The following is a 57,671-nucleotide window of genomic DNA, read 5'->3' as shown; positions in this document are numbered from 1 at the left end:
GATTACCGCGACTCGCAGGTTCTCGCGATTACGCAACACGTAATTGAGCAGCGTGCTTTTACCGGCGCCGAGAAAGCCGGACAGGACGGTCACGGGGAGACGATTGGGCATCAGGATTTCCTCACAGAGATGCCCGATCGCAGTGTCGGGCTGATTTCAATGTTATAGTATAACAATGCAATCAAGCCAGTCTGCTCTTGCCCTTCACGATAAAGGGTACGATGTTGAAACCCGCCCACGCCGTGAGAATTCCCATGCGCATTGCCCTGAAATCAGCGCTGGTTACCTTTTCGCTGTTGCTCGCCATAGACGCCCGGGCTCAGATCCCGAACCTGGCCACATGCACCCGAAGCGCCAATTTGCTCGCCTGCGTGGATGCCGATGGCAATACCTATAGCGTCAACACCGTTGGCAGCACGATCTACTTGCGCGGTTTCGAAAGGGTAGGCAAACGCTATTGGGCGCAGACCAACAGCCGTTACGGCCAGCTCACGTTTTTCACCGGCATCGCCTCCGACGGCGAAGCCTGGGTCGGTTACAACCGGCGAGTCGGCTGGACTACGATCAACCGCTTCTCCAGCTCAGGCGGCAGTAGCGCCAGGTTCACCTGTAGCAGGATCAGCGGCTGCTAGGCCTGCGCTTTTTTCTGTTGCTGTTGCCAGGCGATGTAGCTGTCGAGCGGCGGGTTCTTCTGAAAATAGCGCTGCAATCCTTCGAATAATCCATCAGCCACAGCCTGCTGATGGCGGGCGGTTACCAGTCGCTGACTGTCGCGGGCGTTGGAAATGAAGCCGGTTTCCACCAGGATCGATGGCACGTCCGGCGACTTCAGCACCGCGAATCCCGCTTGTTCCACACGCTTCTGATGCAGCGAGGTGATGGCCGCCAGACTGCCGAGCACGGTGCTCCCTAGCTGCAAGCTCGCGGCGATAGTGGCATTCATCGACATGTCGAGAATCACCCCGGCGAGCATTGGGTCCTTGTCCTTGAGATTGAGCAGACTGGTGGCGCCCAACAAGTCCGCGCCGTTCTCCCGCTGCGCCATGAAACGCGCCGTGGCCGAGGTGGCGCCGCCCTCCGACAAGCAATACACCGACGCGCCTGAAGCGGTGAGACGCGGCGCCGCGTCCGCATGCACCGAGATGAAGATATCGGCGTTGTGCTTGCGGGCAATCTCGACACGTTTACGCAGCGGAACGAAGAAGTCGTCGTTGCGCACCAACTTCACGTCGAAGCCCTTCTCGCGTTTCAACCGCTTGGCCAATAGCTGGGCGATGGACAGGACGACGTCTTTCTCTCGCTCCCCTTTGGCGCCCACTGCACCGGGGTCTTTGCCGCCGTGACCGGGGTCGACCACCACGATGATGTCGCGCCTGGGGTGAGCCTTGTCGCCCCTCGCCTGGGTCGCCTCGGCGATGTTGAGCGGCGCTGATGGCTTCAGATCGAGGACCAGCCGGTCGCCTTGGCCATCCTGCGGCGGCAGCAGAAAGCTGTTGAGCTGAACCGGGCCGCTGAGGTCGAGGACGATCCGCGTATCGCCCTGACCAAAACGCCCGGACCGGATCGAACGAATGACCGTATTGCCAAGCGCCAGTTGGCTGAAGTCACCGCTGAGGCTGGCACCACGCAGGTCAACAATCAGCCGCTCGGGAGTGCTTAGCGAGAAGGTTTTGTACTGCACCGGCCCGCTCAAATCGAACACCAGACGCAGCTTGTCATCCGATCGCCAGAGCCGCGCGTTGCGAATCTGCGTAGCCGAAACACCAAAGGGCAACGCGAACGCCGCGCAGGCCAGCATCCAGTTGAGCAAGTGACGTCGGTGCATGTTGGAAGCCGCTCGTGAAAAAGGCATGGTCGATTTCAATGTAATAACATAACATATGGAACCCCACTCCTACGACGGACCTGCTCATGAATGCGCTGACTCTGCCGGATATCGCCGCGCAGGCTTCCCGCCAAGCCCTGCCACTCGACTGGGTGGGCATGTGCGGCATCGCTCTTCCTGTGTTGTTCGATGGCCAACGGCTTAGTGCAAAGGTGGACGCCGGCGTGAGCCTCGATGATGGAGAAGCGCGCGGTATTCACATGTCCCGGCTGTATTTAGCGCTGGAAGCACTTGAACAGGAAAACCTGACGCCCGCCCTATTGCGGCGAGCTCTTCAACGTTTTCTCGACAGTCATGAAGGGCTGTCCCACGGCGCTTACTTAAAAATTGATGCGGATTTATTGCTCAAAAGGCCGGCGTTGATCAGTCCGCTGGCCGGCTGGAAAACCTATCCAGTGAGCATTGAAGCGCGTTTGAAAAACGCGATGTTCCACGTGGAACTAAAAATCGATGTTCCATACTCCTCGACCTGTCCGTGTTCAGCCGCACTTGCCCGGCAGTTGATTCAGCAACAATTCGTCGACGACTTCGCCAACAAGTCGCTGCAACACGCTGATGTATTGGCGTGGCTTGGTTCTACCAAAGGCATTGTTGCGACACCGCACAGCCAACGCAGCAACGCACGTTTACAGCTGCGGCTGGACGACTATCTGGATGACCTGCCGCTGATCGCACTCATCAATGACGCCGAAGCGGCACTCGGCACTGCCGTACAAACCGCCGTGAAGCGTGCCGATGAACAAGCCTTCGCCCTGGCCAATGGGCAAAACCTGATGTTCTGCGAGGACGCCGCTCGCCGATTGAATCTGGCCTTGAAACGCTCTCCCGGTATCAACGCTTTCCACATACGCGTCGTCCACGCCGAAAGCCTTCATGCCCACGATGCCGTTGCCGAAAGCCGATGGAACTGGGTAACCGCATGATCCGTTGTCAGGCATTGCGCTGGGGGGCGCCCGGTCAACCGCTTACGCCCCCTGTGAATTTTGAATTGCCCGAAGGCAGTCTGACTGCCGTGATCGGCGCCAATGGCTCGGGTAAAAGCAGTCTGCTGAAAGTCATCGCGGGGCTGCAAAAACCCTTGGCCGGAAAAGTCAGCCTCGCTATTTCACGCAAGGGCTCGCTTTCCTTCCTTCCTCAACAGCAACACCTGGACAGGCAATTCCCCATCAGCCTTCAGGAGTTGGTAGCCGCTGGTTTCTGGGGCAGCAAGCAATCGCCAGAGATACGCCACCAACGTATCAAAGCCGTGCTGGAAGACTGGTGCCTGACGGGATTGGAACAGCGCCCGTTGATGGCCCTTTCCGGCGGCGAATTGCAGCGCGCCCTGCTCGCTCGCTTGAGTCTTGCCGAAGCGCCTTTGCTGTTACTCGATGAACCCCACGCCGCGCTCGATGAGCTGGGCCAATCGCTGCTCTGGAAACACCTTCATAACTGGCACGCCGAAGGTCGAACCCTGGTGGTCGTGTGTCATGACCTGGCCGCCGTTCGCCAACACATTCCTCAAAGCCTGCTGATCAAAAGCAGCGGCTGCATCCTCGGCCCCAGTACCGAACTGATCCGCCAACCACAGCAAGTGCAGGTGGCCTGATGCTCGCTGCCGCTCAGCTTTGGCAACCGTTCCACGAGTTTGTATTCATGCGCCGGGCACTCTTGGGCGGATTGGTCTTGGCTTGCAGCACCGCGCCGTTGGGCGTGTTTCTGATCCTTCGCCGGATGAGTCTGATCGGCGACGCGGTGGCTCACGGCATCCTGCCGGGTGCAGCGCTCGGTTTCTGGTTCGCCGGCTTGAGCCTCCCGGCACTGACCATTGGCGGACTTGGTGCAGGCCTGAGCATGGCCGGACTCGCCGCATGGATCACCCGACGAACGGGGTTGCGCGAAGACGCGAGCCTCGCCGCGATCTATCCGATTTCCCTCGCCAGCGGCGTGCTGATCCTCGGCATTGCCGGCAAACGCCTGGACCTGCTTCACCTGCTGTTCGGCTCCGCACTGGCGGTCGATGGGCCGACGCTGACCGGCATGCTGTGGGTCTCCGGGTTCAGCCTGATCGCCATGGCGCTGATCTACCGACCCTTGCTGCTGGACACCCTCGACCCGCTTTTCCTGCAAACCGTCAGCCGTCTTGGCCCGCTGGCTCACGGCGTATTCCTGACCCTGGTGGTACTGAACCTGGTGATCGGCTTCCAGGCCATCGGTGCCTTGATGGTGGTCGGTTTAATGATGTTGCCGGCCGCCGCGTCGCGGTTCTGGAGTCGCCGTTTACCCGTATTGATTGCGATTGCGGCCCTGCTCGGCTGCCTCTCGGTATGGCTCGGCTTATTGCTGTCGTTCTATTACTCGCTGCCCAGCGGCCCGGCGATCGTGCTGGTAGCGGGCGGTTTGTATGCGCTGTCCGTGGTGTTCGGTCCGGTGCACGGTTTGTTGCGCCGCCCACCTTTGCTCACATCCCAATGAGGTTCTTTCCGATGCGCGCTTTACTCGTGCTGTTCAGTCTGATGCTGTCGATGTCGTTGTCTGCGGCGGAAAAACTTCAGGTGGTCACCAGTTTCAGCATCCTTGCCGACATGACCCATCAGGTCGGCGGCGACCATATCCAGATCACCAACATGGTCGGTCCTGACGCCGATGCCCACACCTACGAGCCGACTCCGGACGATGCCAAAGCCTTGCTCAAGGCCAGACTCATCATCAAAAACGGTTTGGGTTTCGAGCCATGGCTGGACCGCCTGGTGACCAGCACCGAGACCAAGGCCCCCGTCATCAGTGCGAGCCACGGCGTCATCCCGCGCTCCCTGGATGAAGACGGCGAGACCGTGCCCGACCCTCACGCCTGGCACAACCTGGCCAACACCGAGCTGTACATCAGCAACATCACCAAGGCGCTGATCGCCGCCGACCCGGCGAACACAGCCGACTACCAACGCAACAGCCAGGCCTACCTGAAACAGATCTACGCACTGCTCGCCCAAGCCAAGGCCAAGCTCGGTTCGCTACCACCGGGCAATCGCAAGATCGTCACCTCTCACGATGCGTTCGGTTATCTGGGCCAGGCCTACGGCATCGACTTCATGGCGCCGCAAGGCCTGTCGACGGAACGCGAACCTTCAGCCGCGGAAGTCGCTGCACTGATCACCCAGATTCGTCAGGCCAAGGTCAAAGCGGTGTTCATGGAAAACATCAAGGATGCCCGTCTGCTCAAGCAGATTGCCGATGAAAGCGGCGCGCACATCGGTGGCACGTTGTACTCCGATGCGCTCGCCGCAAGCGGTCCGGCGAGTACCTTTGCCGGCCTGTTCGAATACAACCTCAACACCCTCTACGACGCATTGAGCAAGCCATGATCCGCAAGAACCCCTCAGGCGATTTGCCACTGATTGCGGAATCCGCCTATGTGGATAAAACTGCGATCATCTGCGGCAAGGTGGTGATTGGCGAGAACGTCTTCGTCGGCCCCTACGCCGTCATTCGGGCTGACGAAGTGGACGCGTCAGGCGAGATGGAGCCCATCACTATCGGCGCCAACTCGAACATTCAGGATGGTGTGGTGATCCACTCCAAGTCCGGCGCGGCGGTGACCATTGGCGAGTTCAGTTCAATCGCTCACCGCTCCATCGTTCATGGCCCTTGCACGGTTGGCGATCGAGTGTTCATCGGTTTCAACAGCGTACTGTTCAACTGCGCGGTCGGCGATGGCTGCGTGGTGCGGCACAACTCGGTGGTCGACGGTCGTGACTTGCCCGAAGACTTCTACGTGCCCTCCACCACCCGTATCGGCCCCAACACCGACCTGTCGCAGTTCCCACCGGTGAGCGTCAGTGCCTCGGAATTTTCCGAGGACGTGGCGCGCACCAACGTCGACCTGGTGCGCGGCTACAAAGCCCTGCAGAACGAGTTTTGACCATGAGCAGCGTGCTGATTCGCAATGCCAGATTGGTGAACGAAGGTCGGGAATTCGATGGCGACCTGCTGGTGAGCAACGGCAGGATCGTGAAGATCGCGGGCAGTATCAACGGAGAAAATGCCCACGTCGAAATCGATGCACAAGGACAGTGGCTAGTGCCTGGAATGATCGATGACCAGGTGCATTTCCGAGATCCCGGGGCACCGGACAAGGGTAGCTTTTACACCGAATCGCGGGCGGCCGTGGCGGGCGGCATCACCAGTTTCATGGACATGCCCAATACAAATCCGGCAACCCTGACCCTCGCGGCACTCGATGACAAGAAGCGTCGAGCAGCGATCAACTCCGTCGCCAACTACGGCTTTCACTTCGGCGTGAGCAACGACAACCTCGACACCGTGGCGGCGCTCAATCCCTGTGAAGTAGCCGGTGTGAAAGTGTTCATGGGCGCCTCTACCGGCAACATGCTGGTGGACGATCCGCAGACGCTCGAGCGATTGTTCGCCGAGGTGCCGACCCTTCTGCTGGCCCATTGCGAACACACACCCAGCATCGAAGCCAATGCTGCAAAAGTGCTCGAGCGTTTTGGCGAGCACATTCCCGCCTCGGTGCACCCGCAGATTCGCGATGCCGAAGCGTGCTTTCGTTCGTCCTCAATGGCCGTGGACCTGGCCAGGCGACACGGCACCCGCCTGCACGTTTTGCATTTGACCACCGCGCGTGAACTGGCATTGTTCGAAGACAAACCGCTGACACATAAGCGCATTAGCGCCGAAGTCTGCCTGCATCATTTGCTGTTCGATGATCGCGACTACCCGAGCCTCGGCAACCTGATCAAATGCAATCCGGCGATCAAGACTCAGGCCGATCGTGATGCCCTGCGCCAAGCCCTGATGAGCAATCGGCTGGACGTCATCGGCAGCGATCACGCGCCGCACACCTGGGCGGAAAAACAACGGCCCTACCACCAGGCCCCGTCCGGATTGCCATTGGTGCAACACGCCCTGCCCGCGTTAATGGAACTGGTGATCGACGAAGTACTGCCGATAACTGCCCTCGTGGCCAAGACCAGTCATCGCGTGGCTGATCTGTTTGCCATTCCCGACCGCGGCTATCTGCGCGAAGGCTACTGGGCCGACCTCGTTCTGATCAAAGCCGAGCCAGAGGGCGTGGCCGTTTCCAGGCAGCCGATCTTGTCGCAATGCGGCTGGACACCCTTCGCTCGCCAGCGTTTTCGCCACAGCGTCAGCACCACGATCGTATCGGGGCAAATCGCCTGGCACGACAAACGTCTTAATGACAACTGCCAGGGTTTACCCCTACGGTTTATGCGCTAACGCGCGTTAATTGCACTCGAGAGCACCGACATGATTCACATCACCCTGAGCGATGGTTCATTGCGTGAATACGACCAGCCGTTGTCGGTGTATGAATTCGCCGCGAGCATCGGTGCCGGGCTGGCCAGAGCGGCCGTGGCTGGTCGGGTGGACGGTGTTCTGGTGGACTGTGAGTTCATGATCGAGGCCGATGCCCGGGTCGGCATCGTCACGCCTCAGGAACCCGATGGGTTGGAGATCTTGCGACGCTCCTGCGCATTGATGCTGGCGGTGGCCATCAAGCAACTCTATCCAAAAGCGCAATTACAGATCGGATCGGCGATGGGTGATGGCTTCTTCTACGAGTTTGCGTTTGAGCGTCTGTTACACCTGGTCGACCTTGCCGGTATCGAAGCGCGCATGAGGACCCTGGCTGCAACCAACCATTCGATCCGGCGCAGAAAGCCGCCAACCGGATCGACGCCGCCGGAAAAGTCATTGCCCTATCTCCTTGGGGACTTCGAGTGTCTGTCAGTGGGGCCGCATGTTCCCGCAACCCGGGTATTGCAGGCATTCGCGCTCGATCACATCAGCGGCACCGCGCCACAACGGATTTATGGAACGTGCTGGCCCAGCCAACAGGAACTGGATGACTGGCGGGCGCCGCTGCACGTGATCATTGTCAGCATGGACGAGCGTCAGGCGGATTACGCACAGTCGGTGACCGAGGCGTTGCGCCGGGGTGGCGTGCGCGCTCGTGCCGATCTGCGCAACGAGAAAGTCCGCCACAAGATCCGCGAGCACAGTCAGCAAGTGCCGTATCTGGTGGTGATCGGTGAGAAAGAAAAAGCCGGCGGGTTTGTCAGTGTGCGCAGCCGCACCGGAGAGGATTTCGGCAGGATGGCGGTTGATGCGGTGTGTGAGTGGTTGAGGTCAATTGGCATTGCGAGAGTCTGAGCCGGCTCCTTCGCGGGCAAGCCTCGCTCCCACAGGATCTGCATCGACCCTGTAGGAGCGAGGCTTGCCCGCGAAGCTTTTAAGCCCTCGGCTTGACCGTCCCGCAATCCTGACCCAGCCAAACCGCACGGGTATCGAGGCTACCCTTCTGCTGAAGGCCGGTCGCATTAAACGTGCCGTTGACCTTGGTGGTGAACTCACGATCACTGAGGAAAGTGGCGACCCCCGCGCCCTGCGCTTTCGGACAGCTGAAACGGAATTTCCACTGATTACCGCTGCGGTCAGTGATTTCCTGTTTGCAGCCCGATTGCGGGTCCGTCAGCGGGATATTGTCTGACTTCACTTGCTCCGGCGTCAGGCACGCCCGAATCCCCTTTCCGCCCATGGTGATGCCCTGCTTCTCCAGCTGCGCACGCTGTTGCGGAGTCATCTGGCCCTGCAACTGGCCGAGGATCAGCTGCAAGTCCGGCAGGTTCTGGTCATCGACCTTCATGTTGCTCGTGGTCAACTCCCACAAACCTGGCTGCAGCATCTGCGCCTGAGCGGCCAGGGGAACTGCTAAACCTAAAGCCACGGCCAAACCCAGCAGACGAACGTTCATCGAGTAACTCCTGATCAGTAGTGGCCGTTAGACGTCAGCCGCAGGCTTCAGTTCATGGGCCAATTAAATAGCGACATTCTGCACGGAACATGGTCTGTTAAGCATTGAATCTTCAGGAGCAAGGCTGCCCCATGGATTACTTTGGACCGCACATTTTCGGCTACATGATTGCACTGCTTCATACGCTGGGCCTGATCGCAGCCATCCACGCCGTACTCACCGTCCGGACCGCCCAGGGCGCTATCGCCTGGGCCCTGTCGTTGATCTTCATGCCTTACCTCACGCTTATTCCGTATCTGGTCTTTGGCCGCAGCACCTTCGATGGCTACATCAAGGCGCGGCGCCAGGCCAACGAGGAAATGCGCAAGGCGATCTCAGAGCTCAACTGGCGCCCCTGGGTAGAAGAGGCGCTGACCGCACGCGCCTCCAACGCCTACGCGTCCCTGCGGGCGATGCCGAAACTGGGGCGCATGCCGTGCCTGGCGAACAACGAAGTGCGCTTGCTGATCAACGGCCAAGCCACCTTCGACGCAATTTTCGAAGCCATCGAAAACGCGAAGGAAGCGGTGCTGATTCAATTCTTCATCATCCACGACGACCGCCTCGGCCAGCGCCTGCAAACCCTGCTGCTCAAGAAAGCCGCAGAAGGCGTGGCCATACACTTGCTGTACGACCGCATCGGCAGCCATTCCCTGCCCCACAGTTACGTGCAGCCGTTGCGCGATGCCGGCGTCGAGGTCAAAGCCTTCGCCACCCGCAGCGGCTGGCTTAACCGTTTCCAGGTCAACTTCCGCAATCACCGCAAGATCGTCGTGGTCGACGGGGTTTTGGGCTTCGTCGGCGGGCATAACGTTGGCGACGAATACATGGGCGAGAAACCGCCGCTGGCGCCCTGGCGCGATACCCACGTGCGGGTATGCGGGCCGGTGGTGGCCTGTATGCAGGAATCGTTTGCCGAAGACTGGTTCTGGGCGGCGCGATCATTGCCACCACTGATCCTGCCGGACGTGTATCCGGACGACGGTGTGCTCTGCCAATTACTCGCCAGCGGCCCGGCCGATTCCTACGAAACCTGTTCATTGTTCTTCGTCGAAGCCATCCATGCGGCAACAGAAAGGGTGTGGATCACCAGCCCCTACTTCATCCCCGACGAAGCCGTGTTCGCTGCGTTGAGACTGGCCGCTCTTCGAGGCGTGGATGTGCGGCTGCTTCTGCCCTCACGACCGGACCACCGAATCGTTTACGCGGCCTCAAGCCTTTATGCTTTCGAAGCCGTGCGCGCAGGCGTGCGCGTGTTTCGGTACGCGCCGGGTTTCCTGCATCAGAAGGTGGTGTTGATCGACAGTGAAATCAGCGCCATTGGCAGCGCCAACCTGGATAACCGCTCATTCCGGCTCAATTTCGAAGTGATGTTACTGACCGTCGACAGCGCGTTTGCCGCCGAGGTGGAACAGATGCTCAATGATGACTTCGCCCAGGCCCACGAGATCGCCAAAGAAGAAAGCCGGGAGACCCGCCGCCTGCAACAGGTCGGCATGCGGATCGCCCGGCTTATTTCACCGATTCTCTAAAGGTAGATGTCGTCTCGCGTCCAAGGCAGTTCATGGCTGCCATCGGCGTGGGCTTTCACCGCGAGGATCTGGTGCAGGTTGATCCAGCCTCTGGCGAACGCGTAAGCGCATCCCGCCAGGTACAACCGCCAGATCCGCAGCGCCTGTTCCGGAACCAGTTTTGAAGCCGCTTCCAGATTGTCCTCCAGGCGTTCGCTCCAATGGTCCAGGGTGCGCGCGTAATGCAGGCGCAGGCTCTCGACATCGACGATTTCCAGCCCCGCTTCGCTGATCTCGGCGGAGATCATCGACAGGTGCGGCAACTCGCCGTTGGGGAACACATATTTCTCGATGAAATCCCCGGCACCGCGCCCCACAGGTCGGCCATCCGTGTGCTTGGCGGTGATCCCGTGGTTCATTACCAGGCCGCCCTCTTTCACTGCACCGAACAAGGTCTTGCAGTACTCGGCCAGGTTGGCGTGGCCGACGTGTTCGAACATGCCGACGCTGACCACCTTATCGAAGCGCCCGTCCTGAGGCAGATCGCGGTAGTCGAGCAGTTGCAGTTCAACCAGATCGTCCAGGCCTTCGGCGGTCACTCTTTCACGGGCCAGGGCCAGTTGCTCTTTACTCAGGGTAATCCCGAACACTTTCGCGCCAAACTCGCGGGCCGCGAAACGGGCCAGCCCTCCCCAACCGCAACCGACATCCAGCAGGTATTCACCTGGTTGCAGACGTAGCTTGCGGCACAGGTGGCGGAACTTGGCTTGCTGGGCTTGCTCCAGCGTTTCGCTGCCGGTCTCGAAATAGGCGCAGGAATACGCCATGTCGCTGTCGAGCCACAGCTGATAAAACGCATTGGAAAGGTCGTAGTGGTAGGAAATCGCCTTCGCGTCGGTTTCCTTGTCGTGGACCGTGCGCACAGGCTGACTGTCGTCGTCCTCGCTCAACAACGCCTGACTCCATTCATCACAAACGCGGATCACGTCGCTGATGGAGCCTTCGAGTTCCAGCTTGCCTTCGACAAACGCCGCTCCGAGCGCGTCCAGGCTGGGGTGAGTGAACTGGGTAACCATTTGTGGGTCCTTGACCACAATAGTGACGCTGGGCGTCGGCCCCAGGTTGAATTCATGGCCGTCCCAGAGTCGCAGGCGTAGCGGTAACTGCAGATTCTGTAAGGCCGGTGGAAGTTGCGCGAGCATGGAAAGTCCCCCTTGTTTCAGACGTCTGATGTGAGGGTAGACCATCCTAGAAAAATAGCTGGCTATCGATTTAATAGCGTTTTTCTATAACTCGCGGCGCTTAAACCAGCCGTCGTGCGTCCACAAAAGCAGATGGTCCTTACCCTAGATGACTACAAATTTGATGCACAGTTCTAAAAACTCGGTTTTGCCCTCATAGCCCTGGTTTAGAAGCGTTCAAGCCTCGTCTTTAATTTTCAGCAAAGGCTCCTGAAAGCGCAGCAGACGCCCCGCATTACCGAGCACCAACAACGTACTGAAGTTATGCAGCAACGCTGCAATCATCGCCCCCGCAGCACCGAGCCAGCCGAATGCCGCAAACGCGACAATCGCCAGGGTCCAGCCCAGACCGATGATCACGTTGACCTGCAAGGTCTGCCGACATTGTCGACTCAACCGGACACAGGTGCCGAGGCGACGCAGGTCGCTGCCGATCAACACAATGTCCGCCGACGCCAGCGCGATGTCCGCGCCCCCCGCGCCCATGGCCACCCCCACGACGCCGGCCTTGAGTGCCAGCGAATCGTTGATGCCATCCCCCACCACCATCGGCCGGAAGCCGTTGCCGATTTCCGTCAGCACCCGGTTGAGTTTGTCCTCAGGCAGTGCCTGCGCTTCAACGTCACTGATGCCGACATCCCGTGCCAGCGTGTGCGCGACGCTGTGCCGATCGCCCGTAAGTAACAACTGGCGACCCAAACCCAGTTCACGTAATTCACTCAAGGCAAAACGCGCCTCAGGTTTGACGCTGTCTGCCAGCAACAGCCAGGCCAGGAATTCACCGTTGAGTGCCAGCCCGGCAATCGGGCCATCGTGTTCGGGAACCGCCGAAGTGGCGATGCCCAGTTGCGCGAATAGCTCTGGACGGCCGAGCGCTGCTTCGCCCTGCTCCGTCATCGCGACCACGCCCAGGCCCTGGCGCTCGTGGATGTCCGACAGCAGCAGAAAATGTTCCTGAGTGACCAACCCGGCGAGCGCACGGCTCACCGGATGACTGCTAGCCGAGCCGAGGCTCGCAGCGAGTTTAAGCACGTGACTGCGGTCCTCCAGCGGGCTGTCGATGGACTGCAAGCGCAAGGTGCCAAACGTCAGGGTTCCGGTCTTGTCGACCACCAGCGACGTGAGGTCCGCCAACTCTTCCAGGAACGCCGAGCTGCGAATCAGAATCCCATGCCGCGCCGCCACCGCCACGCCGGCAATCGCCGTGGCCGGCGCCGATAACACCAACGCGCAAGGACACGCCGCCACCAGCACCGCGAGCATCGCCTGGGCATCATTGGTGACAAACCAGGTCACTGCGGCCAACAGCAATACCAACACCATGTAACTGCCGGCGTAACGTTCAAGCAAACGGGTGATCGGCGGCTTCGAACGCTCGGCGCTTTGCATCAGGGCGATGACTTTACCGAGGGTCGATTCGTTGCCGGTGCGCGTCACTTCGAGGCGCAGCAAACCGTCGAGATTGATCGCGCCGCCAAAGACCTGCATGCCGACACCCGTCTCGATCGGCACCGACTCACCGGTGATTGATGCCGTGTCCAGACTGGCCTGACCGGACAACACCCGACCATCGGCCGGCACTCGGTCGCCCGCACGTACCTCGACAATGTCGCCGGTTTTAAGTGTGCCGTTGTCGACTTCGACGATGGCTCCGTCAGCCTGAACCTTGCGAGCGTGACTGCGGGTCAGTTTGCCGAGCGCACGAATCGCTTCCTGGGAACCGATCACGCTGCGCTCTTCCAGCACGTGGCCGAAGATCATGATGATCGGCAGCAAGGCAGCAGTCAGCAGATCACCCGTCGCCCAGGCACCGAGCATGGCGAGGGCAATCAGCTGATCGGTGATCCCGTGCAAGCTCGGATATCGCAGGCTGTACCACGCCGAACGCATCACTGGCACGGCCACCAGCAACGATGCAAAACCCAACAGCAATTGACTGACGCCCGTCTGCTCCGGTGACAGCCAGCGCCAGATCAACCCGAGGCTGAGCAAGCCAAGGGCAAGCATGGCCAAGGTCAATTGGCGTGCAGCGCTGCGTTGTTCAGCCGAGGACAACAGGCTGGGTGCGGCGGCGGTTGAGGTGGTCATTGCGCTGCTCCCTGAATGATCAGGCGGGAATCATCTTTCGGATTGACCGTCGTTACTGAGCCGGCCTGGCCGAGAATCTTCGGCATCCGCTCGCGGTAGATACGCAGCAACATTTGCGGGTCAGTGCCCTGTTGTTGCGCGTGGGCCAGGCTCAACACCGTGGCCGTATCAGCCGAAGCTTTGGCCAGCCGTTCGCTCGCCTGGGCGTGGGCGACTTGCAGTGTCCGGTCGCCTTGTTCATTGGCGGTCTGGGTCAGTTTCTCGGCCTCGGTGCGCGCATTGGCGACGGTTTTGTCCGCTTGCTGGCTGGCGGTCAGCACCGCATTGAAAGCGTTCACCGCTGGGCCGGGCAGACTCGATTGCACGTCGACTCGCGCCACTTCGATACCCAGCCCCTGTCCTGTCGCGGTCAGCTCGGCCAGACGCTGATTGATGCCCTGCACCAAATCACCGCGCAGACGTTCGCGACGTTCTGCCGCCTGATTGTCGCTACCGATCAGTTCCGGCCGCGCCACCAAAATGGTGTCCAGGTCTCGCGCGGCCGTCAGGGCAACGGCGCTGCGGGTGACTAGCCGATCGAGTGCCGGCAAAACATGTTCACCTTGAAGCACGAAGGCATAAGGTTCGGTGACCTTGTAGAAAACCCGCACATCCAGCTGCACCACGCCCGCGTCACCGGTCAGCAAATAGCCCGATCCAGCGAGCGTATCGCTCAGCGGTGTCGCGAAAGACGCCACCCGATCGGCCTGCAACGCAGCATCGCTACGAAGCAGATTCTCCACCCGACGTTCGATCACCCGATCAGCTGCCGGCAACAAAATCACTTGCTCAAACGGGCGCGGCCAGGCCAATAGCAAACCGGCATTCTGGATGCGATCCAGCGCGCCGAAGTGCAGGACCACCGCCCGATTCTGAGGATCAATCTGCCGCACATTGGAGAATGCCCACGCTAACGCAGCCAGAACGGTCACGCCGTAAAGCGCCAAAAAAGCCAATCGCCCAGCCTGAATCCAGGGGCTGCTTAACTCATGTGTTCCACGTGGAACTAAATTCATGGCTGTGACCCGGACTTGTTATCGAGGGTCGGTGGACCGTCAACCAGCACCCGGAAAGGTGCAGCATCAGTGCGCAATATCAGCTTGGTGTCCGGGGTGACGATCGTGCCCAATGTATCGAGGGAGCGCAGCAAGTTGTAAAGCTGTGGCGAACCGGCGTAGGCACGGCCGTAAATCTGCGCGGCTTCGACGCGGGATTGGGCTTCGATATCGGCAGCTTTCACCGTCGCATCAGCTTGCACGATGCGCGCATCTCGTTCAGCCGCGGACCGGATTTGCGCGGCTTCACGCTTGCCGATGGCGGTGCGCTCGGTGGCAATTGTTTCACGCTCGGCGCGCATGCGATCGACGGTGGCGGTGAGCGTCACCGACGGCAGGGTCAAACGCTCGATGCCCACTTGCAGCACGCGAACGCCATACGTGGTCAGCAACTGCTGATCGATCTGTTTACGCAACTGCGCTTCGAAGTCGGCAATGTGCACCTGATTGGCGTCGGTGTTGACCAGATTGGCCAGGTCGAAACTGCTCGCGGTGGTTTCCAGTGCCGACCCCACAAACGTGCGAATCTGCCGCGCCGCTTCGTCCGGCTGATTCTGCACGGCGCGCATAAAGCGCTGCACATTGTCCGGGTCGCCCTGAACCTGCCACGCCACGTAGGCCTGAACAATGATGCGCAATCCGTCGCGCGTTCCCACATCCTGCAAACCGCTGGAGGTGGTGCGCAGCCGTAAGTCGACCGGAATGGCCGCTTCAAACGGTGCCGGCCAGCGCCAGCCGAGACCCGGCTCCAGCAACACCCGCGACGGATTACCGAAGCGAGTAATCACCGTGGCCTCCCCCGAGCGAACCTGCACCAGACTCGCTGCCGCGATGGCGAATGCCACGAGCAACGCCGCCCACCCCATGCGCCGCCACGGGAATGGACCGGCTTCCTGTGAATCACCGTGATGATGGTGGTGACCGTGGTGATGTCCGCCATGTCCGTGATCGTGGCCGGCGTGGTCGTCATGATCGTGAGAGTGCGACTGGCTCAATGGGTAGCTCCTGGCTGAGCGCTGTTGCGCGGCGACGCAGGATCGGCCGGCAGCGTGAAGGTACGTAGGTCGATGGTCGGTGCATTGCTGGTGCCGCCCAGACGATGATCGAGCACCAGCAATTTGGCGTTAGCCAGACCCTGGGTCAGTTGGCTGAAATACTGCTCCAGCAAGAACGCTTGGCCGGCACTGGCATAGGCTTTTTGTTCGGCGGTGAATTTCAGATCAGCCGCCTGCGCGGCGGAGTTGATTTCATGCGCGCTGGCGCTCGCCTGATCGCGAGCGATGCTGGCCTGCAACTGCGCTTGATTGGTTGCTTGCGCTGCTGCCCCGCGCTCACGCGAGATCAATGCCTGGGCACCAATCTGCGCCGCCTGAACGCCGTGATAAGCGTTGGCTGCACCGGCCGGCGGATGGATCGCCTCCACCACGGTGGCGAGAATTTCCACACCGCTGTCGAGCTTCTGCAGATCAGATTGCACGGCGCGGCCGATCTCCTCGGCCAGCCCTACCCTGTCCTCGCCAAGCAAACCGTCGAGGGTCCGCGAGGCAAAGTCGTGCACCAGAATCCGGCTGGCAGTGCTGCGAATCAGCGTCGGTACATCGGCGCTGTTGTACGTCGCAGCCAACGCCGCTTGATCGGTCAGACCGATGCGGTACACAAAACGCACGTCCATGTTAACGATCTGAAAGCTCTGCTTGTCGGCACGGCTGCTGGCGATCACCTGGGATTTATCGTTCACATGGCTGGCGTCCCACAAGCGATTGGCAATCGCCGGCGCCGGGCCTTCTGCAGGCTCCAGGACGACCGGCACCGATGTTTCGCCAACGCTTGTTGCCAACTCGTGAACCACGCCGTTTTCAACGCTCAACACCCGGCCCAGCGGCCACGGTAAACCGGCGTGCAAACCCGGACCGAACACTTCCACCGGTTTGCCGAAACGTTCGTAGATGCCCCGCCCTTGCAGGGGTATTTCGTGGACGCCGGTGAGCGACCAGCCGACGATCGCCACCACCGCCATCACCGGCAAAAATGCCCGACGCATATAGGTGAAGGCCCAGATCTGCCGCAAGTCGATGCCGAAGCGGTTATGCAGTTCGTGCTGCAACGCCAGCAACGGTTGTGGCGGCCAGCGCAGCATGTCGGCGACAACACTTCGTGCCAGCAACGTCGGTTCAAAGTGTTCACGGCGAGGACTGAACAACGACAACATGGCGCGTAGCAGCAACTCGGCCGCGACCAGTCCCGGCAGCAACCCGATCAACACGGCAAGGCGTACTGGCCAGACCGAAGTTTCGCTGCCAAACAACAAACACAACGCGCTGAGCACCAGGCAAATGATCGCCACCCGGCTCAGTTGCGCCAACTGCCCCGCTTCTGGCCATTGGGCGACGTTTTCCTGGGCGAGCTGACGCTCAAGCACCAGCAAACCGAAGGCCAGCAACAACGACAGCACGGCACCGACGCTTGCCGATAATCCCAACGCTGCGGGCGCCAACGCGAGGTTCCAGAACTGGCTGATGCTGTAGATCGCCAACAGTGCCCAACCGGCGAGCCATAGGGTCGGTGCGCCGATCTGCCCGAGCAAGCGCACCCAGCGCTGACCGAGCCGCTCCAGCAGTCGCTCATACCAGCCATCGGGGGCAACGGTTTCATCCGAAACAACCTCTGGCAGCGGCGGATTCATCGCTTGCGCGCGCCACTGAGTCACCCACCATGCCGATTGCAGGCCGGCAATCAGCACCAGCAAACCGGCGCTCTGATTCACCAGCAACGGGGCCCACAGCGACAACGGCGCAAACAGCCCGACAAAAAACGCCAACACCAACCCGACCGCCGCCAAGGCACTCAGGCCGATGGCGAACTGACGCAATCGCCGCCCTTGAAAAACCGCCTGCTGAAAGCGCGGCAGCCCGGCTACCTGCGTTCCATCGACTTCGAGATCGACTTGCATACCACCCCAGTGCTTATCATTGGCCACATCGCAATTCGTTACGATATAACGAAAGTGGTGAAATTTTTGTACTAAATCGCTCTATCTAAAGATGCCCAACCTGTCGCTACGCTGAAGCCTTGACCGAAATAGCCGTAAACGCACATATTACGCTCATAATTTTAATCAAAGACTACGTTTACCCAGCCCATTTCCCTTTCAGTCCAGGAGTACATCCATGAGCACTTATGACGTCGTGATACTGGGCGGTGGCCCCGGCGGTTACAACGCAGCGATCCGCGCGGGCCAACTGGGCCTGAAAGTAGCGTGCGTGGAAGGTCGGGCGACCCTCGGCGGAACCTGCCTGAATGTCGGCTGCATGCCCTCCAAGGCACTCCTGCATGCCTCGGAACTCTACGACGCCGCCATGGGAACGGAATTCGCCAACCTGGGGATCGAGGTCAAACCCACTCTCAACCTCGCCCAGATGATGAAGCAGAAAGATGAAAGCGTGACCGGGTTGACCAAGGGCATCGAATTTCTGTTTCGCAAAAACAAAGTCGATTGGATCAAAGGTTGGGGCCACATCGACGGGCCGGGCAAAGTGACGGTGACCGACAACCAAGGTGGCAAGACCGAACTGAGTGCCAAGGACATCGTCATCGCCACCGGCTCCGAGCCCACTCCCCTGCCCGGCGTCCAGATCGATAACGAACGCATCCTCGATTCCACTGGCGCGCTGTCGCTGGCCGAAGTGCCGAAGCACTTGGTAGTGATCGGCGCCGGCGTGATCGGCCTGGAACTGGGTTCAGTGTGGCGCCGCCTGGGCGCCCAGGTGACCGTGATCGAATTTCTCGACCGGATCTGCCCCGGTGTGGATGCTGAGGCGGGCAAAACCCTGCAGCGCTCGCTGAGCAAACAGGGCATCAGCTTCAAGTTGAGCTCAAAAGTGACCAGCGCCACCCCGTCCGCAAACGGCGTTCAGCTCAGCGTGGAGCCGGCGGCGGGCGGCACTGCCGAGACGATTGAGGCCGATTACGTGCTGGTGTCCATCGGCCGTCGGCCTTACACCGAGGGTTTGGGTCTGGAAAACGTCGGCCTCACCACCGACAAACGCGGCATGCTCGCGAACAAGGGCCATCGCACCGACGCTGCGGGCGTGTGGGTGATCGGCGATGTCACGTCCGGGCCGATGCTCGCCCACAAGGCCGAAGATGAAGGCATGGTGTGCATCGAGCAAATCGTCGGCAAGGCGGGCGAGGTCAACTATGACTTGATCCCCAATGTCATTTACACCAAGCCTGAACTGGCCAGCGTCGGCAAGACTGAAGAGCAGCTCAAGGCAGAAGGTCGCGCGTACAAAGTCGGCAAATTCCCCTTCACCGCCAACAGCCGGGCGAAGATCAACCACGAAACCGAAGGCTTCGCCAAAGTGCTGGCCGATGAGCGCACCGACGAGATTCTCGGCGTGCACCTGGTCGGACCGAGCGTCAGCGAAATGATTGGTGAGTATTGTGTGGCGATGGAGTTCAGCGCTTCGGCGGAGGACATCGCGCTGACGTGCCATCCGCATCCGACGCGGTCCGAGGCGTTGCGTCAGGCGGCGATGAATGTGGAGGGGATGGCGACGCAGATGTGAGCCCGCCTGCCAGATGATCGTTCCCACGTCGAGGCGTCGAACCGTCCGCGTGGGATCGATCCTGCTCGGTCTAAAGCGGCAAATGCCCCAACGGCAACGCCCCCGGCGTCTTCACCGTGTGAATCGCAAAGTTGCTGCGGATATCACTTACACCCGGCAATTTCAGCAGGCGCTCGGTGAGAAAGCGGTCATACCCACGTAGATCCGGCACCACCACTTGCAGCAGAAAATCCGATTCCCCTGACACCAGGAATGCCGAAATCACCTCCGGCAGTGCGGTGACGGCCAGGCGAAAGGCTTCGGCCTGCTCATCGTTGTGGCGCTCAACCTTGACCCCGACAAACACCGTCAGCCCAAGTCCCACTTCGTCACGATCAAGGTTGGCCTGATAGCCGCGAATCACGCCGGCCTCCTCCAGCATCCGCACCCGACGCAAACAGGGGGAAGCGGACAAACCGATCTCGTCGGCCAATTGCACATTGCTCAGGCGCCCGTCCCGTTGCAGGGCGGCGAGAATCTTGCGGTCGTAGGCGTCCAGCTTCATGGCTTGGCAGATCCTGATGGTTTGATCGTCACAAAGTGGCAGGTTATGCCAATTACCCAGCGTTTAGAAGCTGACTTCGCAAGCACCTGCCCTACCCTTCAACCCTAGACTGGCGCTACCGAATCAACAACGAATGGGGTGCAACGTGGAAGGACTCTGGCTGTTTTTCATGGCGCTGGCAGTGGTGTATCTGTTGCCCGGCCCGGACATGATTCTGCTCCTGCAAACCGGCGCTCGTCAGGGCAAAGGCGCGGCGTTGGCAACGGCGGTGGGTCTGGGCATTGCTCGTGGATGTCATGTGGCGCTAGCCGCGCTGGGGCTGGCGGCGCTGTTCAAGGCTGCGCCGTGGACCTTCGACGTGGTGCGCCTGGCGGGAGCCGCCTACCTGTTGTGGATCGGCATTCAGTGCCTGCGAACCACGATGTTGCCGAACCTGAATGGCGCAGACGCAACCGGCGAAAAACCATGCTGGCGGGCCTCCATCCAGCGCGGCTTGCTGACCAACCTGCTCAACCCCAAGGCGTTGCTGTTTTGCTCAGTGTTATTGCCCCAGTTCATCAACCCTCACGCCGGACCGGTGCTCGCGCAATTTGCGGTATTGGGCATGCTGCTGGTCGGCGTCGGTTTGCTGTTCGACAGCGCCTATGCCTTGACCGGCGCCGCGCTGGGCCGCTGGCTGCAACGTAGCCCCTCGGCCCAGCGCCTGCAACAATGGGTGTTCGGCAGCCTGTTGATCGGCTTCGCGGTGCGGCTGACCTTTGTTCAACAGGCATGAGCCTTACTGGGCTTTACGGCGCCGACGGTTGATCAATACCAGCGCCGCGGCCATCACCGCGATAACACCACCGATCTGCAATGGCCACTTGTACGGCCGCAGCGCCGAACGGGCGGCGTCAGTCGCCTGGGTTACATATCGTTTGCTGGCATTCTCGAAGTCGGGATACGGGCACTGGTGGCCGAAATCCACCGCCCAATCCACGTAGGGCCCTTCTTTGACATAGCGCTGGTACAGCGCACTTTGGTCTTGAAGGCTGCTGTTCCACCCTGCCGCCGAACACAACACGGCAGCAAAAGCCTGGCTGGTGTGAGGCAGGTTATCGGCGGCGCGGTTGGCCAAAGCCGTGGCGATGAATCGATAGTGGTAGCGCTCGTCGGGCTTCGCGGCACTGGCTTGCTGGCGCTGGACTTCACCTTCGGCCACCAAGGGACCGACCTTCAGCTCAGTCGTCTCCAGGCTGTAATTGCCGCCAAACGTGGCGTAGTCCGGGGCCATTTCATAACCCAGAATGTCCATGCCCCACTCGCGTGCCGTCCAGGCTGCGTTGAACAGAGCAGACGCACGCTTGGTCGGCCACCACGCTGAATCAGCGAGCTGACGCTGTTGCGCATACAACCGGGCCTTTTTCTGTAGATCGGGGTTGTCGAAATACACCAGCGCCTCGTCGTAGCGCTCTTCACGCAGTAATCGACGCCCGAGCAGATTGCGCAGTTGCGCCGCCACCGGCAACGGCACGTAGTTGTCGCGATCCTGCTGGCTGAGCGCTGGCGGCGCCGGCACCTGGGTGTCAACGTAATGCTTGAGCTCATCGACGGTCAGCACGCGCTCGGCAACGGTCGCGGCATCGAACCAATAGATACTTTGGCTGCGATAAAGCTGATCGAACGCTTGCAGGTAATCCCCGCGTTGCAGCGCCAGGATCGCGCTTTCACCCTCGACCCGGCACTTGGGTTGCAGGCTTTCGAAATCATAGTCAGGCGTGCGTCGCTCGCCCCACGACTCGTTCTGCGGGAAGGCCTGGGCCGCCTTGGCATACGCCGCAGCCGCTGCGCTTTTGTCACCCTCACGCAACGCCAGTTTCGCCCGCAACCACCACGCCAGACCGCCGTCCCCGGCATGCTCAAGGAACGCTTTGGCGCTGGTGTAATCGCCCTGTTGATAATTCATCGCCGCCAGTCGGTCCGCGTTGTCCAGACTGCCCCGGGTGCTGCTTTGCAGGAGTTTGATCAGCTTCAGTTCATTCGGCGGTTGATCACCGAATGACCAGCCCAGGCGACTGATCAGCGACGCCGTCACCAGTTGTTGCACCGGTTTGCCCTTGAGCAACTCGGTCAACTGATCTTCAGGCATCGCCAGCAGATCCGCCATCAACAGCTTCAGCGAGGTGTAACCCACCGCCGAACCGTGGCGATTTTGCGTGGCGTACAGATTGATGGCGCTGTTCCAGTCGCCAGCGGTGCGTGCCACGCGGGCCTCCTCGCCGAGGCTGGCGACACCGAGTTCCAGCGGGTCGCTGAAGCCGTCGATGCTCAGCTGACGGGCCTGCCCGAAGGCTTTGCGCGACTGTGCCAACAGGTCAGGCGCTGCGTCTGCTTCGGCGCTCTGGGCAAACAGCGTCCGGCCCAATGAATAAGCGGCCCAGGTGCTGCGCAAGGCGCGTTGATCCGCCGGCAGCGCCAGCACTTTCTGGAAGTACTCGGCGGCCAGCGCATGATCACCAGCGTTGAACGCCACCGCACCCGCCAGATAGAAACGAAGCTCGGCCGGCAGGCTCGCGCCCTGGGTCTCGACTTGACGGGCCTCGGTCAGCGCGCGCAACTGTTTGACCAGGGCTTGCTGCTCCGCCGTCAACCCGGCCTGTTCGGCCTTGTCCCGCTGCTCGGCGTAGTCGGTTGCCTCCAGGCCGTAAGGGGACGACTCGACGTTCTTGAGCCCTGCGATCACATGCCCAAGGCGATTGATCTCGAACTGGAAGTTGCCTTCCGGCAGCTCCGCCAGCGACTGGGCGCGGTTGTCCAGCAAGCGCATCGGGAAGTCCGGCCCGCAGGCCAACGCCGAACCCAGCGGCAGGCTGAGGCTCAGGCAAAGCACATGGCGGGGCCAGTTACGGGTGAACATTCGAACCTCCTTGATCAATGTGTGCGCAGCGAGCCCAACCGATGGCGCGCTGCTCGCCGGCCGGTATCCGGCCGTCGCGCAGGCGGGTGAAGGTAAGCAGATCCGGGCTTTGTTGCAATGCGTAACCGGCCAGCGCATCGGCACCGTCGCAGCCGCGAACCGCCAGCGTGACGCGTTCGGGCCAGGCGTTGTCGAGGTTGCCTTGATTGCTGACGCTGATGTCATAGAGGTCGTCTTGTGCGATGAGTTTCAAACTTAACCGACTATTGAGCGAATCTCCGCGAGCAACGGCCCTCAGCGTGTTCAGGCTCCAGGCCCGACGATCACCCGCCAGCGGCAGACGAAACCAGATCAGACCGGCCAGATGCGCCGGTGGATCGGCGCGCAACTCGGCGGCGAGTGCGCTCAGTTGCAAGGGATCCGCCAGCAATTCCCGGCGTTGGCCGGCTCGCCCGACAGGCACTTCGCTTTCCACGACCGGCGCACCGCTGGCGCCCGGCAACAGGGCCACGCCATAGGCGGGCAGCGCCAGGTAAAAGGGTTTTGAGGTGATGAGGCTCCAGGCGTTTACCCATTTCCTGGCTTGTTCCGGATCAAACAGACCACGACGCGGATCACTCACCGCATGCACCTGCAACACGCTGCTGTCGACGGTCGCCAAGAGTGCCGGCAATTCAGGGCTGTCGAGCCAGGCAGGCAATGCGGTGATGCTTAACGGCAAAGCGGTGGGTAAAGCCGTGCGCAGGTGAGTAAGAAATTCGCGGTAAGCCGGTAGCCGGGCGCTACCGGCGTCGTGGTCGATTTCCACGCCAGAGAGCGTCAGCCCCTGCCCTTGCCACTCGCTGAGCACTTGCTGGATGTGCGTCGTGACGTCGTCCTGATCCAGCGACTTGAGCTGGCCGTCGAGGCGAATCACCGCAATCAGCGGTCGGCCATCGCGCTTGAGCAGCGCCGGATCGACTCGCGCCCGGCTCCAGCCCGCCTGAGGAAACGCCTGCAAGGCCAGCACCCGCAAGGTCGAAAAGTCCGCGCGACTGTCTTGCAGGGCGGCGTCATGGGCTGACGTCCATTGCCGTTGCCAGACGTAGAGTTGCTGATCGAGCGGCGGCGCGTCTGTTTGCTCGCAACCGTTGAGCAGTGCCAGAGCAACAAGCAGGACAGAAAGACGAACTAACAACATGAAATCCCTGATCCTGGAAACACAGGGCTACAGGGTACACAAAACCTGTGGGAGCGAGCCTTTGTGATGAGGGGATTTATCCTCTCACCACAAGGCAGCGGCTACAGAGAGTGGCTACACCAAGGGCTTGCGGGCAATGATCACCTGACTTTTCGCCACGACCGCGTCCAGCGCCTGTTTGATCTGCGCGCCACGGGGCGACGCCAGAATGGCCTGCCAGGTGTCGGCCCAGTGGTTGAGCAACGGGTGGTCAGGATTGCTGAAATCGACCTTGGCTTCCCAGAACAACAGCATCCACATCGACCAGTAAAACCCGTACTGGCTGTGGCTGAGCACTTCCAGGCCAGCGTCGCTGACCATCGCCTTGAACTGCTCTTCGCTGATGATGCGAATGTGGTTGGGCTTCTGAAAATACTCGGGCGCGGCGATGTCTTTTTGCAGGTCTTCGGAACTTGGGTGCGGGACGCTGAGCAAATACAACGCGCCCGGTTTGCCGACACGCACCAGTTCAGCAAGGAACTGCGCCGGATCGTCCACGTGTTCGATGACTTCGGTGGACACCACGCGAGTGGCCGTCGCATCGGCAATCGGCAGCGGGTTGCAGTCGGTGACGTGGCATTCGATGTCACGCGCCGGTGTGTCGCTCAGGCGCTGTCGGGTGGCTTCGACCTTGGCCGCGTCGATGTCGGCGATGATGATCTTCGCCCCGCGCATGCCGCAGAAATGCACGTTACCGCCGTCACCGCAGCCGACGTCCAGTAGCGTGTCTTCGGCGGTCACCGGGAACCCGGTGAACAGCTCGCCGGTTTGCTGATTGAACCAGCCGCTGAGCATCGCGTCGTGCAGGCCGAGCATGTACGGATCGACCTTCTCGACCGTGTCCGCCACAGGCGCCACGGGAACGGGCGTACCCGCCGTGAGTTTCTTCAAAAGGCTCAGCATGAGGTAGCTCCAGAGGTTTGGGCGGCTGTTCGGGACGTGCCCAGGCGTTTGACCAGCGAGGCACCGCGGTTACGCATGGGCATTTCGATGAAGCGGTAGTTGAGTTCGCTCAACAAAGCGATCAAACCGCCAGCAATCATCAGTGTCAGGATCGGATGGCCGCCGGGATTGGGCAGACCGGCGCCCTGCAAGCGGAACGTGAATTCGCGCACCAGCAAATAAGCCGGTATGTGGATCAGATAGATCCCGTAGGAACGACTGCCGACCCACGTCATCAGGTTCTTCAACACGCCCCGTGGTAGCAGGTAGTCGCGATTGTAGGAAGCGATCCAGACCAGCACCGCGCACAACAACGCGATCGTGCCGATGCGGTAATGAGTGAACGTTAAGCGATCCGTCGCCATGAAACTGAGCACCAGCGACAGCGCGACCAATGCTGTCACCCCGGCCCATGGGCGGCGCAGGAACGTCGGCTCCCAGCGCAGATACGAGGGTTGCGCGCTCCACATCGCCAACAGGATGCCGAGTGCCAGCGCATCGGTGCGAACCACCATCAAGATCGGTGTGCGCAACGTGAACAACTGCACCGCGACCAGCGCCAGCAAGGCCCAGACCAGGTGCTTGCGGCAGATCAGAATCAGCAGCGGAAACAACAGGTAGAACTGCTCCTCCAGCGACAGGCTCCAGTACACGAAACTGGTGCCGTACTCATAGTTATAAAAGCTGTCGGCGAAGCGGAAGTTCGCGTACTGCCCGACCCCGGCCAGGGTCGCCTGAAGGTTGGCGTGCAGCGTGCCGAACGCTCCGGAGCGATTGAGAAAAATGCAGCCCAGCAACATCAGCGCCAGCCACAACCACGCCGATGGCAGCAATCGAAAGGCCCGGCGCAGCCAGAAGTTACGCGTCTGCTGCCAGTACTCCTGACGGGTGCTGCAACCCTGCAACGCCGGGATCAGGCTGCGCGCGATGACAAACCCGGAGATGGCGAAAAACAGATCCACGCCCCACCACGGCTGACCCCACGCGGTGATGGCTTGCAACAGCGGCACCGGGGCCGCAAACAGGCTGTCTTGCAGGTGATGAAACAACACACCGAGCACCGCAATGCCGCGCAACAACTCGATGTCCATGATCCGTCTGTCGTTATTCATGCCGTCCTCCTGGACGTTGCCCTGTTTTCCACCCCATTCAACACTGCGCGGATCATGCTTCGCGGGTATCCGGAGCGACGCGGGTTTCAAGGAGCTGCGCGAAGAAGGCTTTCAGTCGTTGCTCGGCGGTGGCCTGGCTGCAGAATTTTTCGAGGCTGGCCACCGAATGCGCGGACATCTGCGCGTAACGCTCGGCGTCGTTTTTGGCGACGTCATAGCTGGCCCGATAAGCGCGGCACAACGATTCCCAATTCGTCACGTAACGCAGGGTTCGGAACGCCCTGCGCGGGTCGTGGGGCCAGGCCGTCAGCTCGTCGGTAGAGTCGATCAGAAACGCATTATCGGCATCCAGGTAATCGATCATCGCCGTGGTGCGTGGCGCGACCGCCGGTTTGCCGCAGGACATGAACTCCATCAGCGGCAGGCACTGGCCTTCGCCGTAAGAGGTGTTGACCACAAAGCGGGTTGCCTGCACCAGGTGCTCGTAGTCCGAATCCGCGAGGTAGCCGTAGATCAGCACGATGCGGCAGCGATAGGACTGGTTTTTGTACAAATGGTGAAGGATGTCGGTCAGCGCTTCTTCGGCATCGTGGTGGGTCAGTTTGAGCACCAGCGTCGCGTCATCCACCTCGCGGAACGTCACGCAGAAGGCACTGAGCATGTCTTCCCAATTCTTGCGCCCATCACCCGGGTTGAACACCGAGGTGTAGATCACGCCGTCGAGCACCAGTTCGTGTTCACGGGGCGGTGCTTCGAAATCGATACCTTCGCCTTCGCGTAACGACGCCGGCCCAAAGGCTCGCAAGTCCAGGGTGCGGCTGTCGGCCACCAGGCCTTTGATCTTCAGGCGCACCTGACTCGCCAGTGGCTGACGTTGCAACTGGGCGCCGCGTGCCGAGAATCGATCCCACACCGGCGCCGGCACCGCGACGATCGAATAGTCGGCGCCCATCGCCTCGCGCACGGCGTTTACCGTGTAGCTGGAATGGGTAATCGCCGCGCCTGAAGCACGCAATACCGTGCGCCAATCATTGCTCGGCTCACCCGCAAAGGGTTCGTTGGGAATGGTGCTGAATTCCCACGCAAACACCGGCAAGGTCGGACAGGCGAAGTGCACCGGCGTGCAATGCGGCGGCGAGAACGACAGGAACACGCAGTCTTCACCTCGGGACAGCGCGTCGCGGTACAAGGCATCGACTTCGGTCTGCGGGTCTCTGACTTCCACCACACGCCCCAGACGTTCCAGCACCGGGCGGTATTCCTTGAGCACGAAGTAATAGCTGTACTCCGAACGGCCAAGGTTCTGGGCGATGGTGTGCTGGTTGGTTTCCGAATGAATGATGATCAGCATGAGGCGTTATCCGTCACGGCCGCTGCCGGCAAAGCCTGCGGCGTCAGCCCGAAAAAATCCGCCAGGCGCTTCTGCACCGGGGCGAAGGCGCAGTAGTCGTGCATGCGCTCGACCGCATCGCCCGACATGCGCCGGTACTCCAGCGGTTGCTCCTTGGCCGTCCGGTAGCTATTTTCGTAGGCGGTTTTCAGCGAGCCCCAGTCCGGGCGATAACGCAGGGTCCGGTAAATGATCCGGGTGTCTTGTGGCCAGATGGTCAGCTCTTCGCTGGACTTGACCACAAACGCCACACGCTCATCGATGTAATCCTCCATGGCGGTGTGGTCCGGGGCGATCACCGGCTTACCGCTGGCCATGAACTCCATCAGCGGCAGGCACAACCCCTCGCAGCGCGACGCGTTGACGTAATAACTGGCGGCTTCGTACAACCGGGCGTATTGCGGATCATCCAGGTAACCGTGCATCACCACCACCCGACAGGCGAACGGCGAGAGTTGCGCGAGCAAGGTCATCAGCTCGTCGTAGTAGGACGACAGGTCGCTCTGGGTAGTCTTCAGCACCAGCGTGGCATCATCCGTTTCGCGAAAGGCCCAGCAGAATGCGGTGATCAATTGATGCCAGTTCTTGCGACCGTCACGGGGGTTGAACACCGTGACATACACCACGCCGTCCACCTGGGTTTCAACCCGGGAAGTGGTGTCCGGCCAATCCCGCGGTGCAGGCTCGGGCACGGCCATCGTCTGCGGGCCAGCGATAGCCGGCAGATACTCGGCGAGCCGTGCATGAGCGGTATCGGAAAGAAGATCGCGGATGCCTTCCCAATACCACTGGCTCAGAAAATGCGTGCGATGCACCGGGACGGGCAGCGTTTTGCCCATGTCCCGACGCCACATGTGCAGGTAATGGCGAGCGATGACGAAGCGACGTTTTAGCGTCAACGGCGGCGGCTTCAATGCCTCCAGCGCCGCCAGTTCCTCGGCGCTCGGCGGTACGGGAATCAGCGCGTCGGCAGACAGCCCAAGCGTGCGCGTATCGAAGATGCAGCCTTTGATCTCCAGCGTCGAACCGGCATTCACCGGCGCGCTGGCGTGGTGGCTGCGAATGGCCGCGAAGTTCTCCCACAAGGGCGTGGGCAACACCAGCACGGGGAAATCTTCGCCCATGGCCCGCCGAATCGCCCGGGCCGTGTGGCTGGAAAGCGTGATGACCCGGCCCTGGCGTGCCAGCATCTGCGTCCAGTCCTGACGTGGGTCGTTATCCCATTGCTCATCGGGAATGGAGTCGAACTCCCAGGCCACCACGCAGATCGTCGGGCATTCAAGATCGTTCGGGGTTTTCTGCGGCGGGGTGAACGACAGGAACAGGCTGTCTTCGCCGGTGGCCAGCAATTGTCGATAGAGAGGATCGACCTCGGCGGTGGAGGACACCACATGCACCCGCCCGAGGCTTTCGAGCACCGGGCGATAAGCCTTGAGCACGAAGTAATAACTGTATTCGGGACGACCGAGGCTCTGACTGATGGAGCTGTCGTTGACGTCCGAGTAAAGAATGAAGTTCATGGCATCCCACGATGAAACCGCCATCCCGGCAGCCCCACTCTATGACGGCAAAGCCACGGATCGACCCGGCGTTTGCCAGTCGTCGTCCAGCGCCTTCTTGCCCGTCTACGTTCTTGTTTTAATGGTCAGCTTCGCGGGGTGTGAATACCACCCGGCCGAACCCTGGGTAATCGTGACGAGGGGCATTCTAAACACATCCGCTGAGGATTCGTGAACCGCCCGGCGAGAATAAATCGGGCTTCGCTGACGAGAACTGACCAGTCACGGTGGGACCTGTTGAAATTGCCGCGCAATTGGCACAGATTGGCTACCAAACAACTACAACAAACGTTTCGCCTGTCTTTCGACCAAGGAATCCACCCGGTCTGTCAGACATCTCCATAAAGCCTGTGGGGAATGGACGAAATGCACGACCAAGGGGCCGCTGTTTGAAAAAGCGTCTGTTCGTTACGGGTCTCAGTGGATTCGTAGGACAACACATCCAAACCCGCCTGAAGGCTGATGCCTCGGAATGGGAGCTTCTGCCTGTCGCCGCCCGCTACGATCTCGGCGAGCCAGGCTCCCTCGACGGCCTCTGGCCGGACATGCCCGACGCGGTCATTCACCTGGCCGGCCAGACCTTCGTTCCCGAAGCCTTCCGCGATCCGGCACGCACGCTGACGATCAACCTGCTCGGCACCTTGAACCTGCTTCAGGCACTCAAGGCCCGTGGCTTCAACGGGACCTTCCTGTACGTCAGCTCCGGCGACGTCTACGGGCAAGTGACCGAGTCAGACCTGCCCATTACCGAACACCAGCCACCCTGCCCGCGCAATCCCTATGCCGTCAGCAAACTGTCGGCCGAGTTCCTCAGCCTGCAATGGGGCCTGAGCGAAGGCTGGCCGGTCGTGGTCGCCCGCCCGTTCAACCATATCGGCACCGGCCAGAAAGACAGCTTCGTCATCGCCAGCGCCGCCCGCCAGATCAACCGTATCAAACAAGGCCTGCAAGCCCCGCAACTGGAAGTCGGGGACATTGACGTCACTCGTGACTTCCTGGACGTGGGCGATGTGGTGTCCGCCTATCTGGCGCTGCTGGAAAAGGGTACGCCGGGACAGGTCTACAACATTTGCTCGGGGCGCGAGCAGAGCATCCGCAGCCTGATCGAACAACTGGGGGACCTCGCCCAGGTCGACCTGCAATTGATTCAGGATCCTGCGCGTTTTCGCCGCGCGGATCAGCGTCGCGTTTGTGGCAGCTCTGCCAAGCTCGCCCAGACCACAGGATGGACGCCTGAAATCACAACACAACAATCCCTGCGGGCGATCCTGTCCGACTGGGAGATGCGAGTACGACAAGAATGACTAAAAGTGCACTGATCACAGGGATCACGGGCCAGGACGGCGCCTATCTTGCCAAACTGCTGCTCGACAAGGGTTATAAAGTCCACGGCCTGGTGGCGCGTCGCAGCAGCGATGCACGCTGGCGTTTGCGTGAAATGGGAGTCGAGGGGGACATCGTTTACCTGGACGGTGACATGGCCGATGCCTGCTCGGTGCAGCGCGCGGTGATCAAATCCGCTCCGGACGAAATCTACAACCTGGCGGCGCAAAGCTTTGTCGCGGCCTCCTGGGATCAACCGGTCACCACCGGCATCGTTGACGGGCTGGGCGTGACTCACCTGCTCGAAGCGATCCGCCAGTTCAGTCCGCACACGCGTTTTTACCAGGCGTCTACCAGCGAAATGTTTGGCCTGATCCAGGCCGAGCAGCAGGACGAGAACACGCCGTTCTACCCGCGCAGCCCTTACGGCGTGGCCAAGCTGTATGGTCACTGGATCACCGTGAACTATCGCGAAAGTTTCAACCTGCACGCCAGCAGCGGGATCCTGTTCAACCATGAATCGCCCCTGCGCGGCATCGAGTTCGTGACCCGCAAAGTGACCGACGCCGCCGCCCGCATCAAACAGGGCAAACAGCAGGAATTGCTGCTGGGCAACATCGACGCCAAACGCGACTGGGGGTTTGCCGGTGATTACGTCGAAGCCATGTGGCTGATGCTGCAACAGGACAAGCCTGACGATTTTGTGGTCGCTACCGGCGTGACCACCACCGTGCGCGAGATGTGCCGCATCGCCTTCGATCACGTGGGCCTGAACTACCGCGACTTCGTGAAGATCGACCCGGCGTTCTTCCGCCCGGCCGAGGTCGAAGTGCTGCTCGGCAACCCGGCCAAAGCTCAGCGCGTATTGGGCTGGAAGCCAAAAACAGACCTGGATACCTTGATCCGCATGATGATGGATGCGGACATGAAACGCGTCGCCAAGGAGTAGGCCATGCTGATTCCTGTGATTCTCTCCGGCGGTGCCGGTACTCGCTTGTGGCCGGTGTCCCGCGAGGGCCATCCCAAGCCGTTCATGACCCTGCCCGACGGTCAGTCGTTGCTGGGCAAAACCTATCGGCGAGCGGCCGGTCTGCTTGATGGCTGGGGCGATATCGTCACGGTGACCAACCGCGACTACTACTTCCAGAGCAAGGATCACTATCAGGAGGCGCAGCTCAGTCGCCATCGCGGGCACTTTCTGCTGGAGCCGACAGGCCGCAACACGGCCCCGGCCATCGCCGCCGCCGCCCTGTCACTGCAAGCCCTGCACGGCGATGACGCGATCATGGTGGTGATGCCCGCCGACCATTTGATCCTCAACGAAAACGCCTTGAAGTCTGCGGTCGAACACGCCGTGGCACTGGCCAAGGATGGTTTCCTGGTGACGTTCGGCGTGGTGCCGACGGCCCCGGAGACCGGTTTCGGCTACATCGAGACCGGCGCGGCACTGGACGAAAAAGGCGCCGCCAAAGTGCAGCGTTTCGTCGAAAAACCGGATCTGCAAACCGCCACCCATTACCTGGAAAGCGGCAAGTTCCTGTGGAACTCGGGGATGTTCTGTTTCTCCGTGACGACCGTGCTGGCCGAATTGCAGATCCATGCCCCCGAGCTGCTGGAGCAGACGCAAACCTGCATGGCGCAAAGCGCCCCCGTGGAAACGGCCGGGTGCCTGCAGCAGGAATTATCCCCGGCGTTGTTTGCCGAGATCACCGACATTTCCATCGACTACGCCTTGATGGAACGCTCTGACAAAGTGGTGGTGGTGCCCGCCGGTTTTGACTGGAGCGACATCGGCTCCTGGGGCGCGGTGGCCGCGCTGGTGCCGGCGGATGCGCAAAACAACCGCGCCAGCGGTGACGCGGTGTTCGTCGACAGCCACAACAACTTCGTCCAGAGCGAAGACCGGCTGGTAGCCGCGGTGGGTGTGGATAACTTGATCATCATCGACACCGCCGACGCGGTGCTAGTGGCCCACGCCGATCGCGCACAGGATGTGCGCCGGGTGGCCAAGCAGCTCAAGGACAAAAAACACGAGGCCTATCGCCTGCACCGCACGGTCAGCCGGCCCTGGGGCACCTACACCGTGCTCGAGGAAGGCCCGCGCTTCAAGATCAAGCGCATCGTGGTCAAGCCTGGCGCCAAGCTGTCGCTGCAAATGCACCACCACCGCAACGAACACTGGGTGGTCGTCGAAGGCATGGCCAAGGTCACCAACAACGGCGCCGGCACCCATCTGGTGGCCAAGAACGAATCAACCTTCATTGCCGCCGGTCACAAGCATCGCCTGGAAAACCCGGGCGTGATCGACCTGGTGATCATCGAAGTGCAAAGCGGCGAATACCTGGGAGAGGACGATATCGTTCGCTTCGAAGACCAATACGGCAGGACGGTTTGAATGCTGCTTTCCCTATACCGCACGCTGCGTAGTTATCGAGGGTTTATCTTCGGTAGCGTCCAGCGTGAGTTTCAGGCGCGTTATCGCAATTCGCTGTTTGGTGCTCTGTGGCCGGTGCTTAACCCCCTGTCGATGATCATCGTCTACACCGTGATTTTTTCCCACATCATGCGCGCGCGCCTGCCCGGCGTGGATGACAGCATGGCCTACAGCGTTTACCTCTGTGCCGGCCTGCTCGCCTGGGGACTCTTTGCGGAAATCACCCTGCGCAGCCAGAACATGTTTCTGGAAAACGCCAACCTGCTGAAGAAAATCAGCTTCCCACGGATCTGCCTGCCGGTGATTGTGCTGTTTAACGCGGGCATCAACTTCGCAATCATCATGGCCCTGTTCCTGGGCTTTCTGCTGATCACCGGACGTTGGCCGGGAATGGCGTTGTTCGCCTTGATACCGCTGATGGCGTTGCAAATGATGTTCTGTGCCGGGCTGGGAATGATACTCGGCGTGTTGAATGTCTTCTTCCGGGATGTCGGGCAACTCTTCGGCATCTGCCTGCAATTCTGGTTCTGGCTGACGCCCATTGTTTACCCGATGAGCATCCTGCCGGACTGGGTGCAGCGCCTGCTGCAACTCAACCCCCTGACCAACCTGATCGTCAGCTATCAAAACATGTTTCTTTATGGGCAATGGCCGGTCTGGAGTTCGCTGCTGCCGATTTTTGTCACGGGCTTTGTGTTCTGTCTGATCGGGCTGCGTCTGTTTCGCCAGCGCGTCGGTGAAATGGTGGATGAACTCTGATGGGGCATATTCGCGTCACCGGCCTGGGCAAGGCCTACAAGCAATACCCGACCCGCTGGAGCCGACTGGCCGAGTGGCTGATTCCGTTTTCGCCCCTGCGCCACCACCAGCACTGGGTGCTGCAAGACGTCGAATTCGAGATTGCCCCCGGTGAGGCGGTGGGCATCGTCGGGGTCAACGGCGCAGGCAAAAGCACCTTGCTGAAGATGATCACCGGCACCACCCAACCGACGTGCGGCAAGATCGAGCTCGAAGGCCGGGTGGCGGCCCTGCTGGAACTGGGCATGGGCTTTCACCCGGACTTTACCGGCCGACAGAATGCAATCATGGCCGGGCAATTGCTGGGCATGCAGGTCGATGACATCGAAGCGCTGATGCCACAGATCGAAAGTTTCGCGGAAATCGGCGAAGCCATCGACCATCCGGTGCGAACCTATTCCAGCGGCATGCAGATGCGCCTGGCGTTCAGCGTGGCCACCGCACAGCGTCCGGACATCCTGATCGTCGACGAAGCCCTCTCCGTGGGCGACGCCTACTTCCAGCACAAAAGCTTCGAACGCATCCGCAGCTTCCGCAAGGCCGGCACCACCCTGCTGATCGTTTCCCATGATCGCTCGGCCATCCAGTCGATTTGCGATTCGGCGATCCTGCTCAAAGACGGCCGCATGGCCATGTACGGCAAACCCGAAGCGGTCCTGGATTACTACAACGCCCTGATGGCCGAGCGTGAAGGCCAGGTGGTCCGTCAGGAAATGCTCGCCGGCGGCGAAGTCCAGACCGTTTCCGGCACCGGTGAAGCGGCCATCCTCAGTGTGCGGATGCTGGACGAGAATGAACGTTCCATCGACGCCGCCGAGGTCGGTCAGAGCGTGGTGCTGGAAGTCCAGGTCGAAGTCCGCCAGGACATCGAGCGATTGGTGCTCGGTTTCATCCTCAAGGACCGCCTGGGTCAAATGATGTATGGCATCAACACCCATCGCCAGGACAAGGCCCTGACCGATCTGCACGCCGGGGAGCGTTACACGTACCGTTTTTCCTTCGTCATGGGCCTGGGCAAGGGCAACTATTCCGTGTCCCTGAGCTTGTCGCGGCTGGACTCGCATCTGGATCGCAACTACGAATGGCGCGATTACGGGCTGGTGTTCCATGTGATCAACAACCGGCATGAAGACTTCGTCGGCTGCTCGTGGCTGGCGGCGCAAACCACCATTACCCGCTCCGACTCGATTGTTTCGGAGCGCACGCCATGACGCGCCTTCTGGTGGAATGCACCCACGTGTTCCTGCACCCCAAAGTCAATTCGGGCATTCAGCGGGTGGTGCGTAACGTCATCAATCAATTGCCGGCAAGCGTCGACGGTGTTGAGTGCATTCCAGTGGTGATGCTCAAGGGCAAACTCTATCGGGTGCTCAAACTCGGTGCGTTGAACATCCCGTTTTTTGATGGGCTGATGACATTCGGTGGGCGACTGGAGCGGCTGGCTCATCGTTTCTGGCAGTTGCATCAACGCTTGCACAATCGCAGTCACTCGCGAGTGGTCAAGCGCCTGCTGCACGTGGCCTACCGCCTCACGGCGATCACCTGCTTCAGCATTCCTTTGCGCCTGATCGACGCCATCAACCAATATCAACTGCCCAAACGGTGCTCGCCATTGCAGCATCAGCCGGGTGATCAACTGGTGTTGCTGGATTCTTCCTGGCACAGCGATTTCTTCCCGTTTGCCGAACAGCTCAAGCGTGAAGGCGTGGGCATCGTTTCGGTGATCTACGACCTCATCCCGCTGACTCACCCGCAGTTCTACGACACGCGGCTGGTGCAGATTTTCAACGAGTGGTTCAACTGGATCACCCAGACCGCCGACGGCTACGTGGCGATCTCCGCCACCGTGCGCGATCAGGTACGCGAGGAATTGCAGCGTCGGCTGGGTCCGGCCAAAGCCGATACGTTGTGGTTCGATTATTTTCACCTCGGCTCCGAACTGGACCTGAGCGAAGCCTGCGCCGCCGTCGAGCCGAGACTGACGCACGTGTTCAAAACACCGGAGCCGGTGTTTTTGATGGTCAGCACCATCGAGCCGCGTAAAAACCACGATTACCTGCTCGACGCGTTCGAACGTGCCTGGGCCTCAGGTTCGCACGCCCGGCTGTGCATCGCCGGGCGCATCGGCTGGAAGTGCGACGCCCTGCTCGCCCGCGTGCGCAACCACCCACAGCTGAACCAACGCCTGTTCATGTTCAACGACCTGAGCGACACCAGCCTCGAACACGCCTATTCCCACGCTAGCGCGCTGGTGTTTCCGTCGTGGGTTGAAGGCTTCGGCTTGCCACTGGTGGAAGCCATGCAGCGCGGTTTGCCGGCCATGGGCAGCGACATTCCGATCTTTCGCGAAATCGGTGGCGAGTTCATGGCGTACTTTGACCTCGCCGAACCGCAAAGCCTGGCGGACCTGGTCACCGGTTTCGAACGCTCCGGGAAATTCCCGGCCGCTCGCAGCGTGGCGGACTGGCAGTGGATCGGCTGGCGTGAAGCCAGTGCGCAACTGGCTGAACGCACCCTGCGCAATCTGGTAGACGCGCCGGTCGTGCAAGAGAGGCAACATGCGAATTGCCCTTAACGCCCGGATCCTTCAAGCCCCGCGCACCGGCATCGGCCATTACGTCGCCGAACTGGCGAACGCGCTTGCTGATGAGCCCGATGTCGAACTCGCACTGTTCCACGGTTGGGGCTGGAGCTCGGACTTGCCAGAAGCCGCCATGCCCGGCTATTCGCGACTGACGCCGTTGCTGCGACAAATTCCGGGGGCTTATCAAGCCCGGCGCTGGCTGGAGCAGAAACGCTTCGATCAAGGGCGCTCGAAAACCATCGACCTCTATCACGAACCGAGCCTGTGGCCGCTGTCGTTCGACGGCCCGACGGTCATCACCCTGCATGACCTGACGCACCTGCACTACCCCGACACGCAACCCCCCTCGCGCCTGCGGGAAATCGAGCGGCGCCTGGCCGACGGCGTGCAGCGAGCGAGTCTGATTCTTACCGACTCGCAGTACATTGCCGACGAAGCCCAGGCGTATTTCGCACTGCCGGCCGAGCGTTTTGTCGTCGCACCGCTGGGCGTGGCCGCACGTTTCCACCCACGGGAGCCTGAAGCCATTAACGCGGTGCTCAAGACTCACGGCGTCGAGGCGCGGGAATACTTCCTGTGTGTTGGCACCCTCGAGCCGCGCAAGAACCTGACGCTGGCCCTGCGCGCCCATGCCCTATTACCGGAAGCCGTGCGCCAGGGTTTTCCACTGCTGATCGCCGGCATGGCCGGTTGGCAAGGCGAACAATTCAGTGATGAATTGCGCGCCGCCCTGGCCACCGGGGATGTGTGCCTGCTCGGGTATCTGCCTGACGAACAGATCGCGCAATTGTTGGCCGGTGCCCGGGCACTTGTTTTTCCGTCGCTCTACGAAGGTTTTGGTCTACCGGTTCTTGAAGCCATGGCCAGCGGCACGCCGGTGATCCTCGCTCGACGTTCGGCCATGCCAGAGGTTGCGGGGGCTGCGGGCAATTACATTGAACCTGACGAACCGGAAGGCCTGCGTGATGCAATGACCCGTCTGATCGACGATCAAGCGTATTGGCAGGCTTGTCGGGAAGCCGGATTGCAACAGGCACGGCTGTTTACCTGGGAGCGCTGCGCCAGCATTACGGCCAGCGCCTACCGCCAGGCAATGGGAGGTTGAATGCGAGTACTCCATTTTTTCAAGACGTACCTGCCTGACTCGGTCGGCGGTATCGAGCAAGTCATCTTTCAATTGTGCGAAAGCGGTGCCCAGCACGGCGTTGAAAGCCAGGTGCTGACACTCAGTGCCGATCCGACCCCACCCGTGATGCAACTCGGACAACACGAAGTCCACCGGGCCAAACTCGACATTCAGTTTGCTTCCACGGGGTTTTCCTGGAGCGTCTTCAAACAGTTTCGCGAGTTGGCGGCCGAGGCTGACGTGGTCAATTACCACTTCCCATGGCCATTCATGGACCTGGTGCACTTCACCAGCAGCCTGAACAAGCCGAGCGTGGTGACGTACCACTCGGACATCATTCGCCAGAAGCACCTGCTCAAGTTTTACCGGCCATTGATGAACCGCTTCCTGGCCAATGCCGACCGGATCGTCGCCGCGTCGCCCAACTACTTCCACACCAGCGAGGTCCTGCAACAGTTTCAGCACAAGACCCGAGTGATCCCGTATGGTTTGAACAAGGCAGGTTATCCACAGCCCGACAGCGATCGCATGGTCCGGTGGCGGCAAACACTTGGGGATAAGTTTTTCCTGTTCGTTGGCGTGATGCGCTATTACAAGGGTTTGCACATCCTGCTCGACGCCTTGAAAGACCTGGATTATCCGATGGTGATTGTCGGCGCCGGCCCTCTGGAAACCGAGCTTCACGCCCAGGCTGCGGCTTTGGGCTTGCGCAACATTCACTTCCTCGGGCGTTTGGGGGAAGAAGACAAAGCAGCGTTACTGCAACTGAGCTACGCCATCGTCTTTCCGTCGCACCTACGCTCGGAAGCGTTCGGCATCTCGCTGCTCGAAGGCGCGATGTACGGCAAGCCGATGATCTCCAGTGAAATCGGCACTGGCACCAGCTACATCAACATCCACAACGAAACCGGGCTGGTGGTGCCACCGAGTAATCCACAGGCGTTCCGAGAAGCAATGCGCACGTTGTGGGAAGACCCGGTGCGTGCGGCAGCAATGGGCGTGAAGGCTGAGGCGCGTTATCGGCAGTTATTCACCGCCGATGAAATGGGCCGCAAGTGGACGGCGTTGTACGAAGAACTGCTGGAAGAGAAATCCCTGTCCTACGCCTGAAATCTGTAGGAGCGAGGCTTGCCCGCGAAGGCGGTGTGTCAGTCGACATCAATGTTGAATGACACGCCGCCTTCGCGGGCAAGCCTCGCTCCTACAGGGGTTTAGCGGTGTGGCGCGGGGTTTACGGCCACGTTGTCCAGCATCCGGTTCACCGCCAGCTCCGCCAGCATGACGATCTGCTGAATCGCCATCGCCGTGTGCCGGTGCGGTCCCTCCAGGTACCCCGCAAAATCACTCGCCATCACATTGGCCTGGGCCAAGGATTCACAGGTGTGGGCCAGCAGGTCTTCGTCTTTGATGTCCGGCGCGATCATGAACATCGTGCTGGGCTTGCGGGTCGCGGGGGATTTGAGGGCGGAGGGGTTGAGGTAGTGATCCAGCGCCCGCTCGGCGGCTTCGTTGAGCTTTTTGGAATCGATGGATTCGTAGGGGGAAACGTCGTCGGTTTCCGGGGGATTTGGTGTTTCTTTAATCATGGTGACACTCCGAATGAAGGGTTTTGCTGCCACTGATCGCTGCGACGCGATGTGAGGGAGGCAGCTGTACGCGGGGTCGCAGACCGAGCCATTCGGAAACTCGGCATACCCGAGGGTATCCCGCGCACAGCCGCCATCAAGCGGGCCGGCGATTATGCACCAAATGAACTGAACGGACTGCGACGCCCGATCGCTGATGTGCAGCGACCTCCAAAGCCTATCCCCCCGACTTCCGACACGACAACCGCTAGAACGTGTCGGAATCGTCCTCCCGAACACTCAAGCCTGTAGGACGTTCGCAGTATTTTTCAGGCCAACCCCGGCCCAATGTGGGAGCGAGCCTGCTCGCGAAGGCTGTTTAACATTCAACATTGAAGTTGGCTGATACACCGCTTTCGCGTGCAGGCCCGCTCCCACACGGGTTTTCTGTGTTAGCCCGAAGGGTCACAGGTCCAGCACCAACGGCTGCGACCCCTGCGCCGGCACCGCGCAACAAATCAGCACCTCTCCCGCATCGGGCACTTCCGCCGGAGGCTGTGGATAATTCACCGCGCCACTGATCAGACGCGTCTTGCAGGTCCCGCAGGAACCCCCACGGCAACTGAATTCCGGACGCAATCCGCGGCTTTCCGCCAACTCCAGCAAACTGCCGCCATCCGGCTGCCAGCGCGCTTCTTTGGCCGAGCGCTCGAACACAACGGGCACTGAAACCGTGGCGGCCGGTGGTTGTTCGATGACCACCGCATCCGGGTCTGGCGTGCGACGCAGTGTCGACGGGCCAAAGGTTTCGGCATGAATCCTCGAATCGCGAATGTCCAGTTCCCGCAGCGTGTCGTACAGCCCCTGGGTAAAACTGCCCGGGCCGCAGAGGACAAAGTCCACTTGGTCGTAGTCCTCCGCCTCAAGCATCGTCTTGAGCAAGTCGCCGTCAATCCGCCCGGTCAGGTCGAAATCCTCACCCTCGCGAGCCTCCGCCTCAGGCTGACTGAGCAACCGCCGCACGCGCACCGCGTCACCGAGGCCATCCAGCAAACGGTCCAGTTCCGGGCGGAACGGCTGATCGGCCAGGGTCCGCGAACTCTGGAAAAACCAGGTCGGACGAATACGCCGCGTGCGCAGGCCTTGATACACCACCTCGCGCACCATCGACAGCAGCGGCGTGATGCCGACGCCAGCCGCCAACAGCACCAGCGGCCGACGCTCATGGGGCGCCACGGTGAAATGCCCTTGGGGCGCGCGGGCTTCCAGCACATCGCCGACCCGGATCTGCTCATGCAGGTGCGACGACACCAGGCCTTCACGCTTCACGCTGATGCGGAAAAAATCATCGGACGGCGCGCTCGACAGGCTGTACGTGCGGATGTGCACATCGCCGGCAATATTGAAGCGCAGCGGCAAATGCTGCCCGGCCTGGAACACCGGCAACCCGGCGTCATCAGCGGGCTCCAGATAGATCGAACGGATGTTGTGGCTTTCCTGTTCGATGCGCGCCACCCGCAACGGCCGCCAGTGATCGCCCAAGGCCTTGGCTTGCAGGCGTGCATTTGCCTGCGCCCAGGTGCCTGTCAGCAAACTGGTGGGCGACACGCCGTCAAAGCGCCAGCGCAAGGCCAGCGCCGCAGGCCGGCGCACAACGCGCTCTACCTCAAAGGTCCAGAGCCGCTCGGCCCCCTGAAAAGCCTCGACCTGCGGGCCTTCGAGAATGACGTCCGCGCGGCCGCTGAGGTGCAGCAGATCGCCCGTATTGAAATCGATGAACAGCAAACCGGCTCGAGGATTGATCAGCAGGTTGCCCAAGGTGTTGAAGAACAGGTTGCCGGCGAAGTCCGGGATGGTCAGGCGATTACCTTCCACCTGTACGAAACCGGCCTGACCACCGCGATGAGAAACATCCACCGAACGTTGGCCGTCGACGTCCACATAACTGGCGACAAAGAAGGTATCGGCCCCGGCGATCATGGCTTGGGCCGCGTCATCCAGAGCGTTGAGATGCTGCGCGACACGGGTCGACCGGTCCGCCAGGGGCACCGAGCGAAACTGGCGCAATTGAATGTATTGCGGGCAATTGCCGAACGATTGTTCCACCGTCACCCCGAAGCCGCTCGAAGCCACAGCACCGACCCGGCCATTCATACGGTTGCGACGCCGGGTGTGCAACTCGATACCGAGCAGGCCGATCGCCGCGCCGTCTTGCAATTGCGCGGGGTCGTCGCTGCCGGGCAGGCTGTCGAACTGTAACAGCGCAGGCGCTGGAGAATGAGCAAAACCCGGCGGCCCTTCAAGAACACTGGCCCAAGGGTTGCCGTCAGCATCCACCGCGCCGTACAGCATGAACGGCAGTTGCTGATAGAACTGGCGGTGCTGATCGGGCATCTCGCCGCGAATCACCCTACGACCTAATGTGTCCATTCGCTCGGCTACACCTACGTGAGCCTGCAACTGTTTCTCGCCAGCGTGCCAAGGTGAACGGTCCATAACGGCTTCTCCCCTGCGCTTATCGCGCAACAAGAACGGCCCGACTGAATCGGGCCGTGAGCATCAGGCTGTTTTTTGCAGGCCGGCGACGGTGCGCGGCATGCCGACAAACCCTGGCAAGGCTTCGACGCGCGCCAGCCAGGCGCGGATGTTGGCGTAGTCGTCCAGCGACACATTGCCTTCCGGCGCATGGGCGATGTAGCTGTAGGCCGCGACGTCGGCGATGGTCGGCTCATTGCCGACAAGGTATGGGGTGGCGGCCAGTTCCTGATCGATCACTTTGAGCACGGTGTGGGCGTAAGCGATCACCTCTTCAGCGTTGTAAGGCGCACCAAACACGGTGATCAGCCTTGCTCTTGCCGGGCCAAAGGCAATCGGCCCGGCGGCGACCGATAACCAGCGCTGCACCTTGGCCGCACCGACGGGATCGGTGGGCAGCCAACGACCGTTGCCATATTTCTGCGCCAGATAGACCAAGATCGCGTTGGAGTCGGCCAGCACCACGCCTTGATCATCAATCACCGGGACCTGACCAAAGCGATTGAGCGCCAGGTAATCCGGCTGCTTGTGTGCGCCCTTGGCCAGATCGACAAAGATCAGTTCAGTTGGCAGTTGCAGCAGGGACAGCATCAGCTCCACACGATGAGCATGGCCAGAGCGTGGGAAGTTGTAGAGTTTGATGGCTTGCATGGTCGACTCCGCTGGGTGGAGGCGCCAATTGGAAAGTGTCGGCGCCGATGGGTTGTCATCTTCCACCTGCTACCGAAACAACAGAATAACCAGCAAACGCAATCCATTATTTCAACTAGAGCAATAATGCCTCGTTCTTCAAAGCGGGATGCTCGCGCAGGGCATTCACCGTGAAGTCGACAAAACTGCGTACTCGCGCTGGCGCCTTGCGCCCGCCCTGATAAATCACATGAATCGGCAACGGCGCCAGTTCGAATTCGGCCAGGACGATTTGCAACTCACCCGCCGCGACTTTTCTCGCGACTTGATAAGACAACACACGGGTGAATCCCAGACCCAGGCAGGCGGCCGTGATGGCAGCCTGATTGGCGGTGACCACCAGCCGAGCCTCCGTGCGCACCGTCAGCGGATCGCCATTTTCAAGGAATGGCCAGTTACGTAACTGGCCCGTGGCCGATGTCGCAATGATCGGCGCCTGCACCAGATCCTGCGGATGAGAAGGCCGGCCATGCGCTGCGATCAGCGCTGGCGAACCACAAATCACCCGCCGCACTTCGCCGACACGAATCGCATGCTGATTACTGTCAGGCAAATCGCCGATGCGCACCGCCACATCGATTCCCTCTTCGACAACACTGACCACACGATCAAGCAACAGCGCATTGATACTGACCTCAGGAAACTGCGCCAGATAATCAACCATCACTGGCGTGACAAATAACTCTCCAAACAATACCGGCGCGGTAATCGTCAATTGCCCACGGGGTTGTGCGTGACTGCCCGCCGCCGAATCCTCCGCTTCCTGCACCTCGGTGAGAATCCTCCGACAGTCCTCCAGATAACGCTGCCCCGCCTCGCTCAAATGCACGCTGCGGGTGGTACGGGTGAGCAACTGCGTGCCAATGCGCGTCTCCAGCGCCGCCACCGCCCGTGTGACACTGGCCGCCGACATCCCCAACCGACGCGCCGCCGCAGAGAAGCCCTGGTCCTGGGCGACGGCGGCGAAGACCTGCATTTCCTGGAATCTGTCCATGGGGCAATGTCCTTCATTCGGATAAAAAAAATCGCAACCATAGGCTGCGATTTTTAGTGTTGGTTACCAACAACATAGTTTGACACAGCCCCTCTCGTAAATCGGGGCCTGTAGGATGATCCGGGATCCACACGACAGCAACATAGACTGACACAGACGGGTCGCACTTCAAATACGGGGCTCGATTGGTAACAACATAGATTGACACAACAGCGAGAGCGTTCATTCAGGCCGAAATATTATGTGAGCGCGACCGGTCACTCACCTGTGCGGAAATAGTCTTTTTTCAGCACAGGCTCAGTGCGATGTCTAAATCCGTGTGCAACCTTCGACCAGTCCCCATCAGCACATAAACTGTGTTTTTTGTTCGAAATAAGCAGTCATGGGTGAAGGAAACACCCAGCGTTGTTCGGACCCAATCACCAGGCGGGAAGCGGCCTTTACTGTCTTGGATAACGGTCAAAGCGTAAACGAGAGCAGGAATTAGCTGTCTATCCGTAATGGCTTTTCGCTGACGTGTTGGAATGTCGAGATCCAATATTGCCCAATCAGCAACAAGACAATAGGCATGGGAAGGAAAATGCAGACTGGCGAGGGCCACAGCATCTGAGGTGGTGAGTTGGCACCCATCTATTTTCTCACCCGCAGAAAGCACTGAGACAAAATCTGCCAGATTCATCTGTACCTCCGGCCGATCAAAAAAACGATTCGAACGAGAAGCATCAATCAGCTTAGCTCCCATCGACACACGAGGTTCCGATGCCGAAGACTGGGCCATTTCACAGCTGGTCCGTCTTCTCCCCTCATCCCACTGAACGGGATGATTTCTATCTAGCTGTCACCGGATAAAGTGGGTTTTCGCCAGTACCCAGCTATGCCATTGCCGTGCGTGAACCCTACCTAGCGGTAGGTGCCGATGTGGGTGAAACCTAGTGCTTCATGGATGCCCGTGCATGTCGTATTCGGCAAGGCGACGCCGGTATAGGCGCATGAAATCCATGTTACTCAAGGAGCGGTAGAAGCCGTTTGGCTGCGGCTGAATCAAAATGACATGCCCTCAGACACTTGAATCAGCATTTCTTCGACTAGATGTGTGCCAAAGGTTGTAGTGACCATCGCCGATGGGCTTTCTCCCAAAAAACGGGCTTTGGGTTTGGAAAGCCATTGTTTGGCCTTCCCTTTGTCACCGAAGATCACCTCGGCCATGGCGGTAATATGTGCAAACCGGAACAGGCGATCGCTCTCATGCAACGTTAAAAGCTGATTGGCTGACAGTTTTGTTTTGAGCGTTTTGGGTTGAATGATTCTGTCGCGTTCTTCGTCGCTGAGGGTTCCATCATCACAAAGCATTTTGATCAGGCTGACCGAGAAGCCAGCTACTATCATGTCGTGAATGTCCAGATCCGAAGCATTGACAGAGATATGAAGAAGCGTCTCCAGACGCATGCGGTAAGCATGATAGACATCCTGACGCAGGACGCCAGCAAACATGGGCCGCACTGATGTTGCGTTGCACACGGGCGTCAGGACTAATGTGCCATTCACTACCGTTAGCTCCAGGTCGTCCCCAACACCTAACCTCATTTGGTCAAGCAACTCTTGAGGCAGATCAATGATGATGTCGCCAGTACCGTCCTCAGTTTTCTGGCATTTTACTATCCAGCGCTCAGTTTCACTCATGATCGTCCGGCCCTCATCCGCCATCAGAGAATGACACACATCATTATGCTTGGGCCCAGAGCTGACCAAAGGAACGCGCAATCCGCTGGTAGACAGGCACTGCCGCTGCTCGAACGCCGGATAGCGAGTGAAACAGCAAAAAATGGGGCAATGGCTATACCTGCCTTTCCACCTTCACATGGCTAAGAGCCTGAGCGTGATCAGGTAACTACACGAAAGGATATGACATGCACCCTGATGAGCTTTATGTTTCCGTCGACGTCGAGACTTCTGGGCCTATACCAGGCGAATACAGTCTGCTTTCCATTGGAGCCTGTCTTGTAGCCCAACCTGTAACGTCCATCTATCTTGAACTACGACCTGACAGTCCAAAACACGACCCGGAAGCACTGGCAGTATCGGGGCTGAGTCTGGAGAAGCTGGAGCGCGAGGGCCTCGCTCCGCAACAGGCGATGCTGACATTTGATCAATGGCTGAAATCGTCCTGCCAACCGGGGCAAAAGGTCATTTTCGTAGGACTCAATGCACCGTTTGACTGGTCATTCGTCAATTACTACTTCCACAAATACCTGGAAACCAACCCCTTTGGTTTTACCGCTATCGACATGAAGGCCTACTTTATGGGCGCTGTAGGTTGCAGCTGGCAGGAAACAAAATCATCCAAAATGACCGCTGCGCTGAAGCCACTCAGCGAACCGAACCATAACGCATTGGATGATGCCCGCTTTCAGGCAGAGCTCTTCGCACTAATGCTAGCGGGTAAAGGTAAACGCTGACCTACCTTCCACCGCACTGACTCGAAGCTCATCTGATACAGGTTGCCTCAACATATCTGCCGTCCCTGAACGACCACGCCTTGATACCTTCTGGTTTTTCGGACTTGCCGACAATAACGGCTATTGGGTGCGGCAGATCCTGCGTGTAACGTGCAGCAAATTTGGAGAAACTTCCGATGTCTGCCGGAGAGATCACCGGAACGGATTGGGGATGCGTATGCCAATAGCCCACCAGACGTAACCCTTGTTCGTTGGCAGCCTGGATTTCCTGACGGCACCGCTCCGCATCCAACTCTAGCCAAGACCAGCCTGACCGATCGGCGCGATGAGGCAACGTGGCCAAGGCCAGCAGCAACCCTTTCGGATCAACCGGGTTGACAAATAACTGTCCCCCTCGCTCCACGCCAAAAAGGCCCTGCCGATGACTATCCAAGATGTCCGCGACAGCTTGGGACACCAATAGCTCGGAATTCACCTCCGGCCATCGCCAGCGCCATGCGATATCCGTCATACCGTTTCGTCCTTATCTTCCGGCCATCCGCGCTCGAGTAAGATTTGCTGCGCTCCCTCTGGCAGTTTGGGACCATGGTATTGGCCTCCTAGGCTCAGAACATCTTCAGGCCTGTAGATACTGCTGACCCAAGATGCAGTGGCGATGTTGCCGGTCAATGCGCGTAAGGCCGTGTGCGACACCATAGAGGCGATATTGGTCATTCCCAGCGAGCCGCCTGGGATAAAGCTCTCGCCACACGCGGGCAGTGGAACAACACCGCCTCCCGGCCACTCTGTAAATCTATGCAGAAAATCGCCGACGTCCGTGAACAACTGACGGCCATCAAAGGTGCCGGCTGGTGCGAATAGCGCATGGCCTACCTGGGTATACGGTTCGCTCCAGGCTTGTAAAAGCCCCCAAGGAGCGCCGCTTGATTTGGCTCGCCATACAGTGACCTCCGACTGCCAGTCTGCTGTCGTGATCACCACCAGATCTGCGTTATCAAACACTTCTGGTTTGCTGCTCATCACCACTTCGGCAAAAGTCGCATAAGCGGTGCATTCTGTCGTCGGAAGATCTAACAGAATCTTGTCCCTCAACGCGGAGGCTTTCAGTCTACCTAGGCTATCCGCTCCCAGAACGTGCCTCCCCAGATTGGCTGACACCAAAGTGTCAGGATCGATGAGGGTAAGGTGGCCGACACCGGATCGTGCCAATTGTATTGCCACCGCACTGCCTAACGAGCCAACGCCAACACAAACGACTCGAGCATTTTCAAGGTGCTGTGCAGTACCGCTTATATCGCGGGACAGAATGGACGCTCGATCAAGCACGTCCAGGGCAGTTGCTCGGACGAGCGCCGGAGGATGTGCATTTGCGATAGCTGGCCGACGGCGCGCTGTACGCAAGCCAAACTTTGCCCCCCGCTCCTGCTGTACGCCGAGCGAGCGCACATTGAGGCAATATGTTGGAGCATCTGCCCCTCCTGGAAGCTCCAGAACAATCCATCGACTCGCCAACGTTCCATGCAGCTCAAACCATGCCAGCAATTGCTCGGCATCGTCTGGTTGAAGGTGTGGCGTGAGCCACAGCAATAAATCTTCCGGATCCGGGGTGCGGATATCCGGATAAGTCTGAAGCTTGACGTAAAAACCGGGAGTTTCGGCCGCGCGAATGACAGCGGAGCGCCCGACAACCCGTCGGTAATGCCCTTTGAGTGCAGCTACGTTCGATGCTAACCAAACCGTTTCCTGACCGGATGGCATAACCCGGCGCGGATCGCTGAGAGCAAACAACTGCGAGGCGGCCTGAGGGCGATCCAACAGTAAGAGGTTCTGGAATGACTGACCGTGCTGAAAAGACCAGTAGGTAGTGATCTCATTCTGAAATTCGATATCGCGCGTTGCCTGGTTTGATCCCATCTTGGACAACGAAACGATCTGGGCCAAGCGAGCAAGGCTGTCCTCTACCACGACCTCCGGGGAGCCCATAATGGGGCGCTCCTGAAAGCCATGAAGGCAAAGCCCCGACTTGGTGGCATGCGGCCAAACCAGCCATGGAGAGGGTTCGACGTTCAGCCGCAAGAGTCCACGGGGAAAGTTGGAGGGGAAACCTATACGCAGTCGGCGCTCCTGCCCCGTGTAATCGGTGGGCAAGGGGAAGTGAAAGCACGCCGCTTCGTCAGCCCGCGTGGGTGCGGGCTGGAGCAATGCATCGGCAGCATCCTGACCTAGGGTGTTTCGCAGTGCGGCGATTCCGCGCTGCAATGGCGTCTTAATAGGATCAGCCAAGGCGTCCAACTGGCTTTACGCTCGACTGAGAGGTTCCGCCACCGCTGGCCCCTCCGAAGAGCGAACCCATCGAAGCAGAGTTTCGAGTAGTGCCATCCGGTCGGCCGGGCATCGTCCAGTTCGCAGGGATCTCATTGTTCACTGCCGTAATGAATGCCGGTGCAATACCGAAATTCTTTTTCACTGCCTCGGCAAAGGAATCGTTGGATTCAAAACTTTCCAAACCCAATGAAACAGATGCACTGGCGTCCGCATGCCATTTGGCAAATGCTTGGCGATAGCCTTGCCCCTCGCCCGGTCGATTCCACTTCTCTGCAAAGTTTTCGCCGTTATCGGCAGGATTGTAGACATAGCAGTCGCTACCTCTCTGCGCGATGTGCTGCGGCATCCTGCGAACGATTTCCAAAATTGCATCGAGCGGAGCCAGAGGCTTCGACTGCGACTCCTTTACGACATCCAGGTATGCGTGCGTGGCCAGGGTGGTGATGACCGCAGATATTGGGCGAGTATCAGCGCTCCTTGTCTTGATGGCCCATTCATCGCGATGCCGCTTGAGCAGCTTAATGGTCGCACGCAGGGGATCTTGATCGATGTAATCCTGATAATGCGGTAAAGGATCTTGTGTCGCGGCATCAAGCATCCGCTGGCTTTTGGCAACTACCAAGCTTTCCAGAGAGATTTCTTGGGCAGAAGCAACCTGCAACCAATTCGAGTAAGGGATAGGGCTGCTTGCTTTCCACCCTGTGACCCGATCCGGAACCTCCAGCTTACCTTCGCCGTTTGCTTCGCCATTTCCGTTGATCGCGCGGGCAGGCGTGACATCGATGTGGAAACCTGGATTTTCGTCGGCATAAACGATCCGGATGCCACGACGTAATTGCTTAACTTCTTCTTGAACGCGGGAGCCTTCCCTAAAACGCTGCTCAATCGCTTCTAGAACTTCCTTTGCACCAGCGCCCTGAGCGTGAGGAAGCCAAATAATCGCGTCCGCATCAATGGTGTCCAGATCCGCAGGCGCGCCGGGGATTGGCTTGATGGTCGTCTTCAGCCGCATCGAGCCTTGAACGAAAATATGGGCCTCAGCGAGCAGCGGGTTGTCGGAAGCCGAGAGGATTTTTTCCAGTTGGGAGTAGCGGTCATTGATTTTTTCGTACTGCGCTTCCGACAGCGAGATTTCCCGCGCGGCGCGAAGCAGAAAATATTCCCAACTGCTGCGCTTGGTCTGTTCGTTGCTCAAAAGCATTACATAGCCTCCTGGGCCACTGGACCCAATTGCAGTGTTTGCGTAAACCGATCTTGGTTTTCTTTGTCCCGATCGAAGATCAGGTATGTATGTTGATGCTGTGTTGTGAGCAACGCGCCAAACTCGATGGCTAATGCCGCAGGAATGGCGGCGAAGACGTGGATAGGGTCAGGAGTCAGAGCCTCAAGCTGGCTCAGTCGTATTTGAAGTGCGTCGCGAAAGGCATGAATCACCCGACGGTTCTGTACCATCGCGTAGCTTGGTTCTGGGATCGACAGCTCTGCAATACGTGCACCGGGTAGAGCGTCGGTCACGTCGCGAACTGGAACTTGCGCAGAAATGGAGAGCACCAACGCCAGTGGGCCATCGCCGTTGGGTGGAGGCGTAAACAGAAAACTAGGCGGCTCAGCAGACTGATCGGGCCAGCGCAAAAGATGCTCGCGGTGAAAAGAGAAGATCAAGCGTTTGGAACGGTCGCCGATACTCTGGCCCAACATCATCAAGGCCAGAATGTCGGCCAAGCCGACTACTGCTAGCGCGGGCGAATCGCCATAAGTGCCGCCGCGACGCTTGAGTTGCTGCTCCAGCTCATACTGGACGCTGTCTTTGACGTTCTGCCAATAGGTAGTGTCCCTGCCACGTGGTCCGGGTGCAGCGAAGGCGATTTTGATGCCTTGATCGAAGGCGGTTAATCCCTCGGCGGACATCGCAGTCAACAGATCGCGAACGGGGATATCGTTGATCGTCTGAAAATGCTGACTCTGGACGATGAGAGGAATAGCTCTGCCACCATCGGGGGTCGTTGCGGCGAGTCGGATGCGTTCCAGGTACGCTTGGTGTAAACCACTCAAATCATTTTCAGGATACCCATCTGCGTCACGATCAATTTTGTCATGACAACCTGGGCACAGGAGCATCAGATTAGCGGTATCGTTTGTGTGCGCCTCAGCATCATGATCCGCGCGTCCCCGAGGGCCTTTGGGACTGGCGGGCAGGATATGCGCCACTTCGCCCCATTTCATTGGCTTGCCGGCACGATAATCGAACGTCAGATCCGTGCCGCACAGTTCACAATGACCAGCGGTCTGTGTCCATACGATCCGCTTCGTCTCATCATTTGTGTTGAAGCGCCCGCTTGCGGGCTTAGCGTCTTCTTGTTCTGCCATTCCGACCTACCCCCGAGAAACATCCATGATTGAAAACGATGATGGCAAGATAAGATCATATTAGGGTCATTTGCCTCGATTTCAAGAGAGATCTAAGGGTGACGAATGCTGAGTCGGCTATAAGCAGGATGCTGTTTGTGGCTCATCGAAACGGAGTGTTCGCAGCGTTCGTTTTTCTGGCAAGTGCTGGTGGGTAATGGCACTGACCACAGCGTATGTATCGAAATTAGCGAGTTTATGCAAAAGACATAAACTTGCTAATTTCGATACATACCGCGCGTAGGACTGATGAGAACGGGCTGTGCAGCTCAAACGAGGCTGCAAGCGCAGCCCCTTTTGTATGCATTTTTACGCGTCAGTGCTTGCCAGGCTCAACGGACAAGTGTCGACGACGCATGAGGTGATAGGCCGCCGGGATCACAAACAGCGATAGCAAGGGCGCCGTAACCATACCTCCAATCATCGGGGCGGCAATGCGGCTCATCACCTCGCTGCCGGTACCGCTTCCCAAAAGTATTGGTAACAAACCAGCGATAACCACCGCAACGGTCATGGCCTTGGGTCGAACGCGCTGCACAGCGCCTTCACGAATCGCCGCAACCAGACCGCGCTCAGTGCGGTCGCCGACGTCTTCACGCTCGGCCCAGGCATTTTTCAGGTAGAGCAGCATGATCACGCCAAATTCGGCAGAAACGCCGGCCAGGGCGATGAAGCCGACCCCGGTGGCAACCGACAGGTTGAATCCCAACAGATAGAGAAACCATGCCCCGCCAGACAGTGCGAATGGCAAAGTGGCCATAATCAGCAGGGCCTCGTCAAAGCGTGCAAATGTCAGGTAAAGCAGCACGAAGATGATCAACAGCGTGGCAGGCACCACCAGTTTGAGTCGTGCGTTGGCCCTTTCGAGAAATTCGAACTGTCCTGAGTAACTCAGGCTCATGCCGGGCTGCAACTTGACCTGCTCGCTGACGACCCGGCGTAGATCGGCGACTACCGAGGCAATGTCCCGGCCACGCACGTCGATGTATACCCAACCAGAGGGCCGTGCATTCTCGCTCTTGAGCATCGGCGGGCCGTCGCTGACCTTGACCTTCGCCACCGTGCCGAGGGTGATCTGGCTCCCTAGCGGGGTGTAGATCGGCAATTGCTCCAAGGCACCGAGCGAGTCACGCCACTCCCGTGGATAACGCACGTTGATCGGGAAGCGTGCGAGCCCTTCAATGGTCTCGCCGACATTTTCACCGCCGATAGCGCCGGCCACGATGGACTGCACATCGTCGATATTCAGCCCGTAGCGGGCGGCGGCTTTGCGGTCGATATCCACATCGATATAGCGACCACCCGTCAGTCGCTCGGCCAGCGCAGAACTGACGCCGGGCACATCCTTGGCCACCCGCTCGACCGCCTGGGTAGCGGCATCAATCTCGGTCAGGTTGGTGCCGGCAACTTTCACCCCAATAGGACTCTTGATCCCCGTGGCCAGCATGTCGATTCGGTTGCGTATCGGTGGTATCCAGATATTGGTCAGCCCAGGAACTCGCACCACTCGATCCAGCTCTTCCACCAGTTTTTCCTGAGTCATACCTGGGCGCCATTGCTCCTGTGGCTTGAACTGGATGGTGGTTTCGAACATCTCCAACGGCGCCGGGTCGGTGGCAGTTTCAGCACGACCGGCTTTACCAAAGACATGTTCGACCTCCGGCACGGTCTTGATCAGGCGGTCGGTCTGTTGCAGCAGTTGCGCCGCTTTCTGCGCCGACAATCCCGGCAGAGCCGAAGGCATATAGAGCAGGTCGCCCTCGTCCAAAGGCGGAAGAAACTCGCCACCCAAGCGCGACATTGGCCATAGTGCGCTGATAAAAACCAGCAACGCGACCAGCAGCGTGATCTTCGGTCGTCGTAAGACTGCATCCAGAGCCGGCTGGTAGATCCGGATCAGCCACCGGTTCAACGGGTTCTGTTGTTCACTGGGAATTCGTCCCCGAATCCAGTAGCCCATCAACACCGGCACCAAGGTCACTGACAATCCCGCCGCTGCGGCCATGGCGTAGGTCTTGGTGAAAGCCAGCGGGCCGAATAGCCGCCCCTCTTGCGCTTGCAGGGTGAACACCGGAATGAACGATAGGGTAATGATCAACAAACAGAAGAACAGTGCTGGTCCAACTTCAGCCGCCGCTTCGGTCATCACGTGCCAATGACGTTCACCCTTCAGTTCCTCCCCCGGATTGGCCACGTGCCAGGCCTCAACCTTCTTGTGCGCGTTTTCAATCATCACCACGGCAGCGTCGACCATGGCACCGATGGCGATGGCAATTCCGCCTAGGGACATGATGTTGGCGTTGATCCCTTGATAGCGCATCACGATGAAGGCGATCAGCACCCCCACCGGCAGGGAGATGATTGCCACCAGAGATGAACGCAGGTGCCAGAGGAAGATGCCACACACCAACGCGACGACGATGAACTCTTCGAGCAGTTTGTGGCTGAGATTTTCCACCGCGCGGTCGATTAGTTTGCTGCGGTCGTAGGTGGTGACGATTTCCACCCCCGCCGGCAAGCTGCTTTTCAGTTCGTCGAGTTTGGCTTTGACCGCCGCAATGGTCTCCCGAGCATTCTTGCCGCTGCGCAAAATCACCACGCCACCGACGGTCTCGCCTTCACCGTCGAGTTCAGTAATGCCACGCCGCATTTCCGGTCCCAACTGAATGGTGGCGACATCGCCAAGGGTCACCGGCACACCGCCCGATCCCAGCTTGAGTGGGATCGCCCGAAAATCATTGAGCGTTTTCAAGTAGCCGGAAGCCCGCACAATGAACTCGGTCTCTGCCATCTCCAGGACGGCACCACCGGTTTCCTGATTGGCCTTGCCGATCGCGTCGGCCACCTCGGCCTGCGTGATACCGAAGCTGGCCAGTTTGAGCGGATCAAGCTGCACCTGGTACTGCTTGACCATGCCACCCACGGTGGCCACCTCGGCAACGTTGGGCAGAGTCTTGAGTTCGAACTTGAGGAACCAGTCCTGAAGTGCACGAAGTTGCGCCAGATCGTGTCCGCCATTGCGATCTACCAGCGCGTACTGGAAAATCCAGCCCACTCCTGTCGCATCCGGCCCCAACGCCGGTTTGGCGCTGGCCGGCAAGCGACTTTGTATTTGGCTCAGGTACTCCAACACCCGCGAGCGGGCCCAATACAAGTCAGTACCGTCTTCGAACAGCACATAGACAAAGCTGTCACCAAAGAAGGAGTAGCCGCGCACGGTCTTGGCGCCAGGCACCGAAAGCATGGTGGTGGCCAACGGATAGGTCACCTGGTTCTCGACGATCTGCGGTGCCTGTCCCGGATACGGGGTGCGGATGATCACCTGAACATCGGAGAGATCCGGCAGCGCATCGATGGGCGTGCTCTGCACCGACCAAATGCCCCAAGCCGTGACGAACAGTGTCGCCAGTAGCACCAGGAATCGGTTGGCCACTGACCAACGAATCAGGGCAGCAATCATAGCTGGCCCCCTGATTTCCCTAGACGCTCAACACGCAAGCCATCGTCGGTTTGACTCACTGCAATCCGGACCTTGTCGCCCGTTTTGAGGCCCTGCATCAGCGCCGGATTGGCGAGCGGGAACGTCATCGTCATGCCAGGCATGCCCAGCGTTTTGAAGGGGCCATGGGCGAGTGTGACTTCTTTGTCGTTGATCTCAACGATCTGCCCATCCGCCTCATGAAAACTGGAGGCTGCTGCGCTGGGTGGTGACTGTTCCTCTGAGTTTGCAACGATACCCTTGAGACTGGCCTCCGAGTCGAGCAGGAACTGGCCAGAGGTAACCACCTTCTGGCCCTCTTCCAGACCTTTCAAGATCGCCGTCTTGCCATCGTTTTCCTGCCCGATCAACACTTCAACAGGACGATAGCGGCCAGCGTCTTCAGCGAGCATCACCAGGGCACGTCGACCGGTGCGAATGACGGCCTCGCTCGGCACCCACAACACACTTTGCTCCGTTGAACGATTGAGGCTCACTCGTGCGGTCATACCCGGCCTGAGACGGCCTTCTGGGTTAGGTAACTCGACGCGGACGCGAAGGGTGCGGCTATCCGGATTGGTTTCCGGAAGAATCGCGCTGACGACGCCCTTGAGCACAACCCCAGGGAACGCGGGCAAACGCGCCTCTGCCGCTTGCCCCATGAGGATCGATCCAGATTCAGTCTCCGGAACGGCCAGGGCCAGCCAGACGCTACTCAAACCATTAACGCGTGCCAGTGTCTCGCCGGCGGCCACCGTCATACCCTCGCGCACATTGAGCTCTTGCAGCACACCACTAATAGGGCTGGTGAGGGTCAGGTTTGGTTGGACTTTGCCACTGCGCTCTACTTGAGCAATTGATGCCGCCGGCATCCCGGTGAGCCGCAAGCGCTGGCGAGCCGCTGCCAGCAAGCCCGCATCGCCACTGCGCTTGAGTGCGAGAAACTCCTCCTGAGCCGCAGCCCACTCAGGTACAAGGATATCCGCCATGGCGGCATTGGCTTTGATCACGTCGCCAGGAGCATGGGCATACACGCGCTCGACGAAACCCGCCGTACGGGCTTGAATGACGGCGACGTCCCGCTCGTTGAAAGCCAACACACCGACAACCTCCAGACTCGAAGCAAACACACCTCGACTGACGGTAGCCAGTCGCACACCGAGATTCTGAGTCAGGCTTGGATCAATGCGAACGGATGCGCTGTCCCCTTTGATGTCGGCGTACTGAGGGACCAACTGCATGTCCATGAAGGGCGACTTACCCGGCTTATCGAACTTTTGCTGCGGGGACATAGGGTCGTACCAATACAGTACTTTGCGTTCGTCCAGAGAGGGGAGGCTCTGCTCTGGGGCTGCACCAGGTACTTCGCTCATGCCCTGCTGAGCGAACCAGTAACCACCGGCAACACCCAATACCAGCGAGAGGCCTACCAGCAATGCCCCGTTCCACTTTCTAAGGTTCATTGGCTGGACTCCCCGTAGGCGAAATACAGGCGCGCGCTGGTCAGCGCTCGCTGCTCTTCCACATCAATCTGCTTGAGACGGGCTTCGATGAGCTCGCGGCGGGCGGCGACAACGGAGCTCAAATCGCCTTTGCCGGACCGATAGCTGGCCATGCTGAGCTCGACCTTTTCCTTGGCCAAGGGCAATAGGCTGTCCTGGGTTCGATGCACGGCACGATTCAGGCGTTCATAGTCGGCCAGCTCGTCCTCCAGTTGCTGGGTATGCTCGCGTGACAGCGCTTCGCGCTCAGCCTCAAGCTGGTTGAGTTCAGCGTGTTTGGCCGCAATCTTGGGGTTTTGCCGAGAATCAGGAAACAGTGGTAGATCCCAGGAAAGTTGCACGCTGACCATGTCGCCGAACTGTCGACCACGATGCTGATAGTCGACTTCCCAGCTCCAATCCGACTGTTTTTCCGCCTCGGCTTCACGGACCTTGGCTTGCGCTTCGCGGGTCATAGGCTCAAACGCTGCCAATTCTGGGTGATGTTGCAGCTTATGAGAGTAGCCAGAGGCTTCGACAGGCCATTCAGGCAAGCTGCCCACAGGTTTGTCGTTGGCGGCCGGGCCAATCCAGCGCTTCAGAGCCGCTCGGGCCTGCGCTCTCTGGCGAATCAGATCGTCCTGCTGCTCTTCCAGTTGTGCCGCTTCCTGTTTGGGCGTTACTGCATCAGCAGGTTGAGCGCGGCCGCCGGCAATTTGTGCACGGACGGTATCGGCCAGCAGACGGTTTTCTTTGTAGAAATCCTGGAACAGCGCGTCTTTACGCTCAACGGAGAAGCTGTTGATCCAGGCCAGCGCCGTGGCCTGACGAACCTTTAGACGTTCGACCCGGCGCTCAGCTGCGGCGCGGTTAATGGCTGCATCAGCGACCTCGATGCGGGCTTTGCGCTTGGCACTGTTGGGCATCTCCTGACTGACTCCGACCATTTGCATAGTCATGAAGTCCTGATCGATGCTCCAGCGATCCGGACCGCCAATGGGGTAGTTCTGTACGCCTAGCAGCAACTTGGGATCGGGTAGTTCACCAGCGGGGATGGCCGCACTACTGGCAGCCTGAATTTTCGCGTCTTGTGCAGTCAGCGACGGCGCATTGTTTTCAGCCAGCTGCAAAGCTTCATCGAGTGTCAATGCGGCAGCGAGACTCGGCAATGCCAGTACGCTTGCCGCCAGGCCGGCCACGAGGGACCACCCTGTGCAATAGCACTTGGAGTTCATGTTCACGATTCCTGTGATGATCCACTGCGCGCTTCATCAGACATGCACGCAGATATGCCATCCCGCTAACGCGGAATGAGGCTGAGTGTGGTACAGGAATCAAGTGCGGGGCGGTCGCCATACCCCTGACGGGGTTTGTACTGGATGGGAATCTAGGGAGAAGGACAGTACGAGGGGGCTGGATAAGGTGATAGGAGGCTTGATGATGGAGACTTGCAGCATGCCACCAGTCTTGCACTCCTGGCCTGGCTTACAGGGTTTGCCGTGCTCGGTGGGACTTTTCATGTCATGGCAGCAGTCTTGACCCATGCCGTCCATCATCGCCATGCCCATGGTTTTCATGGGGCAGGGCTCAGTCGGCGCCTGAACACCCGCCATCCCGCTGAGGGGGAGCGCCAGGCTAATCAGGAAAATCAGGCAAAACCGTAGGTAGCGTTTCATGGGCTGGAGTGTAGCCGGTGGAAATGGCCCTTACAATTCACCTTCTAGACTCCTTAGTCGGCTGTCACCAACCTCTATTCCGCGCTCATTTCCATTTCCGGACTTAAAGTGCCTAACCATGCGACAAGACAAATTATGACGACTGCCATTAAAAACTCGAGTGTCATGCTGCGGCGCAAGGCATTGACTGCGGCAGAGTATTCTCCATTTCGAACTGACCGCTCCAATACCGGACTTAGGTGAAAGCGGTTCAGCGTGGCTAAAACGATCATCCCAGCAAAGAGCAATATTTTCAAAAACAGCAGCTGGCCATAAGTACTGAGCATCACTTCATCGAGGTGTGGGCCAACGATAAACAGGTAATTTACTACGCCCGTAACGCTTATGATCGCAACAATCACTCCGCCGGCCGACTCAAAACCAGTCAGTACCCGTGCAAGAATTTGAGCTTCTTGTTCGCCCTTTAGCGATTTCAACCGCAGCAGTAGAGCGAATGCCAATAGAGCGCCCAACCAGCCACCTGCGGCTAATAGGTGGAAAATGTCGGTGATGAAATGCCAGTAGCGTCGACTGCCCTCATCCATGGCGCCGTGCCCTGTCCATGCCAACGTCGCCAACGCAATCGCTCCGCATACAGTGACGATCCAGAGACTGGGTGTTGGAAATCGCTTGTTCAACGCGACGCCAATAATTGCCATCACCAAGGCAGCTATTCGGACCATCCAGGTCAACCCGACGTCAGTCCCCATAAGGACCATTTCAAAAATATGACGATGTAGCTCCATAAGCTCCGACACACCGCTCATTGCTTTCGCAAGCAACAACATCGCGGCAAGGGACAGAGCTACACCTGCAACGGAAGTACCGTAAAGAAGCGACTCAAAATTCAAGACCGTGCCCGATACTCTTTCCTTTCCCCTGAGGCTGTACAAGCCGA

Annotated in this window: 50 protein-coding genes (1 of these 50 running past the window's edge); 20 read left to right on the top strand and 30 right to left on the bottom strand. The window is 59.5% G+C overall.

The genetic code is table 11. The annotated features are described in order from the left end of the window. On the bottom strand, positions 1-111 hold the beginning of the coding sequence (gene zigA, locus FHL16_RS13860; protein WP_077748531.1) for a zinc metallochaperone GTPase ZigA. 1,098 nt of this gene lie to the left of the window's left edge; the window shows 111 of its 1,209 coding nt (coding positions 1-111); the start codon lies at positions 109-111; its stop codon lies beyond the left edge, outside the window. Between the two features lie 143 nt (positions 112-254). On the opposite strand from zigA, the gene FHL16_RS13855 reads away from it, so the two are divergent. Then, on the top strand, positions 255-632 hold the full coding sequence (locus tag FHL16_RS13855) for a glutamine synthetase (RefSeq protein WP_077748530.1): 378 nt from the start codon (positions 255-257) through the stop codon (positions 630-632). Here FHL16_RS13855 and FHL16_RS13850 read toward each other — a convergent pair. Further along, positions 629-1,825, bottom strand: a complete 1,197-nt coding sequence (locus FHL16_RS13850) for an N-acetylmuramoyl-L-alanine amidase (protein WP_077748529.1) — start codon at positions 1,823-1,825, stop codon at positions 629-631. The genes FHL16_RS13855 and FHL16_RS13850 overlap by 4 nt on opposite strands. An 86-nt stretch (positions 1,826-1,911) precedes the next feature. Between FHL16_RS13850 and folE2 the strand changes: the two genes are divergently transcribed. Genes folE2 through FHL16_RS13815 form a run of 7 tightly spaced genes read left to right on the top strand, consistent with a single transcriptional unit; the run spans position 1,912 to position 8,059 of the window. After that, positions 1,912-2,808: a GTP cyclohydrolase FolE2 gene (gene folE2 / locus FHL16_RS13845; protein WP_010465390.1), complete on the top strand. Its 897-nt coding sequence runs from the start codon at positions 1,912-1,914 to the stop codon at positions 2,806-2,808. Further along, positions 2,805-3,473: a metal ABC transporter ATP-binding protein gene (locus tag FHL16_RS13840; protein WP_077748528.1), complete on the top strand. Its 669-nt coding sequence runs from the start codon at positions 2,805-2,807 to the stop codon at positions 3,471-3,473. The genes folE2 and FHL16_RS13840 overlap by 4 nt, the downstream gene beginning before the upstream one ends. Then, complete coding sequence (locus FHL16_RS13835) at positions 3,473-4,339, top strand: metal ABC transporter permease (RefSeq protein WP_077748527.1); 867 nt, start codon at positions 3,473-3,475, stop codon at positions 4,337-4,339. The genes FHL16_RS13840 and FHL16_RS13835 overlap by 1 nt, the downstream gene beginning before the upstream one ends. Positions 4,340-4,350: 11 nt before the next feature. Beyond that, positions 4,351-5,226: a metal ABC transporter substrate-binding protein gene (locus tag FHL16_RS13830; protein WP_010465393.1), complete on the top strand. Its 876-nt coding sequence runs from the start codon at positions 4,351-4,353 to the stop codon at positions 5,224-5,226. After that, on the top strand, positions 5,223-5,783 hold the full coding sequence (locus FHL16_RS13825) for a gamma carbonic anhydrase family protein (protein WP_077748526.1): 561 nt from the start codon (positions 5,223-5,225) through the stop codon (positions 5,781-5,783). The genes FHL16_RS13830 and FHL16_RS13825 overlap by 4 nt, the downstream gene beginning before the upstream one ends. 2 nt (positions 5,784-5,785) lie before the next feature. Next, positions 5,786-7,123, top strand: coding sequence for a dihydroorotase (locus FHL16_RS13820; protein ID WP_077748525.1), 1,338 nt, complete (start codon positions 5,786-5,788; stop codon positions 7,121-7,123). Positions 7,124-7,153: 30 nt separating this feature from the next. Next, a complete protein-coding gene (locus tag FHL16_RS13815) occupies positions 7,154-8,059 on the top strand; it encodes a His/Gly/Thr/Pro-type tRNA ligase C-terminal domain-containing protein (RefSeq protein ID WP_077748524.1) in 906 nt (301 codons plus the stop codon). 79 nt (positions 8,060-8,138) lie between these two features. On the opposite strand, the gene FHL16_RS13810 is transcribed toward FHL16_RS13815, so the two are convergent. Further along, positions 8,139-8,660 carry a DUF3617 domain-containing protein gene (locus FHL16_RS13810; RefSeq protein ID WP_010465397.1) on the bottom strand — a complete coding sequence of 174 codons (522 nt, stop codon included), beginning with the start codon at positions 8,658-8,660 and terminating at the stop codon, positions 8,139-8,141. Between the two features lie 131 nt (positions 8,661-8,791). Here FHL16_RS13810 and cls point away from each other — a divergent pair, with 131 nt between their 5' ends. Beyond that, the gene (cls, locus tag FHL16_RS13805) at positions 8,792-10,231 is read left to right on the top strand and encodes a cardiolipin synthase (RefSeq protein WP_077748523.1); all 1,440 of its coding nucleotides are present in this window, start codon (positions 8,792-8,794) and stop codon (positions 10,229-10,231) included. Here the strand turns inward: cls and cfaB are convergent. The 5 genes from cfaB to hflK (FHL16_RS13780) all read right to left on the bottom strand — a co-directional run bounded on the left by cfaB (position 10,228) and on the right by hflK (FHL16_RS13780) (position 17,583). Then, complete coding sequence (gene cfaB / locus FHL16_RS13800; protein WP_077748522.1) at positions 10,228-11,412, bottom strand: C17 cyclopropane fatty acid synthase CfaB; 1,185 nt, start codon at positions 11,410-11,412, stop codon at positions 10,228-10,230. The two genes, cls and cfaB, sit on opposite strands and share 4 nt — an antisense overlap. A 216-nt stretch (positions 11,413-11,628) precedes the next feature. Next, positions 11,629-13,539, bottom strand: coding sequence for a cation-translocating P-type ATPase (locus FHL16_RS13795; RefSeq protein WP_077748521.1), 1,911 nt, complete (start codon positions 13,537-13,539; stop codon positions 11,629-11,631). Continuing rightward, positions 13,536-14,594: a protease modulator HflK gene (gene hflK, locus FHL16_RS13790; protein ID WP_077748520.1), complete on the bottom strand. Its 1,059-nt coding sequence runs from the start codon at positions 14,592-14,594 to the stop codon at positions 13,536-13,538. Before hflK (FHL16_RS13790) ends, FHL16_RS13795 begins: the two co-directional genes overlap by 4 nt. Beyond that, positions 14,591-15,628 (bottom strand): protease modulator HflC, encoded by a 1,038-nt coding sequence (gene hflC / locus FHL16_RS13785; RefSeq protein WP_010465405.1) that lies wholly within the window; start codon positions 15,626-15,628, stop codon positions 14,591-14,593. Before hflC ends, hflK (FHL16_RS13790) begins: the two co-directional genes overlap by 4 nt. Next, positions 15,625-17,583 carry a protease modulator HflK gene (gene hflK / locus FHL16_RS13780; RefSeq protein ID WP_077748593.1) on the bottom strand — a complete coding sequence of 653 codons (1,959 nt, stop codon included), beginning with the start codon at positions 17,581-17,583 and terminating at the stop codon, positions 15,625-15,627. Before hflK (FHL16_RS13780) ends, hflC begins: the two co-directional genes overlap by 4 nt. A 217-nt stretch (positions 17,584-17,800) precedes the next feature. Between hflK (FHL16_RS13780) and lpdA the strand changes: the two genes are divergently transcribed. Continuing rightward, positions 17,801-19,201 (top strand): dihydrolipoyl dehydrogenase, encoded by a 1,401-nt coding sequence (lpdA, locus tag FHL16_RS13775; RefSeq protein WP_077748519.1) that lies wholly within the window; start codon positions 17,801-17,803, stop codon positions 19,199-19,201. 70 nt (positions 19,202-19,271) lie between these two features. Here the strand turns inward: lpdA and FHL16_RS13770 are convergent, their stop codons facing one another. Then, on the bottom strand, positions 19,272-19,745 hold the full coding sequence (locus tag FHL16_RS13770) for an Lrp/AsnC family transcriptional regulator (protein WP_010465412.1): 474 nt from the start codon (positions 19,743-19,745) through the stop codon (positions 19,272-19,274). Positions 19,746-19,890: 145 nt separating this feature from the next. Between FHL16_RS13770 and FHL16_RS13765 the strand changes: the two genes are divergently transcribed. Then, positions 19,891-20,520, top strand: coding sequence for a LysE family translocator (locus tag FHL16_RS13765; RefSeq protein ID WP_138739040.1), 630 nt, complete (start codon positions 19,891-19,893; stop codon positions 20,518-20,520). A gap of 3 nt (positions 20,521-20,523) precedes the next feature. On the opposite strand, the gene FHL16_RS13760 is transcribed toward FHL16_RS13765, so the two are convergent. From FHL16_RS13760 to FHL16_RS13735, 6 genes are all read right to left on the bottom strand, one after another. Further along, on the bottom strand, positions 20,524-22,641 hold the full coding sequence (locus tag FHL16_RS13760; protein WP_077748517.1) for a hypothetical protein: 2,118 nt from the start codon (positions 22,639-22,641) through the stop codon (positions 20,524-20,526). Then, entirely contained in the window at positions 22,628-23,821 is a 1,194-nt protein-coding gene (locus FHL16_RS13755; protein WP_077748516.1) for a DUF3142 domain-containing protein, read from the bottom strand. The genes FHL16_RS13760 and FHL16_RS13755 overlap by 14 nt, the downstream gene beginning before the upstream one ends. Positions 23,822-23,935: 114 nt before the next feature. After that, the gene (locus tag FHL16_RS13750) at positions 23,936-24,763 is read right to left on the bottom strand and encodes a class I SAM-dependent methyltransferase (RefSeq protein WP_077748515.1); all 828 of its coding nucleotides are present in this window, start codon (positions 24,761-24,763) and stop codon (positions 23,936-23,938) included. Beyond that, positions 24,757-25,914 carry an acyltransferase family protein gene (locus FHL16_RS13745; RefSeq protein ID WP_077748514.1) on the bottom strand — a complete coding sequence of 386 codons (1,158 nt, stop codon included), beginning with the start codon at positions 25,912-25,914 and terminating at the stop codon, positions 24,757-24,759. The genes FHL16_RS13750 and FHL16_RS13745 overlap by 7 nt, the downstream gene beginning before the upstream one ends. A gap of 52 nt (positions 25,915-25,966) precedes the next feature. Next, on the bottom strand, positions 25,967-27,265 hold the full coding sequence (locus tag FHL16_RS13740; RefSeq protein WP_077748513.1) for a glycosyltransferase: 1,299 nt from the start codon (positions 27,263-27,265) through the stop codon (positions 25,967-25,969). Next, on the bottom strand, positions 27,259-28,824 hold the full coding sequence (locus FHL16_RS13735; protein ID WP_238706173.1) for a glycosyltransferase: 1,566 nt from the start codon (positions 28,822-28,824) through the stop codon (positions 27,259-27,261). Before FHL16_RS13735 ends, FHL16_RS13740 begins: the two co-directional genes overlap by 7 nt. 428 nt (positions 28,825-29,252) lie before the next feature. Between FHL16_RS13735 and FHL16_RS13730 the strand changes: the two genes are divergently transcribed. From FHL16_RS13730 to FHL16_RS13695, 8 genes are read left to right on the top strand one after another with little or no spacing between them, the layout of a single operon-like run. After that, positions 29,253-30,167: a GDP-mannose 4,6-dehydratase gene (locus tag FHL16_RS13730; RefSeq protein WP_077748511.1), complete on the top strand. Its 915-nt coding sequence runs from the start codon at positions 29,253-29,255 to the stop codon at positions 30,165-30,167. Then, complete coding sequence (gmd, locus tag FHL16_RS13725; RefSeq protein WP_010465433.1) at positions 30,164-31,135, top strand: GDP-mannose 4,6-dehydratase; 972 nt, start codon at positions 30,164-30,166, stop codon at positions 31,133-31,135. The genes FHL16_RS13730 and gmd overlap by 4 nt, the downstream gene beginning before the upstream one ends. Before the next feature lie 3 nt (positions 31,136-31,138). Continuing rightward, positions 31,139-32,581, top strand: a complete 1,443-nt coding sequence (locus FHL16_RS13720; protein ID WP_077748510.1) for a mannose-1-phosphate guanylyltransferase/mannose-6-phosphate isomerase — start codon at positions 31,139-31,141, stop codon at positions 32,579-32,581. Further along, entirely contained in the window at positions 32,582-33,379 is a 798-nt protein-coding gene (locus FHL16_RS13715; protein WP_077748509.1) for an ABC transporter permease, read from the top strand. It abuts the gene before it with no gap. After that, positions 33,379-34,629: an ABC transporter ATP-binding protein gene (locus FHL16_RS13710; RefSeq protein WP_010465439.1), complete on the top strand. Its 1,251-nt coding sequence runs from the start codon at positions 33,379-33,381 to the stop codon at positions 34,627-34,629. Before FHL16_RS13715 ends, FHL16_RS13710 begins: the two co-directional genes overlap by 1 nt. After that, positions 34,626-35,993, top strand: coding sequence for a glycosyltransferase family 4 protein (locus FHL16_RS13705; RefSeq protein WP_077748508.1), 1,368 nt, complete (start codon positions 34,626-34,628; stop codon positions 35,991-35,993). The genes FHL16_RS13710 and FHL16_RS13705 overlap by 4 nt, the downstream gene beginning before the upstream one ends. Continuing rightward, positions 35,977-37,107, top strand: a complete 1,131-nt coding sequence (locus FHL16_RS13700; RefSeq protein WP_077748507.1) for a glycosyltransferase family 4 protein — start codon at positions 35,977-35,979, stop codon at positions 37,105-37,107. Before FHL16_RS13705 ends, FHL16_RS13700 begins: the two co-directional genes overlap by 17 nt. Then, complete coding sequence (locus tag FHL16_RS13695; RefSeq protein ID WP_077748506.1) at positions 37,108-38,238, top strand: glycosyltransferase family 4 protein; 1,131 nt, start codon at positions 37,108-37,110, stop codon at positions 38,236-38,238. Between the two features lie 101 nt (positions 38,239-38,339). On the opposite strand, the gene FHL16_RS13690 is transcribed toward FHL16_RS13695, so the two are convergent. From FHL16_RS13690 to FHL16_RS13665, 6 genes are all read right to left on the bottom strand, one after another. Further along, positions 38,340-38,714, bottom strand: a complete 375-nt coding sequence (locus FHL16_RS13690; RefSeq protein ID WP_077748505.1) for a DUF6124 family protein — start codon at positions 38,712-38,714, stop codon at positions 38,340-38,342. A gap of 444 nt (positions 38,715-39,158) precedes the next feature. Continuing rightward, positions 39,159-41,189 carry a 2Fe-2S iron-sulfur cluster-binding protein gene (locus FHL16_RS13685; protein WP_077748504.1) on the bottom strand — a complete coding sequence of 677 codons (2,031 nt, stop codon included), beginning with the start codon at positions 41,187-41,189 and terminating at the stop codon, positions 39,159-39,161. Positions 41,190-41,252: 63 nt separating this feature from the next. After that, positions 41,253-41,879, bottom strand: coding sequence for a glutathione S-transferase family protein (locus FHL16_RS13680; RefSeq protein WP_077748503.1), 627 nt, complete (start codon positions 41,877-41,879; stop codon positions 41,253-41,255). 115 nt (positions 41,880-41,994) lie between these two features. After that, positions 41,995-42,912: a LysR family transcriptional regulator gene (locus FHL16_RS13675; RefSeq protein ID WP_010465452.1), complete on the bottom strand. Its 918-nt coding sequence runs from the start codon at positions 42,910-42,912 to the stop codon at positions 41,995-41,997. Positions 42,913-43,198: 286 nt separating this feature from the next. Further along, a complete protein-coding gene (locus tag FHL16_RS13670; RefSeq protein ID WP_074059250.1) occupies positions 43,199-43,591 on the bottom strand; it encodes a DUF6957 family protein in 393 nt (130 codons plus the stop codon). 362 nt (positions 43,592-43,953) lie between these two features. Next, entirely contained in the window at positions 43,954-44,592 is a 639-nt protein-coding gene (locus tag FHL16_RS13665; protein ID WP_228758830.1) for an antitoxin Xre/MbcA/ParS toxin-binding domain-containing protein, read from the bottom strand. A 227-nt stretch (positions 44,593-44,819) separates the two neighbouring features. Here FHL16_RS13665 and FHL16_RS13660 point away from each other — a divergent pair, with 227 nt between their 5' ends. Then, positions 44,820-45,368 (top strand): 3'-5' exonuclease, encoded by a 549-nt coding sequence (locus tag FHL16_RS13660; RefSeq protein WP_017341626.1) that lies wholly within the window; start codon positions 44,820-44,822, stop codon positions 45,366-45,368. 28 nt (positions 45,369-45,396) lie between these two features. Here the strand turns inward: FHL16_RS13660 and FHL16_RS13655 are convergent, their stop codons facing one another. The 9 genes from FHL16_RS13655 to copD all read right to left on the bottom strand — a co-directional run. Next, the gene (locus FHL16_RS13655) at positions 45,397-45,879 is read right to left on the bottom strand and encodes a Mov34/MPN/PAD-1 family protein (RefSeq protein WP_017341627.1); all 483 of its coding nucleotides are present in this window, start codon (positions 45,877-45,879) and stop codon (positions 45,397-45,399) included. Continuing rightward, on the bottom strand, positions 45,876-47,660 hold the full coding sequence (locus FHL16_RS13650) for a HesA/MoeB/ThiF family protein (protein WP_031319187.1): 1,785 nt from the start codon (positions 47,658-47,660) through the stop codon (positions 45,876-45,878). Before FHL16_RS13650 ends, FHL16_RS13655 begins: the two co-directional genes overlap by 4 nt. After that, positions 47,644-48,894: a nucleotidyltransferase domain-containing protein gene (locus FHL16_RS13645; protein WP_019821279.1), complete on the bottom strand. Its 1,251-nt coding sequence runs from the start codon at positions 48,892-48,894 to the stop codon at positions 47,644-47,646. The genes FHL16_RS13650 and FHL16_RS13645 overlap by 17 nt, the downstream gene beginning before the upstream one ends. Further along, the gene (locus FHL16_RS13640; RefSeq protein ID WP_077748502.1) at positions 48,894-50,060 is read right to left on the bottom strand and encodes an SAVED domain-containing protein; all 1,167 of its coding nucleotides are present in this window, start codon (positions 50,058-50,060) and stop codon (positions 48,894-48,896) included. The genes FHL16_RS13645 and FHL16_RS13640 overlap by 1 nt, the downstream gene beginning before the upstream one ends. Positions 50,061-50,415: 355 nt before the next feature. Continuing rightward, positions 50,416-53,559 (bottom strand): efflux RND transporter permease subunit, encoded by a 3,144-nt coding sequence (locus FHL16_RS13635; protein WP_019821281.1) that lies wholly within the window; start codon positions 53,557-53,559, stop codon positions 50,416-50,418. Further along, positions 53,556-55,040: an efflux RND transporter periplasmic adaptor subunit gene (locus FHL16_RS13630; RefSeq protein WP_019821283.1), complete on the bottom strand. Its 1,485-nt coding sequence runs from the start codon at positions 55,038-55,040 to the stop codon at positions 53,556-53,558. The genes FHL16_RS13635 and FHL16_RS13630 overlap by 4 nt, the downstream gene beginning before the upstream one ends. After that, entirely contained in the window at positions 55,037-56,293 is a 1,257-nt protein-coding gene (locus FHL16_RS13625; protein WP_019821285.1) for a TolC family protein, read from the bottom strand. The genes FHL16_RS13630 and FHL16_RS13625 overlap by 4 nt, the downstream gene beginning before the upstream one ends. Positions 56,294-56,392: 99 nt before the next feature. Further along, a complete protein-coding gene (locus FHL16_RS34415; protein ID WP_019821287.1) occupies positions 56,393-56,734 on the bottom strand; it encodes a hypothetical protein in 342 nt (113 codons plus the stop codon). Positions 56,735-56,808: 74 nt separating this feature from the next. Then, positions 56,809-57,671: copper homeostasis membrane protein CopD (gene copD, locus FHL16_RS13615; RefSeq protein WP_077748501.1), on the bottom strand; the 863-nt coding region annotated here is incomplete at its 5' end.

It is taken from the genome of Pseudomonas sp. FSL W5-0299, assembly GCF_005930655.1.
GTDB classification, from domain to species: Bacteria; Pseudomonadota; Gammaproteobacteria; order Pseudomonadales; family Pseudomonadaceae; genus Aquipseudomonas; species Aquipseudomonas mandelii.
The sequence above is the reverse complement of the archived record's forward strand: the minus strand, read 5'-3'. Positions and strand labels throughout refer to the sequence as shown.

Excerpts from the sequence above, each read along its gene's own strand:
- FHL16_RS13855 (WP_077748530.1), top strand. The coding sequence starts at position 255 with ATGCGCATTGCCCTGAAATCAGCGCTGGTTACCTTTTCGCTGTTGCTC.
- FHL16_RS13850 (WP_077748529.1), bottom strand. The coding sequence starts at position 1,825 with ATGCACCGACGTCACTTGCTCAACTGGATGCTGGCCTGCGCGGCGTTC.
- folE2 (WP_010465390.1), top strand. The coding sequence starts at position 1,912 with ATGAATGCGCTGACTCTGCCGGATATCGCCGCGCAGGCTTCCCGCCAA.
- FHL16_RS13840 (WP_077748528.1), top strand. The coding sequence starts at position 2,805 with ATGATCCGTTGTCAGGCATTGCGCTGGGGGGCGCCCGGTCAACCGCTT.
- FHL16_RS13835 (WP_077748527.1), top strand. The coding sequence starts at position 3,473 with ATGCTCGCTGCCGCTCAGCTTTGGCAACCGTTCCACGAGTTTGTATTC.
- FHL16_RS13830 (WP_010465393.1), top strand. The coding sequence starts at position 4,351 with ATGCGCGCTTTACTCGTGCTGTTCAGTCTGATGCTGTCGATGTCGTTG.
- FHL16_RS13825 (WP_077748526.1), top strand. The coding sequence starts at position 5,223 with ATGATCCGCAAGAACCCCTCAGGCGATTTGCCACTGATTGCGGAATCC.
- FHL16_RS13820 (WP_077748525.1), top strand. The coding sequence starts at position 5,786 with ATGAGCAGCGTGCTGATTCGCAATGCCAGATTGGTGAACGAAGGTCGG.
- FHL16_RS13815 (WP_077748524.1), top strand. The coding sequence starts at position 7,154 with ATGATTCACATCACCCTGAGCGATGGTTCATTGCGTGAATACGACCAG.
- FHL16_RS13810 (WP_010465397.1), bottom strand. The coding sequence starts at position 8,660 with ATGAACGTTCGTCTGCTGGGTTTGGCCGTGGCTTTAGGTTTAGCAGTT.
- cls (WP_077748523.1), top strand. The coding sequence starts at position 8,792 with ATGGATTACTTTGGACCGCACATTTTCGGCTACATGATTGCACTGCTT.
- cfaB (WP_077748522.1), bottom strand. The coding sequence starts at position 11,412 with ATGCTCGCGCAACTTCCACCGGCCTTACAGAATCTGCAGTTACCGCTA.
- FHL16_RS13795 (WP_077748521.1), bottom strand. The coding sequence starts at position 13,539 with ATGACCACCTCAACCGCCGCCGCACCCAGCCTGTTGTCCTCGGCTGAA.
- hflK (WP_077748520.1), bottom strand. The coding sequence starts at position 14,594 with ATGAATTTAGTTCCACGTGGAACACATGAGTTAAGCAGCCCCTGGATT.
- hflK (WP_077748593.1), bottom strand. The coding sequence starts at position 17,583 with ATGCAAGTCGATCTCGAAGTCGATGGAACGCAGGTAGCCGGGCTGCCG.
- lpdA (WP_077748519.1), top strand. The coding sequence starts at position 17,801 with ATGAGCACTTATGACGTCGTGATACTGGGCGGTGGCCCCGGCGGTTAC.
- FHL16_RS13770 (WP_010465412.1), bottom strand. The coding sequence starts at position 19,745 with ATGAAGCTGGACGCCTACGACCGCAAGATTCTCGCCGCCCTGCAACGG.
- FHL16_RS13760 (WP_077748517.1), bottom strand. The coding sequence starts at position 22,641 with ATGTTCACCCGTAACTGGCCCCGCCATGTGCTTTGCCTGAGCCTCAGC.
- FHL16_RS13755 (WP_077748516.1), bottom strand. The coding sequence starts at position 23,821 with ATGTTGTTAGTTCGTCTTTCTGTCCTGCTTGTTGCTCTGGCACTGCTC.
- FHL16_RS13750 (WP_077748515.1), bottom strand. The coding sequence starts at position 24,763 with ATGCTGAGCCTTTTGAAGAAACTCACGGCGGGTACGCCCGTTCCCGTG.
- FHL16_RS13745 (WP_077748514.1), bottom strand. The coding sequence starts at position 25,914 with ATGAATAACGACAGACGGATCATGGACATCGAGTTGTTGCGCGGCATT.
- FHL16_RS13740 (WP_077748513.1), bottom strand. The coding sequence starts at position 27,265 with ATGCTGATCATCATTCATTCGGAAACCAACCAGCACACCATCGCCCAG.
- FHL16_RS13735 (WP_238706173.1), bottom strand. The coding sequence starts at position 28,824 with ATGAACTTCATTCTTTACTCGGACGTCAACGACAGCTCCATCAGTCAG.
- gmd (WP_010465433.1), top strand. The coding sequence starts at position 30,164 with ATGACTAAAAGTGCACTGATCACAGGGATCACGGGCCAGGACGGCGCC.
- FHL16_RS13720 (WP_077748510.1), top strand. The coding sequence starts at position 31,139 with ATGCTGATTCCTGTGATTCTCTCCGGCGGTGCCGGTACTCGCTTGTGG.
- FHL16_RS13715 (WP_077748509.1), top strand. The coding sequence starts at position 32,582 with ATGCTGCTTTCCCTATACCGCACGCTGCGTAGTTATCGAGGGTTTATC.
- FHL16_RS13710 (WP_010465439.1), top strand. The coding sequence starts at position 33,379 with ATGGGGCATATTCGCGTCACCGGCCTGGGCAAGGCCTACAAGCAATAC.
- FHL16_RS13705 (WP_077748508.1), top strand. The coding sequence starts at position 34,626 with ATGACGCGCCTTCTGGTGGAATGCACCCACGTGTTCCTGCACCCCAAA.
- FHL16_RS13700 (WP_077748507.1), top strand. The coding sequence starts at position 35,977 with ATGCGAATTGCCCTTAACGCCCGGATCCTTCAAGCCCCGCGCACCGGC.
- FHL16_RS13695 (WP_077748506.1), top strand. The coding sequence starts at position 37,108 with ATGCGAGTACTCCATTTTTTCAAGACGTACCTGCCTGACTCGGTCGGC.
- FHL16_RS13690 (WP_077748505.1), bottom strand. The coding sequence starts at position 38,714 with ATGATTAAAGAAACACCAAATCCCCCGGAAACCGACGACGTTTCCCCC.
- FHL16_RS13685 (WP_077748504.1), bottom strand. The coding sequence starts at position 41,189 with ATGGACCGTTCACCTTGGCACGCTGGCGAGAAACAGTTGCAGGCTCAC.
- FHL16_RS13680 (WP_077748503.1), bottom strand. The coding sequence starts at position 41,879 with ATGCAAGCCATCAAACTCTACAACTTCCCACGCTCTGGCCATGCTCAT.
- FHL16_RS13675 (WP_010465452.1), bottom strand. The coding sequence starts at position 42,912 with ATGGACAGATTCCAGGAAATGCAGGTCTTCGCCGCCGTCGCCCAGGAC.
- FHL16_RS13670 (WP_074059250.1), bottom strand. The coding sequence starts at position 43,591 with ATGAATCTGGCAGATTTTGTCTCAGTGCTTTCTGCGGGTGAGAAAATA.
- FHL16_RS13665 (WP_228758830.1), bottom strand. The coding sequence starts at position 44,592 with ATGAGTGAAACTGAGCGCTGGATAGTAAAATGCCAGAAAACTGAGGAC.
- FHL16_RS13660 (WP_017341626.1), top strand. The coding sequence starts at position 44,820 with ATGCACCCTGATGAGCTTTATGTTTCCGTCGACGTCGAGACTTCTGGG.
- FHL16_RS13655 (WP_017341627.1), bottom strand. The coding sequence starts at position 45,879 with ATGACGGATATCGCATGGCGCTGGCGATGGCCGGAGGTGAATTCCGAG.
- FHL16_RS13645 (WP_019821279.1), bottom strand. The coding sequence starts at position 48,894 with ATGCTTTTGAGCAACGAACAGACCAAGCGCAGCAGTTGGGAATATTTT.
- FHL16_RS13640 (WP_077748502.1), bottom strand. The coding sequence starts at position 50,060 with ATGGCAGAACAAGAAGACGCTAAGCCCGCAAGCGGGCGCTTCAACACA.
- FHL16_RS13635 (WP_019821281.1), bottom strand. The coding sequence starts at position 53,559 with ATGATTGCTGCCCTGATTCGTTGGTCAGTGGCCAACCGATTCCTGGTG.
- FHL16_RS13630 (WP_019821283.1), bottom strand. The coding sequence starts at position 55,040 with ATGAACCTTAGAAAGTGGAACGGGGCATTGCTGGTAGGCCTCTCGCTG.
- FHL16_RS13625 (WP_019821285.1), bottom strand. The coding sequence starts at position 56,293 with ATGAACTCCAAGTGCTATTGCACAGGGTGGTCCCTCGTGGCCGGCCTG.
- FHL16_RS34415 (WP_019821287.1), bottom strand. The coding sequence starts at position 56,734 with ATGAAACGCTACCTACGGTTTTGCCTGATTTTCCTGATTAGCCTGGCG.